At 62.6% G+C, this 56,667-nt stretch carries 53 protein-coding genes (2 of these 53 only partly in view); 26 read left to right on the top strand and 27 right to left on the bottom strand.

Features of this window, described 5'->3' with window-relative positions; genetic code table 11:
- The 6 genes in view from NWV16_RS25100 to NWV16_RS25125 are tightly spaced (at most 52 nt apart) and all read right to left on the bottom strand, a layout consistent with a single transcriptional unit that may run on beyond the window.
- Positions 1-358, bottom strand: the 5' portion of a protein-coding gene (locus NWV16_RS25100) for a YfaP family protein (protein WP_260521160.1). Its footprint begins 455 nt before the window's first position; the window shows 358 of its 813 coding nt (coding positions 1-358); it begins with the start codon at positions 356-358; the stop codon falls past the left edge of the window.
- A 3-nt stretch (positions 359-361) separates the two neighbouring features.
- Positions 362-1,978, bottom strand: coding sequence for a DUF2300 domain-containing protein (locus tag NWV16_RS25105; RefSeq protein ID WP_260521161.1), 1,617 nt, complete (start codon positions 1,976-1,978; stop codon positions 362-364).
- Position 1,979: 1 nt separating this feature from the next.
- On the bottom strand, positions 1,980-6,545 hold the full coding sequence (locus tag NWV16_RS25110) for an alpha-2-macroglobulin (protein ID WP_260521162.1): 4,566 nt from the start codon (positions 6,543-6,545) through the stop codon (positions 1,980-1,982).
- Entirely contained in the window at positions 6,542-7,207 is a 666-nt protein-coding gene (locus NWV16_RS25115) for a DUF1175 domain-containing protein (RefSeq protein ID WP_065259561.1), read from the bottom strand. The genes NWV16_RS25110 and NWV16_RS25115 overlap by 4 nt, the downstream gene beginning before the upstream one ends.
- On the bottom strand, positions 7,177-8,889 hold the full coding sequence (locus NWV16_RS25120; RefSeq protein ID WP_260521163.1) for a DUF2138 domain-containing protein: 1,713 nt from the start codon (positions 8,887-8,889) through the stop codon (positions 7,177-7,179). Before NWV16_RS25120 ends, NWV16_RS25115 begins: the two co-directional genes overlap by 31 nt.
- A gap of 52 nt (positions 8,890-8,941) precedes the next feature.
- Positions 8,942-9,733: a YfaP family protein gene (locus NWV16_RS25125; RefSeq protein WP_260521164.1), complete on the bottom strand. Its 792-nt coding sequence runs from the start codon at positions 9,731-9,733 to the stop codon at positions 8,942-8,944.
- A 364-nt stretch (positions 9,734-10,097) separates the two neighbouring features.
- Here NWV16_RS25125 and NWV16_RS25130 point away from each other — a divergent pair, with 364 nt between their 5' ends.
- The 4 genes from NWV16_RS25130 (at position 10,098) to NWV16_RS25145 (ending at position 15,263) form a co-directional block, all read left to right on the top strand.
- Positions 10,098-10,340 carry an exodeoxyribonuclease VII small subunit gene (locus tag NWV16_RS25130; RefSeq protein ID WP_260521165.1) on the top strand — a complete coding sequence of 81 codons (243 nt, stop codon included), beginning with the start codon at positions 10,098-10,100 and terminating at the stop codon, positions 10,338-10,340.
- A complete protein-coding gene (gene ispA / locus NWV16_RS25135; RefSeq protein WP_260521166.1) occupies positions 10,337-11,224 on the top strand; it encodes a (2E,6E)-farnesyl diphosphate synthase in 888 nt (295 codons plus the stop codon). Before NWV16_RS25130 ends, ispA begins: the two co-directional genes overlap by 4 nt.
- A gap of 91 nt (positions 11,225-11,315) precedes the next feature.
- Positions 11,316-13,214 carry a 1-deoxy-D-xylulose-5-phosphate synthase gene (gene dxs, locus NWV16_RS25140; RefSeq protein ID WP_260521167.1) on the top strand — a complete coding sequence of 633 codons (1,899 nt, stop codon included), beginning with the start codon at positions 11,316-11,318 and terminating at the stop codon, positions 13,212-13,214.
- Between the two features lie 165 nt (positions 13,215-13,379).
- The gene (locus tag NWV16_RS25145) at positions 13,380-15,263 is read left to right on the top strand and encodes a TonB-dependent receptor domain-containing protein (RefSeq protein ID WP_260523586.1); all 1,884 of its coding nucleotides are present in this window, start codon (positions 13,380-13,382) and stop codon (positions 15,261-15,263) included.
- 3 nt (positions 15,264-15,266) lie between these two features.
- On the opposite strand, the gene NWV16_RS25150 is transcribed toward NWV16_RS25145, so the two are convergent.
- The 12 genes from NWV16_RS25150 to nrdR form a co-directional block, all read right to left on the bottom strand.
- Positions 15,267-16,067 (bottom strand): cobalamin-binding protein, encoded by an 801-nt coding sequence (locus tag NWV16_RS25150; protein ID WP_260521168.1) that lies wholly within the window; start codon positions 16,065-16,067, stop codon positions 15,267-15,269.
- A complete protein-coding gene (locus NWV16_RS25155) occupies positions 16,067-16,486 on the bottom strand; it encodes an MFS transporter (RefSeq protein ID WP_260521169.1) in 420 nt (139 codons plus the stop codon). The genes NWV16_RS25150 and NWV16_RS25155 overlap by 1 nt, the downstream gene beginning before the upstream one ends.
- Positions 16,483-17,100 carry a GTP cyclohydrolase II gene (gene ribA, locus NWV16_RS25160; RefSeq protein WP_065259552.1) on the bottom strand — a complete coding sequence of 206 codons (618 nt, stop codon included), beginning with the start codon at positions 17,098-17,100 and terminating at the stop codon, positions 16,483-16,485. The genes NWV16_RS25155 and ribA overlap by 4 nt, the downstream gene beginning before the upstream one ends.
- A gap of 123 nt (positions 17,101-17,223) precedes the next feature.
- The gene (locus NWV16_RS25165) at positions 17,224-17,958 is read right to left on the bottom strand and encodes a substrate-binding periplasmic protein (protein WP_260521170.1); all 735 of its coding nucleotides are present in this window, start codon (positions 17,956-17,958) and stop codon (positions 17,224-17,226) included.
- Between the two features lie 27 nt (positions 17,959-17,985).
- Positions 17,986-18,489, bottom strand: coding sequence for a phosphatidylglycerophosphatase A (locus NWV16_RS25170; RefSeq protein ID WP_065259550.1), 504 nt, complete (start codon positions 18,487-18,489; stop codon positions 17,986-17,988).
- The gene (gene thiL / locus NWV16_RS25175) at positions 18,486-19,451 is read right to left on the bottom strand and encodes a thiamine-phosphate kinase (protein ID WP_260521171.1); all 966 of its coding nucleotides are present in this window, start codon (positions 19,449-19,451) and stop codon (positions 18,486-18,488) included. Before thiL ends, NWV16_RS25170 begins: the two co-directional genes overlap by 4 nt.
- Positions 19,452-19,478: 27 nt before the next feature.
- Positions 19,479-19,979, bottom strand: a complete 501-nt coding sequence (gene nusB / locus NWV16_RS25180) for a transcription antitermination factor NusB (RefSeq protein WP_065259548.1) — start codon at positions 19,977-19,979, stop codon at positions 19,479-19,481.
- Positions 19,976-20,452, bottom strand: coding sequence for a 6,7-dimethyl-8-ribityllumazine synthase (gene ribE / locus NWV16_RS25185; RefSeq protein WP_003228649.1), 477 nt, complete (start codon positions 20,450-20,452; stop codon positions 19,976-19,978). Before ribE ends, nusB begins: the two co-directional genes overlap by 4 nt.
- Before the next feature lie 91 nt (positions 20,453-20,543).
- On the bottom strand, positions 20,544-21,635 hold the full coding sequence (gene ribBA, locus NWV16_RS25190) for a bifunctional 3,4-dihydroxy-2-butanone-4-phosphate synthase/GTP cyclohydrolase II (RefSeq protein ID WP_065259547.1): 1,092 nt from the start codon (positions 21,633-21,635) through the stop codon (positions 20,544-20,546).
- 16 nt (positions 21,636-21,651) lie between these two features.
- Complete coding sequence (locus tag NWV16_RS25195) at positions 21,652-22,326, bottom strand: riboflavin synthase (RefSeq protein WP_260521172.1); 675 nt, start codon at positions 22,324-22,326, stop codon at positions 21,652-21,654.
- 47 nt (positions 22,327-22,373) lie between these two features.
- Positions 22,374-23,507: a bifunctional diaminohydroxyphosphoribosylaminopyrimidine deaminase/5-amino-6-(5-phosphoribosylamino)uracil reductase RibD gene (ribD, locus tag NWV16_RS25200; RefSeq protein ID WP_260521173.1), complete on the bottom strand. Its 1,134-nt coding sequence runs from the start codon at positions 23,505-23,507 to the stop codon at positions 22,374-22,376.
- Positions 23,504-23,968 (bottom strand): transcriptional regulator NrdR, encoded by a 465-nt coding sequence (gene nrdR, locus NWV16_RS25205; RefSeq protein ID WP_003228656.1) that lies wholly within the window; start codon positions 23,966-23,968, stop codon positions 23,504-23,506. The genes ribD and nrdR overlap by 4 nt, the downstream gene beginning before the upstream one ends.
- 128 nt (positions 23,969-24,096) lie before the next feature.
- Between nrdR and NWV16_RS25210 the strand changes: the two genes are divergently transcribed.
- The 3 genes from NWV16_RS25210 to trxA are packed head-to-tail and all read left to right on the top strand — an operon-like array spanning position 24,097 to position 26,126.
- Positions 24,097-24,561, top strand: coding sequence for a hypothetical protein (locus NWV16_RS25210; protein ID WP_260521174.1), 465 nt, complete (start codon positions 24,097-24,099; stop codon positions 24,559-24,561).
- Positions 24,558-25,214 (top strand): methyltransferase, encoded by a 657-nt coding sequence (locus NWV16_RS25215; protein ID WP_260521175.1) that lies wholly within the window; start codon positions 24,558-24,560, stop codon positions 25,212-25,214. The genes NWV16_RS25210 and NWV16_RS25215 overlap by 4 nt, the downstream gene beginning before the upstream one ends.
- 39 nt (positions 25,215-25,253) lie before the next feature.
- Positions 25,254-26,126 (top strand): thioredoxin, encoded by an 873-nt coding sequence (gene trxA / locus NWV16_RS25220; protein ID WP_065259542.1) that lies wholly within the window; start codon positions 25,254-25,256, stop codon positions 26,124-26,126.
- Between the two features lie 4 nt (positions 26,127-26,130).
- Here the strand turns inward: trxA and NWV16_RS25225 are convergent, their stop codons facing one another.
- A complete protein-coding gene (locus tag NWV16_RS25225; protein WP_260521176.1) occupies positions 26,131-26,487 on the bottom strand; it encodes a hypothetical protein in 357 nt (118 codons plus the stop codon).
- Between the two features lie 134 nt (positions 26,488-26,621).
- Here NWV16_RS25225 and NWV16_RS25230 point away from each other — a divergent pair, with 134 nt between their 5' ends.
- The 5 genes from NWV16_RS25230 to NWV16_RS25250 all read left to right on the top strand — a co-directional run bounded on the left by NWV16_RS25230 (position 26,622) and on the right by NWV16_RS25250 (position 30,600).
- Entirely contained in the window at positions 26,622-27,221 is a 600-nt protein-coding gene (locus NWV16_RS25230; RefSeq protein ID WP_260521177.1) for a DUF2796 domain-containing protein, read from the top strand.
- Between the two features lie 14 nt (positions 27,222-27,235).
- Positions 27,236-27,946: an ABC transporter ATP-binding protein gene (locus NWV16_RS25235; protein ID WP_260521178.1), complete on the top strand. Its 711-nt coding sequence runs from the start codon at positions 27,236-27,238 to the stop codon at positions 27,944-27,946.
- A gap of 1 nt (position 27,947) precedes the next feature.
- Complete coding sequence (locus NWV16_RS25240; protein ID WP_260521179.1) at positions 27,948-29,213, top strand: ABC transporter permease; 1,266 nt, start codon at positions 27,948-27,950, stop codon at positions 29,211-29,213.
- Positions 29,214-29,224: 11 nt separating this feature from the next.
- Positions 29,225-29,743, top strand: coding sequence for a DUF3299 domain-containing protein (locus NWV16_RS25245; RefSeq protein ID WP_260521180.1), 519 nt, complete (start codon positions 29,225-29,227; stop codon positions 29,741-29,743).
- A gap of 158 nt (positions 29,744-29,901) precedes the next feature.
- Positions 29,902-30,600: an OmpW/AlkL family protein gene (locus NWV16_RS25250; protein WP_065259536.1), complete on the top strand. Its 699-nt coding sequence runs from the start codon at positions 29,902-29,904 to the stop codon at positions 30,598-30,600.
- Between the two features lie 183 nt (positions 30,601-30,783).
- Here the strand turns inward: NWV16_RS25250 and NWV16_RS25255 are convergent, their stop codons facing one another.
- Together NWV16_RS25255 and NWV16_RS25260 are read right to left on the bottom strand one after the other, a co-directional pair.
- On the bottom strand, positions 30,784-31,713 hold the full coding sequence (locus tag NWV16_RS25255) for an NAD-dependent epimerase/dehydratase family protein (RefSeq protein WP_260521181.1): 930 nt from the start codon (positions 31,711-31,713) through the stop codon (positions 30,784-30,786).
- Positions 31,706-32,590, bottom strand: a complete 885-nt coding sequence (locus NWV16_RS25260) for an NAD(P)-dependent oxidoreductase (RefSeq protein ID WP_260521182.1) — start codon at positions 32,588-32,590, stop codon at positions 31,706-31,708. The genes NWV16_RS25255 and NWV16_RS25260 overlap by 8 nt, the downstream gene beginning before the upstream one ends.
- 178 nt (positions 32,591-32,768) lie before the next feature.
- Between NWV16_RS25260 and NWV16_RS25265 the strand changes: the two genes are divergently transcribed.
- Entirely contained in the window at positions 32,769-37,064 is a 4,296-nt protein-coding gene (locus tag NWV16_RS25265; RefSeq protein ID WP_260521183.1) for a DEAD/DEAH box helicase, read from the top strand.
- On the opposite strand, the gene NWV16_RS25270 is transcribed toward NWV16_RS25265, so the two are convergent.
- A complete protein-coding gene (locus NWV16_RS25270; protein WP_260521184.1) occupies positions 37,058-39,160 on the bottom strand; it encodes a mechanosensitive ion channel family protein in 2,103 nt (700 codons plus the stop codon). The genes NWV16_RS25265 and NWV16_RS25270 overlap by 7 nt on opposite strands.
- A gap of 298 nt (positions 39,161-39,458) precedes the next feature.
- Between NWV16_RS25270 and NWV16_RS25275 the strand changes: the two genes are divergently transcribed.
- The 5 genes from NWV16_RS25275 to NWV16_RS25295 all read left to right on the top strand — a co-directional run bounded on the left by NWV16_RS25275 (position 39,459) and on the right by NWV16_RS25295 (position 44,771).
- Positions 39,459-40,670: an MFS transporter gene (locus NWV16_RS25275; RefSeq protein WP_260521185.1), complete on the top strand. Its 1,212-nt coding sequence runs from the start codon at positions 39,459-39,461 to the stop codon at positions 40,668-40,670.
- Between the two features lie 111 nt (positions 40,671-40,781).
- Positions 40,782-41,708: a DUF72 domain-containing protein gene (locus NWV16_RS25280; RefSeq protein ID WP_260521186.1), complete on the top strand. Its 927-nt coding sequence runs from the start codon at positions 40,782-40,784 to the stop codon at positions 41,706-41,708.
- The gene (locus NWV16_RS25285) at positions 41,705-42,502 is read left to right on the top strand and encodes an endonuclease/exonuclease/phosphatase family protein (RefSeq protein ID WP_260521187.1); all 798 of its coding nucleotides are present in this window, start codon (positions 41,705-41,707) and stop codon (positions 42,500-42,502) included. Before NWV16_RS25280 ends, NWV16_RS25285 begins: the two co-directional genes overlap by 4 nt.
- The gene (gene clsB, locus NWV16_RS25290) at positions 42,499-43,785 is read left to right on the top strand and encodes a cardiolipin synthase ClsB (RefSeq protein WP_260521188.1); all 1,287 of its coding nucleotides are present in this window, start codon (positions 42,499-42,501) and stop codon (positions 43,783-43,785) included. Before NWV16_RS25285 ends, clsB begins: the two co-directional genes overlap by 4 nt.
- Positions 43,782-44,771, top strand: a complete 990-nt coding sequence (locus NWV16_RS25295; protein WP_260521189.1) for a lysylphosphatidylglycerol synthase domain-containing protein — start codon at positions 43,782-43,784, stop codon at positions 44,769-44,771. Before clsB ends, NWV16_RS25295 begins: the two co-directional genes overlap by 4 nt.
- On the opposite strand, the gene NWV16_RS25300 is transcribed toward NWV16_RS25295, so the two are convergent.
- From NWV16_RS25300 to NWV16_RS25310, 3 genes are all read right to left on the bottom strand, one after another.
- Positions 44,772-45,530 carry a S9 family peptidase gene (locus tag NWV16_RS25300; RefSeq protein WP_260521190.1) on the bottom strand — a complete coding sequence of 253 codons (759 nt, stop codon included), beginning with the start codon at positions 45,528-45,530 and terminating at the stop codon, positions 44,772-44,774.
- A complete protein-coding gene (locus tag NWV16_RS25305) occupies positions 45,520-46,629 on the bottom strand; it encodes a DUF3182 family protein (protein ID WP_260521191.1) in 1,110 nt (369 codons plus the stop codon). The genes NWV16_RS25300 and NWV16_RS25305 overlap by 11 nt, the downstream gene beginning before the upstream one ends.
- Before the next feature lie 178 nt (positions 46,630-46,807).
- Entirely contained in the window at positions 46,808-47,803 is a 996-nt protein-coding gene (locus NWV16_RS25310) for a GlxA family transcriptional regulator (protein ID WP_260521192.1), read from the bottom strand.
- 99 nt (positions 47,804-47,902) lie between these two features.
- Here NWV16_RS25310 and NWV16_RS25315 point away from each other — a divergent pair, with 99 nt between their 5' ends.
- From NWV16_RS25315 to NWV16_RS25345, 7 genes are all read left to right on the top strand, one after another.
- Entirely contained in the window at positions 47,903-48,466 is a 564-nt protein-coding gene (locus NWV16_RS25315; protein WP_260521193.1) for a cysteine hydrolase family protein, read from the top strand.
- A 144-nt stretch (positions 48,467-48,610) separates the two neighbouring features.
- Positions 48,611-49,279, top strand: a complete 669-nt coding sequence (locus NWV16_RS25320) for a YjfI family protein (RefSeq protein ID WP_065259522.1) — start codon at positions 48,611-48,613, stop codon at positions 49,277-49,279.
- Between the two features lie 17 nt (positions 49,280-49,296).
- Positions 49,297-49,995, top strand: coding sequence for a PspA/IM30 family protein (locus tag NWV16_RS25325; protein WP_260521194.1), 699 nt, complete (start codon positions 49,297-49,299; stop codon positions 49,993-49,995).
- Positions 49,996-50,117: 122 nt separating this feature from the next.
- On the top strand, positions 50,118-50,756 hold the full coding sequence (locus NWV16_RS25330; protein WP_260521195.1) for a YjfK family protein: 639 nt from the start codon (positions 50,118-50,120) through the stop codon (positions 50,754-50,756).
- A 13-nt stretch (positions 50,757-50,769) separates the two neighbouring features.
- Complete coding sequence (locus NWV16_RS25335; RefSeq protein ID WP_260521196.1) at positions 50,770-51,195, top strand: DUF350 domain-containing protein; 426 nt, start codon at positions 50,770-50,772, stop codon at positions 51,193-51,195.
- A 17-nt stretch (positions 51,196-51,212) separates the two neighbouring features.
- Positions 51,213-51,893 (top strand): DUF1190 domain-containing protein, encoded by a 681-nt coding sequence (locus tag NWV16_RS25340; protein ID WP_260521197.1) that lies wholly within the window; start codon positions 51,213-51,215, stop codon positions 51,891-51,893.
- Positions 51,893-53,050 (top strand): glutathionylspermidine synthase family protein, encoded by a 1,158-nt coding sequence (locus tag NWV16_RS25345; protein WP_260521198.1) that lies wholly within the window; start codon positions 51,893-51,895, stop codon positions 53,048-53,050. The genes NWV16_RS25340 and NWV16_RS25345 overlap by 1 nt, the downstream gene beginning before the upstream one ends.
- A gap of 75 nt (positions 53,051-53,125) precedes the next feature.
- On the opposite strand, the gene NWV16_RS25350 is transcribed toward NWV16_RS25345, so the two are convergent.
- Together NWV16_RS25350 and NWV16_RS25355 are read right to left on the bottom strand one after the other, a co-directional pair.
- Positions 53,126-53,638, bottom strand: coding sequence for a single-stranded DNA-binding protein (locus tag NWV16_RS25350; protein WP_065259516.1), 513 nt, complete (start codon positions 53,636-53,638; stop codon positions 53,126-53,128).
- Positions 53,639-53,647: 9 nt separating this feature from the next.
- Positions 53,648-55,045, bottom strand: coding sequence for an MFS transporter (locus NWV16_RS25355; RefSeq protein ID WP_065259515.1), 1,398 nt, complete (start codon positions 55,043-55,045; stop codon positions 53,648-53,650).
- Positions 55,046-55,236: 191 nt separating this feature from the next.
- On the opposite strand from NWV16_RS25355, the gene uvrA reads away from it, so the two are divergent.
- Positions 55,237-56,667, top strand: the 5' portion of a protein-coding gene (gene uvrA / locus NWV16_RS25360) for an excinuclease ABC subunit UvrA (protein ID WP_260521199.1). Its footprint extends 1,404 nt past the window's final position; only the first 1,431 of its 2,835 coding nucleotides appear in the window; it begins with the start codon at positions 55,237-55,239; the stop codon falls past the right edge of the window.

Here is a 56,667-nt window from a genome sequence, read left to right on the forward strand (position 1 = left end):
GGACTTCGACGCTGTTGCTGCCTTTGGGGAAGGAAAACGGGCGGTCGAAGCGGCCGCTGTCGTCGATTTTCAACGGCATGCTGACACCGTTGACGATCAGCCGACCGGGCTCTTTGTTTTTCGGTGTGGCTTTGATTTCGCCGCTGATGCGGGCGGTGTTGGCCTGGCCGACCGGGGTGTTCACCGAGGAGGCCGGGTAGTTGACGGTCTGGCGGAAGTCTTCCCCCTCGCCGTCTGGCGCGCCGGTGCGCCAGCCACCGACCGGGGTGTCGAGTTTGACGCTGTCGGCGGCCATCGCCATCGGCAATGCATTGAATGCGCAGAGCAACAGCAGGGCCTGTGGAAAACGGAGTGTCATGGTCTATTCCAGCAAAAGATGACGGGCGAGCCCTTCGATGTAGGTTTCATCCTGGCCGTTGGGGTGTGCTTCAAAGGCCAGGTGCAGGTATTCGTGAGTCAGGTCGAGGCGATCCTGCAACGACAGCACGCCGCGCACGTAGATGCGCTGGCGTTCGCGGTCGACGAAGGGGCGTCCGAAGGCGAGTTTGCAGACGGCGAAGGTGCTGACTTCGTTGTAGCCGGTTTCGCTTTCCAGCTTCGGACGCCAGCCACGCCGCTGCTTCTGCAGCCAGTCTTGCGCAGCGGGCAGCGCTTCGCAGGACGCCACCGGGTTGTCCCAGCGACTGAGGCTGGCGCGCGGATAGGCGTGGAGCAGGATCGCGTCGTAGCGCTGCCCGGCATTGGCTTGTTCGACGGCGTGTTGCCAGGCCAGTTTGTCGGGGCCGGGTTGATCGGAGTGATAGGTGACGTTGCTCCCGGCCAACACCAGATCCGCCGTCCACGCCGCGATGTTGCGCGACTCGACAGAGGCTGGACGTGGTGCGACCCGTTGGCGGGTGCTGCTGTCATCGATGCTCAGACATTCGCCGTTGCGCGTGGCGTTTTGCAGCAGATAGGTGCGGATCGCCACGGCGAGAGCTTTGGCGGCTTCGGCGGGTTCCGGTCTGGCTTCACGTTCGAGGACACGAGCGACGTATTCTTCGCGATCCAGCCGCGCCACAAGCTTGTCGTTGAGCAGAAACAGTTCGCCGTCGCTGTGGATACCCAGCGCATTGCCGTTGGCGAATTCGACGCGGTAATCGCCCTGCAACGGGCCTGAAGTCACCGCCCGATCACCGGCCAGGACTCGGGTAACGGGATAACGCGAAAACAGACCGACCTCGACACATCGCCCCGCGTCCGCCGGCCATGATGCGGGCAACACGGTTGCCAGGGCCGAACCGTAATGCCGCAACACCATCTGACTGGTCCCCCGGCCACCGGCCCAGATCGGCGAGCCATCTGCCGTCCAGCCGGCGAATCCGCCCTGACGTGATTGCGGGTCCTGATCGCCGAGCCAGCTCCAGGTCTTCACCCGCAAGCGGCCGCCGAGTTCACCGACGGCATTGCCATCCGCCGCGTTCAGCACCACATCGAGCAGCACACGACGCATCTGATCCTGAGCCGGCAACCAAGACAAAACCTTCAGCAAGTCAGCCACGGACACCCGAGTAGCCGGCTGCACCGACGGCAGGTCCAGCAACCACGACGGCGCCTGTCGCGCCTGCCAATAGGTTTTCCAATCGCCAGCGGTTATGCCCAGCCGCGCCGGCTCGAAATACAACCCGCAGGACTTCACGAGCGCCTGATCACGCTCGATCCTGCCGCCCGCACTGCAGCAATAGACTTCTTCCTTCGATTGCCCGCGACATTCATACGCCGGCTCTTGCGCGCCGGTATCCACCAGCCACGCGTAGACGAACACTTTCCACAGACTGCCCAGCGGCGTATCCAGCCTGGAAGGCAACGGCTCGCGAGCGATCAGTTGCGTGGTGTTGAGCGACAACAATTCGCCCTTGTAGGCCACGCGCAGGGGCTCATCCTGCGCCGTCGCCAGCGCAGGGATCAGACACAGCAGCCACAGCAGCGGCCGGGTCATGTCAGTTGACCGTAACCTGGCCGAGAGCGGCTTTTGCTTCCTGTGCCTGATGCTGCGGCGCGTAGACCTGCGTGAAACGCACCGGCGGCAGGTTGAACTGGCCCTTCTGCGAGAAGCGCACCAGATGGCGCAGACGCAATTCACCGCTCAGCGCATCCACCGGCACGGCGTAGGCCAGTTGGCCTGGTTCAAACCGCGCTTTCTCCAGCGCAGTCGGCTCGGTGCCGTCCTTGCCCTGCAACTTGATGCCCCAGGTGGTGCGCTCGACATCCGCACCCGGCGGCAACGGCACTTCGAGCATGCCGTAACGCAGTGGTTTCGGTGCCTTGCTGGTGAGGATCACCTCGTCCAGGTACAGGCTGTCGCTGGACAATGGTTTAGTACCGACCGGCTCCAGTTTGAAGGTGAAGGCTTCGTCACCCGGCACCAGACGCGACAGGCGACGGGTGATGGTCACGGCCATCGGATCGACCGCCGGTTGCCGGGTCTGGAAGCTCAGCGCGGCACGCAACGGACGCTCCTGAGTGCCCGACACTGTCAACACGCTCGGCACCGGCGTCGCACCTTGCCACGTCCAATACATCTCGCCGGTCGCGCCGTAGTTTTTCTTCCAGCCTTCGCCGGGGGCCAGCGCGATGGTCGGCGAGGCCTGAGCGATGCTGCGTTGCAGCCAGGTCAGCGCCAGCGCACGTTCGAGGGTCGATTGCTGCGGCAACAGGCGTTGCAGCAGCGCTGTCGCACGGGCCTGATCGAACGGTTGCAGCGACAGGTTCAGCGCTTCGACAAACGGTTGAGAGCTGACGGCCAGACGCTGTTGCGCAGCGCTCAGCTGACGATTGAACGCATCCGGCAACGCGACTTTGGACTGGGTGGCCAGCGATGCGGTCAAGACCCGCGCCGCCGCCAGACCGAGCGCCGATTCCGGATCGCTCATCACCAGACTGTCTTCACCGTCGTCCATCAAGGTTTCGGCATTGCCTTCACCGGCCCTGGACAGATCCTCCATCAAGCCACTGAGCAATGTGTTGACCGGCAGATGCATCTGTCTGGCGAACGACAGGATCAGCGCCCGTTGCAGCAAGGGTGTGTTCGGCGCCTGCTTGGCGTAGACCTCCAGCACCCGCTGCCAGTGCTCCGGCGGCAGGGTCAGCTCGAGCACCCGGCTGGCGTTCCAGTCGGCGAAATAGGCATAAGCGGTGAGGAACGCATCCGGCTCGCCGTCGAAGCCCCACCAAGTGAAGCTCGCCGACGGCCCGGCCATTTGCACCAGACGCAGACGGCTGTTCTGCATGATCAGGCGCAAGCGGTCGCGGATCTGCGGGTTGGACGCCAGCGACGGGTAAGCAATGCTCAGCGGCAGCAGGCGGCTGGCGGTCTGCTCGACACCGCCGTAGGGATAGCCGAGCAGATCGTCGAGGGCCGAACGGAACAGCGCTTGCGGGCTGTCATCCAGACGCAGGCGAATGTCGGTGGCGTCTGCCGGCAGGCTCAACGGTGTATCGCCGCTGGCCACGTCCAGACTCTGGGTCTGCGTCACTTGCCAGCCTTCACCGGTCGCGGTCAGGCGCACCGCGAGGGCGTCGGCGGTTTTGCCGTCCTGCACCAGCTCGGCGGTCCACTCGCCGGAAGCCAGGGCGAACGCCGGCAACGGCAGGTAGTTGATGCCGTTGTTGAGGGTCACCGGCAGGCGCTGTTCGGTGCCGGCGTAGTGAGTCACCAGTTCAGCCTTGACCGGTTTTTCGGCCTGGCTGAAGGCGAACACGCCGAGTTGCGGCTGATCGCCCTTGCGGAATTTGCTCGGCCCGCTCCACTTCAGGTACAGCGGTTTTTCCGAGCGCACGAACTGCTTCTTCTGCCCGACCTGACCATCATCGGCAATCGCCCGCGCGGTGATGCGCCAGCGGGTGAGCGAGTCCGGCATCTTGAAGGTGAAACGGGTCTTGCCGTCGGCGTCGGTCAGCAGCTCCGGTTGCCATGCGGCGGTGTCGACGTCTTCGCGGCGAGGCCGTTCCAGCACTTTCACTCCGCGCTCGCTGCGATTGGCCTTGCCCGGCGCCCCCGGGCTGCCCGGCAAGGCCACGTCGTAACTGATGAACGACAGGCTGGCGCTGGTGCGCACGTTGTTGCGGCGCGGGTGGTAGAAGAACTGGTCGATGGTCGGCGCGACTTCCGGTTGCAGCGCGTAGACCATTTCGTCGACCACGCTGACCGTCAGGTGCGCCGGCACAGCCTTGCCGGCGAACCGGGTGGTCAGGTCGACCGTCACGGTATCGCCTGGCTGATACGTCTCTTTGTCGGTCTTGATCGCCACGTCGATCTGCGGCGCGACGACCTTGATCCCGGCGTTCTGGAAGCTGTACTGACCGCCCTTGGTGTACAGCACGGAGAACGTCAGGTTCGGCGCGAAGTTGTCCTTCACCGGAATGCGGGCGCGGTATTGGGTGTCACTGAGTTTTTCCAGTTTCAGCCAGTCACCGCCCTTGGCCAGCAACGCGGTGGCTTCGACCTTGTCGCGCTCCAGCGACAACAGTGCATCGCTGACCGGCTCCGGGAAGGTGATCAGCGCCAGTGCTTCGTCACCGGCCTTGTACTCGGGTTTGTCGAGGACGATTTCCACGGTGCCCGGCACGGCCTTGACGCCATCGCCGGTGACCGAATGACCGGTGCCACCGAGCACCCGGCCAAACTGATCCTTCAGCGACAGGTTGTAGGTCCCCGGACGATCGAACGTCACACTGAAGCCTTTGTCTTTGGCCGCCAGTTTGCCTTCGCCGGTGCTCTGGTCTTCCAGACGCACCCAACTGTAGCTGCTCGGCACAACGGCCCGAGCCTGTTCGCTGCCACCCTCATTGGCGTAGCTGAATGCGACCTTGTCACCGACTGCGCTGAAGCGCTGAGGTGCAGTCAGGCGGAAGCTGGCGGCGCCGCGGTCGATGAGGATTTCCTTGGTGGTCTTGACCCGATACGCCGCGCCATCGCTGGCGAACACGGTGAGCATGTAGCGGCTCGGCTTGTCGGCGGCCGGCAGGTCGAGGGTCGCATTGCCCTTGCTGTCGGTGGTCAGTTCGGTGCTGGTCAGTTCCACCGGGAATTGCCCGAGGTATTGCAGCTCATTGTCGACCATCGACAGTTGCTGGGCGCGCAGGCTCAGGGTCAGTTTGGCGTTGGCCACCGGTTTGCCGTCCGGATACAGAAGCACCAGGCTGCCCTTCACCGCTTCGCCGGTGCGATAGTCCTGTTTGGCGAGGTTCAGCGAGATTTCGAAATGCGGCTTGATGTACTCCGCCACCCGGAACGCGCTGCTGTAGGCCTGATCCTTGTAGTTGAAGCGAATCTCGTAACCACCGGCCACCGCGTTGTCCGGCAACTGGAAACGGCCCTGGGTACCTGCCTTGGAATCAAGCTTCAGATCGAGACGCTGCAACTCGGTGCCGGTGGCATCGAGCACGCTGACATCGACGTCCGCCGCGCCCGGCAGTACCGAATCCCGCGCGTTCTTGAACTCGCGACCGACGATTTTCAGCGACACCCAGTCACCCGGGCGATACAGCGGCCGGTCGGTGAAGGCATAGAGTTTGGTGTCGTAGATTTCGCTGTCGTAATAGAAGTTTTCCGAGACAAATACGCCGCCCTCTTCGTCCTCGCCAATGACGAACGAACGCTCCGGGCTGACGTGTTTCAGGCGCAGCAGACCGTCGGTGTCGGTGGCGCCGCTGCTCATCACGCCGAGGCCGTCGGTCCACAACACATTGACCTTCGGCACCGAGCTGCCTTCGTGCTTGCGTGCAGCCCAGACCAGCAGTTCATCACCGGCAATCTTGCTCACGGCAACGGTGTTGGAAACGAAGACCATGGTGGTTGCGCGGTACTTGCCGATCAGCGCTTCGACCAGATACAGCCCCGGTTTCAGATTGCCCAGCGGGATGTAGACGTTACCCGGCGCGACGCTGACGAACTCGCTTGAGGATCCGGCCAGGTTGACCCCGGTCGGCGGCTGGATCGGTTTGGCCTGCCACAGCGGATAGCGGAACTGGCTGACCACCGGCAGGCCCGGAATCAGGGCGAATTGCGGTTGCGCGTCGTACGGCGTCGGCGCGGCGATGGCGTTGCCCATCTTCAGTTCCGGCACTTGCTCGGTGACTTGCTGACGCGACTCGTAAGAGAACGCACGCTGCATCACCCGGCGGGATTTGCGGTACCAGTTGTCCCACAGATACGCGAGGGTGTTGGACAGGCCTTCGCCCTTGAACTGGCCGTCGCTGACCACGCGGTGCAGGTTCTTCTGGCGCTTGAGGAAATCCAGCGGCTTATCGATCCTGTACACGCGGATGTCGGCGCCGCCATACGGTTCCATGCGGAAACGACGGTAGTCACGACCCGGCGCTTCGAGGCGCACCACCGCCTGCTCGTCGCTGGCAAAACTGCTGTCGGCCAGCAGGAAGAAGCTTTCACCGGAGACCGGTGCGTAGCCGCTTGGCTCGACAGAGTCATCGGCATTTACCGCCGAAAACGGCAGGGCTAACAACAACAGAAAAGGCAGTAAACGCAACATGCGGGCACCGGTCATTGGGAGAGAAAGTTCAGTCGATAGACGCCGATGAAGTTGGGGTTGGCTGCGTCGGGTATCCATCGGGTGTCCTTCCATGTCATGAGTTGCTGCAGGCTTGCCGAACGCATGCCGTTGTCGGTTGGGGTGGTCGTGCCGGTGTGATAGGCGATGTAGCGGCCCATCCAGATCATCAGGTGCTGGTCGTCGCCCTGATCGAAAAACATCAGATCGCCGGGCCGTGCCTGGGACACGTCGCGGCCGATCAGATGGCTGTTGAACTGAATCAGTTTGATCGCATTGACGTAGGGCCCGACCTTGCCGCCGCCCTGCTGCCATTGCTGGGCGAGCTTGCGCTGGTCGGCGCTCAGGTCCAGCTCCGGCGGCAAATAGCGATTGGACACGCCGTTGCTGCGCAGCCATTTGTCGTCATGGACTTTCAGCGCTTCGTTGGCGGCAAACCGCACCAGCCCGGCGCAGTCCTGCTGATACCAGCGCGGGCTCGGGCCTTTGCTCAACTGCTCCTGAGCGATGCGCACGAACCAGGCGCGAAAGACCTGAGATTGCGCGGGGTCGAGCGCCGGCGTTTCGACCGCTCGGGCGCCCGCGCTCAGTAGCAGTGCGAACAAGCCGAGGCTGCGGATAAGTGCTGTCACAGCGCTTTCCACTCCAGCGGCAGCCATTGCCAGTGACCGTCGGGTTCACTGCCTTCAGGCAGGGTCAGGGCATATTTGCCGTAGCCGCCGAGGGTGCGCAGTTTCGGGATCAGGTAGGTTTGCGCGGCGTTGTAAAACACCGGTTCCATGTCCTGGGGCAGGCTGTCGAGGGTTTCCTGTTGCATCAGTTGCGCCATGGAATCCGGGCCGAAGTAGATCGGCATCAGCACGTCTTTCGGCAGCACGTCGGCCATCGGCGGGAAGCGCTTGTCGAGGGTGCCGAGGGCCTTGTCGACCAGTTTGTCGTCGAGGGAAAACAACAGCGTCGAACCGTGACGCGCGAGGCTGACCTTCATGAAGGCACGCCCCGTGATCGCATCCGGGTTTTCGGCATCCTTCGCTGCATACGGGCCGAAATTGGAGCTGACCTGACGCTGCCAGAGATGGCTCTGGCCTTCCTGCTTCTCGACCACCGGGAAGGCGTGGTCGTCGACCTTGCTTTCGTAGGCGCCGACCATCGAATCGAACAACGTGCCGATATCAGCGTCGAGCTTGCCACTGTCTTCGTCCTTCAGACTGGCCACCAGCAACGGCGTGTACAGCCGCGAATCAGCGTACCAGCACAGGCCCGCCGCGCCGGCCACGTGTTCGGTGAGTTTCTGCGCCACCGCTTTTTCGGCACCGAGCTTCACCAGCAATGGTTTCTGCGGTTCGGCCGCCACCGGCAAGGTCACACAGGCACTGGCGCCCAGGGGCATGGCCTGCCACACCGGTTTGAAATCGAAGTCCGGCTGATTGTCCAATTCATCCATGGCCAGGAAGCTGTGCCAGCCCTTGTCGTCCATGTCGAAACGCAGGCCGGCGAAATTCGGGATGAAACGCTGGTAACCCATGGCGAGGACGCTGGAATTGACCGACAGACGTTGCTTGATTTCCGGTGCCTTGACCGGCAACCCGAACGCTTCGGGGAACAGCTTTTCGCCGTTGAGCAGCGCCGCCAGCGCTTGCGCAGAAACGTGACCGGATTCTTCGGAAGCGCCGTTTTCCGGATCGTAGAACTTGGCCGGGTTGGACACCACCACCAGTTTGTCGCCACGGGAAGCGAACAACAGGGATTTGCTGGCGTTGTAGGTCAGTTGATACAGCGGCACATCATCGCCGCCGACTTTCAGGGTGCTGAGCACGCTCAGTTGCGAGTCATCCAGCGCGACCTTCGCCAGCGGTTCCAGCAGCCTGGCCAGCCCGCCGCGGTCCATCACCAGCAGGAAATCCTTCAGGCGACCATCGGCGCCGCGCCACAGCGCGACGTCCGCCGGTTGATCGAAGAGTTGCTCGATGAGGCTGTCCTGCAGCTTCAGGTCATGCTCGTAGATGATCCGCCGCAGACTGCCGATCAGGCCGAGACGGTCGGCGTGGGTTTCGTAATAGAAGACGAAATCCTCGGTGAGCGTGGCCTTGAGGAACGGCACCGTCAGCAGGTCCTTGGGCAACTGGCTCAGGGAGCGGGTTTCGAGCAGCGCATCAGGGCGACTCAGGCCGAGCTTGTCGCTGGCCAGGGCCGCCGCCGGCAGCCTGGGTTTGTGCATCAGCCAGCCGAGCCCGCCCGCCACGCCGGCCACCAGGCACAGGCCGGCCACCAGCAACGGCCAGCGCCGGGAAGGTTTGGCGGTAGGTGCGGCGGTCGCCGGGGTCTCAGTGTTTTCGCTCATCTTCTCGCTCATGTTCCCAAAGCTCGGCTGTTCATCCGTGGTTGCGGGATGCTTAATAGTTGAAAGTCTTGACCAGCAGCAGATCACCGATGGCCCGCAGGGGCACGATGAACGTTTCGCGTTTTTCGTCGACGGTGTTTTCGTTGAGCACCAGCGTGATTTGCGAGGTGATGACCTCGTTCTGGTTGCTGGCCTCCTCGAAGTTATAGCCGCCGTCGCCGAAGTTGCCCCAATAGTTGACGTAAACCAGATAGGTGCCATGCAGCGGCGCGGTCATGGTGAACATTTCCGGGCCGGGGCCATCGACGCCGTCCGGGTCCAGACCGCCGCCGTTGGTCAACGCCGTGTGGGCGAAAAACGCATGCTGGCCGTCCGGCGTGATGATGTGCAGGTCGAGTTCGGCCTTCGGATCGTCCCAGCCCAGCACCACGCGAATCCGCGCCGGTGTGCGCAGATTGTTCGCTTCGTAGAACTGCACGCGTTTGAGCGACTGGCCCTCGGCGCTGCGCACTTCGACACTGTTGGAGCCCGCGCCGAACGCATAAGGCCGGGCGAAGCGCCCGTCATCATCGGTGTACAGATTCAGCGGATTGCCGTTGACCGCCAGGGTGTGCGGTCCGCGCTGGTTGCCGATGGCCTTGAGCTGGCCCTGGATCATCGTGCGATTGCGCTGGATGCCGCGGTCGATCGGCGGCGTGGGATAGGCGACTTGCGGGTTTTCACTGCGGTCGAGCAAGCCGTTGTAGCGCCAGCCGCCCACCGGTTCCGTCATCTCGGCAGTCGGCGCAGCCAACAAAGCCGGCGCAAGGGCCAGCCCGATCAGCAGCAAAAAAAATGAACGCATGTAATGCCTCCTGCCATGCCTGAACGAAACCTTGCACCCGATCCTCGGTACTTCACAGCGGTGAAAACTGCGTTTCGTCTGAAAGACCCGTGACTGTCGGGTCGTAGAAGGCGCGAAGGTTAGCGATTCGGCAGTTTTTTAACAATCGGATACATCTTGAAATGCGGTGGGAATCACGCACATTTACGAGGCGTGAGCCGAATAGCGGACTTATTCGGCTCACAAAATGAGCCGAATAACTTTCGTCACGTTCAAAACCCGTTTTCCATCCGCCCGCGATGACCGTGAAACCGCCGCTCATTTGCCCATAAACCCCCTATCTGCTAGTGTCGCGCCGGTTTAACGTCAACCGGAATTAGCCGCCATGGCCCGCAAAAAAGCTGCACTGGATTTCGAACAGTCCCTCGCCGACCTGCAAGTGCTGGTCGAGCGTCTGGAGAACGGTGAATTGTCTCTGGAAGAGTCGCTGACCGCTTTCGAGCAGGGCATCGGTCTGACCCGTGACTGCCAGGCAGCGCTGGCCCAGGCCGAGCAGAAGGTCCAGGTGTTGCTGGAGCGCGATGGCGAACTCGCCGAGGAACCCTTCGACGCGGACCAGCCGGAATGATCGCGGCGTATTCGGCGACCAGCCAGGCGCGGGTCAATGCGGCACTGGAAACCCTGTTCAACGCGCCGCTGCCAGAGCTGGCGCGGCTGTATGAAGCCATGCGTTACAGCGTGATGAACGGCGGCAAGCGCGTGCGTCCGTTGCTGGCCTACGCGGCATGCGAAGCCCTCGGCGGCAAGGCCGAACAGGCCAACGGCGCGGCGTGCGCGGTGGAGCTGATCCACGCTTACTCGCTGGTACACGACGATTTGCCGGCGATGGACGACGACGATCTGCGTCGCGGCCAGCCGACCACCCACAAAAAATTCGACGAAGCCTGCGCGATTCTTGCTGGCGATGGTTTGCAGAGCCTGGCGTTCAGCGCTTTGCTCGATCCACGCCTGAGCGATCTGAGCGCGGATATCCGCCTGCAACAGGTCACGGCACTGGCCCACGCAGCGGGCCCGGCGGGCATGGTCGGCGGCCAGGCCATCGACCTCGGCTCGGTCGGCCTCAAGCTCGATCAGAAAGCTCTGGAACAGATGCACCGGCACAAAACCGGCGCGCTGATCGAAGTCAGCGTGAAACTCGGTGCCCTTTCCAGTGGCCGTGCCGAAAAGGATGAACTCAAGGCCCTGCAAAGTTATGCACAGGCCATCGGCCTGGCCTTCCAGGTGCAGGACGACATCCTCGACGTCGAAAGCGATACCGAAACCCTCGGCAAACGCCAGGGCGCGGACATCGCCCGCGACAAGCCGACCTACCCGGCCCTGCTTGGCCTGGATGCCGCCAAGGCATACGCCCTGGAACTGCGCGATCAGGCCCTGCACGCACTGCGACCGTTTGACGCGGCCGCCGAGCCATTGCGCGATCTGGCCCGGTATATCGTCGACCGGCGCAACTGAAGGCTGATCAGCCAAAAAAGACCAACGCGTGGGCAGGGGACGATGCATCAGGTAAACTGCCGCATCTTTTATACCTATAACGATTCGCCTGATGCCCACGACGTTCCATGAGATTCCCCGCAAGCGCCCGACCACGCCCCTGCTCGACCGCGCGAACACGCCGGACGGCCTGCGCCGGTTAGGCGAAGCCGAGCTGGAAACCCTGGCTGATGAGTTGCGCCTGGAATTGCTCTACACGGTCGGCCAGACCGGTGGGCATTTCGGTGCCGGCCTGGGCGTCATCGAGCTGACCATCGCGTTGCATTACGTCTTCGACACCCCGGACGACCGGCTGGTGTGGGACGTCGGTCACCAGGCCTATCCGCACAAGATCCTCACCGGTCGTCGCGAGCGCATGAAAACCCTGCGCCAGAAGGACGGCATCGCCGCCTTCCCGCGTCGCTCCGAGAGCGAGTACGACACCTTTGGCGTCGGCCACTCCAGCACCTCGATCAGTGCCGCGCTGGGCATGGCCATTGCCGCCCGCCTGCAGAACAGTGATCGCAAGGCGATTGCGGTGATCGGCGACGGCGCACTGACCGCCGGCATGGCCTTCGAAGCGCTGAACCACGCGCCGGAAGTCGACGCCAACATGCTGGTGATCCTCAACGACAACGACATGTCGATCTCGCGCAACGTCGGTGGTCTGTCGAACTATCTGGCGAAGATCCTTTCCAGCCGCACCTACGCCAGCATGCGCGAAGGCAGCAAGAAAGTGCTGTCGCGCCTGCCCGGCGCCTGGGAAATCGCTCGCCGCACCGAAGAATATGCCAAAGGCATGCTGGTGCCCGGCACCCTGTTCGAAGAGCTGGGCTGGAACTACATCGGCCCGATCGACGGCCACGACCTGCCGACCCTGATCGCCACCCTGCGCAACATGCGCGATCTCAAGGGGCCGCAGTTCCTGCACGTCGTGACCAAGAAAGGCAAGGGCTTCGCCCCGGCGGAAGTCGACCCGATCGGTTACCACGCCATCACCAAACTCGAACCGCTGGACGCCCCGGCCGCCGTGCCGAAAAAGGCCGGCGGACCGAAGTACTCCGGTGTGTTCGGTGAATGGCTGTGCGACATGGCCGCTGCCGACCCGCGCCTGGTGGGCATCACCCCGGCGATGAAAGAAGGCTCGGATCTGGTGGCGTTCAGCGAACGCTTCCCGCTGCGCTATTTCGATGTGGCGATTGCCGAACAGCACGCCGTGACCCTCGCGGCCGGCATGGCCTGTGAAGGCGCCAAACCGGTGGTGGCGATCTACTCGACGTTCCTGCAGCGCGGTTACGACCAGCTGGTGCATGACGTCGCGGTACAGAACCTCGACGTGCTGTTCGCCATCGACCGCGCCGGTCTGGTGGGCGAGGACGGTCCGACCCACGCCGGCAGTTTCGATCTGTCCTACCTGCGTTGCATCCCGGGCATGGTGATCATGACCCCGAGCGATGAAAACGAATTGCGCAAGATGCTCACCACCGGCCACCTGTACAACGGTCCGGCGGCGGTGCGTTACCCACGCGGCACCGGCCCGAACGCGACCATCGAAAAGAACCTCGAGCCGATCGAGATCGGCAAGGGCGTGATTCGTCGTCAGGGCAGCAAAGTCGCCCTGCTGGTGTTCGGCGTGCAGCTGGCCGAAGCGCTGAACGTCGCCGAAACCCTGGACGCCACCGTGGTCGACATGCGTTTCGTCAAACCGATGGACGAAGCACTCGTACGCGAAATCGCCAACAGCCACGAGCTGCTGGTAACCGTCGAAGAGAACGCGATCATGGGCGGCGCCGGCGGTGCGGTCAGCGAATTCCTCGCCCGCGAAAATATCCTCAAGTCGGTGCTGCATCTGGGCTTGCCGGACATCTACGTCGAGCATGCCAAACCGGCGCAGATGCTGGCCGAATGCGGCCTGGACGAGGCCGGGATCGAGGCGGCAGTACGTGAGCGCCTGGAGCTGCTTGACCGCTGACTCGCTAAAACACACTACCCCTGTGGGAGCGGGCTTGCCCGCGAAGAGGCCGGCACATCCAACTTTAATGTTGATTGTGCCGCCGCCTTCGCGGGCAAGCCCGCTCCCACAGTGCTTTGTGTTGCTGGAAAATTTATGTGCACCTGAATGATCGATGGACTGCCGATGAACCTCTCGCGCCTCGCCCTGCCCTTCCTCCTGCTGCCCACCGCCAACGCCCTCGCAGACACCTTCGAACGCGATCAGGCCCTGAAACTGCCGGACCTGCTGATCAGCGCCAATCGCCAGGTGGAAGCCCGCAACGACAGCAGCGCCGCCAACACCATATTCACCCGCGAAGACATCGAGCGCCTGCAACCGCGCAGCGTCACTGACCTACTGCAACGGGTGCCCGGCGTACAAGTGGCGCAAACCGGCGGGCGCGGCAGTCTGCCGGGAATCTACATTCGCGGCACGCAGTCGGCGCAGAGCCTGGTGCTGGTCGACGGCCAGCGCATCGGCAACTCGACGTCCGGCGACAGCAACCTGCAGCACCTCAACATCGAACAGATCGAACGTGTCGAAGTGCTGCGCGGTTCGCGTTCCGTAATCTATGGCAGCGATGCGATTGGCGGGGTGATTCAGATCTTCACCCGGCGCGGCGACGAACAAGGACTGCAGCCGCGGATGCATGTCGGTTTCGGCAGCAACCAAACCTGGGAACGCAGCATCGGTCTGTCCGGCGGCGACGACAAAACCCGCTTCAACCTCGGCGCCAGCCTCGACGAAACGGCCGGCATCGACCGCACCCACCAGTCCTATCCCAGCGACAGCGATCACGATGCCTACCGCAACAAATCCATCAGCCTGAGCCTCAGTCATGCGCTGACAGATGACATCGAAGTCGGCGCCAACCTGCTGGATAACCGTGGCAAAAGCGAATTCGACAATTCGTTCGGACGCTTCGACCCGGTCACCTTCGACTCCGTCCAGCAACAGCCTTACAGCGATTTCGCCGTCAGCAGTTTCAGCAGCTATATCGACGCGCGGATCAACGAACGCTGGAAAACCCGTCTGGAACTCGGCCACAGCGAAAACCGCGACAAATCCCTCGATAAGCTCAGCGACGAACGTACGGTGTTCAACACCTATCGCGATTCGGTGAGCTGGCAGAACGACCTGACCCTGGATGCGCGCAACAGCCTGATCCTTGGCGGTGACTGGTACGAGGATCGGGTCAACAGCAGCACTGCGTTCGACGAGGACAGCCGCTGGAACCGCGCCGCATTCATCCAGCATCGCTTCCAGGCCGACAGTTTTTCCACCGAACTGGGCCTGCGCCGTGACGACAACCAGCAGTTCGGCGGCCAGAACAGCTGGAGCGGCACGCTGACATTGCCGGTCAACCCGGACAACGATCTGTTGCTCAGCTACAGCGAAGGCTTCCGCGCACCGACCTTCAACGACCTGTACTACCCGGACTTCAGCAACCCGAACCTGAAACCGGAAACCTCGAAAAGCTACGAGCTGCAATGGCGCAGCCAGCTGAGCGACAGCAGCCGCCTGGAGGCGTCGCTGTATCGTACCGATCTGCAAGACGCGATCATCTTCGGCAGCAACTCACGCCCGCAGAATGTCGCCTCGGCGCGAATCAACGGCTTTGAAGCGGCGCTGAAACAGGAACTGCTCGGGTGGCAAAGCAACCTCGGCGTGGCAATCATCGATCCCCGAGACCGCGACACCGGTCACACCCTGGCGCGGCGCGCCCGTCGCACCTTGAGTTGGGATCTGGATCGACAATTCGACCGCCTCGGCCTCGGCGCCAGTTGGCAGGCCGTCAGCAGCAGTTATGACGACCTGAGCAACCAGCAGCCATTGGGAGGGTATGCGTTGCTCGGGCTGCGCAGCAGTTGGGCGCTGAACCGCGAGATCAAGCTGGACTTCAAGGTGGATAACCTGCTGGACAAGGGTTACAGCCGGACGCTGTACAGCCATGATGGCGGTCAGTTTGGCTATCGCGAGGAAGGCCGGGCGTTCATGTTCGGGGTGACCTGGACACCGCAGCTCTAGCGGTCAGCGGTCTGGCGCAATCTGTTGGCAGAGCCTGGCAGTTGCTTCGATCATCTGCCCGCTCGGACGCTCCAGCCCCTTGTCGGTGACCAGCAGCAACTGCCGGTGCCTGACCGCTGCCAGCTGCGGCCAGGCATTCCACGCCTCCAGTTGCGGCTGATCGCCGGCCAGAATCACTTCGGGATCACGCTGTAAAACGGCCTCGATGCTCACCTGCGGTGCCGGCAGCGTCATGTCGGCGAACACGTTGCGCGCGCCGCACACTTCAAGCGCATCGCTGATGATCTGCCCGCCGCCGATGGTGTAGAGCGGCTTGTCCCAGACTTGATAGAACACCCGCAGCGGTGTTTCCCGTCGGTAGCGCTGGCGCAGCGCTACGAGCTTGTGCCGCAATCCGGTCGCCAGCTCGACGCCACGCTCAGGACGACCGAGCTGCGCAGCGATGGCTTCGATCTGCAGGGTCAACTGCTCGAAATCGTGGGGTTCGGCAACAAAGGTCGGGATATTCAGATGCTTGAGCTGATCGCGCTGAGCCGGGCCGACACTGCCGGGCCACAACAGCAACAAGTCAGGTTTGAGGCTGAGCAGCCGCTCCAGGTCGAGCTGACCATAACGGCCCACCGAAGGCACGTCCCTGATTGCGGATGGCCGGTCACCGGCATCCAGAGCGCCCACCAGCAGATCGGCCGAATCCAGTTCAACGACGATTTCAGACAACGATGGCGCGAGACTGACCACCCGCAGAGCGGCCAGGGTTTCGCTGCTGACGGCCAGCAGCAGAAGCGCCAGCCACAGACGATGCATCAACCGAGCTGACGCGGGATACGGTAGAGGTAGAACAGCACCGCCGTGGACAACGCCAACAGCATCAGCGGCACCGCTTCCAGACCGACGAACACCGCCAGCGCGCCGATCCACGCCGGCAATCCCGCCGCCAGGAACGCCGTGCGTCGCCGCGCCGCCAGGGCGATCCAGGCGGCAGGCTCTTCAGGGGTATCGAGGGCGTTTTGCGTGGCGATCAGCGCGTGCTTGTAACGACCGAAAAACTTCAGGCTGACAAACATCGAGGCCACGCCGGCGATGAACAACGGCATCGCCAGCACCGGCATGATCGCTTCGCTCTCGCCGAACAAGGCGTTGAGCACGAACAGCGGCACCAGTGCCAGCGCCAGGTACTTCCACCAGGCGACCGACAGGCGGCGGCGCACCTGACCGCGGGTCACGCCCGGTCTACCTCGCCCTGATGTTCGTTGCCCATCATGTGGTCGAGCTTGCTGGCCTTGGTCGCCAGATAGAGTTTGTTGTGCGGGTTGTGGCCGGTGTGCAGCGGCACGCGCTCGGCGACGACGATGTTCATGTCGGTCAGGGCTTTGACCTTGCGCGGGTTGTTGGTCATCAGACGCAGGGATTTGACGCCCAGATGCTCCAGCATCGGCAGGCACATGGCATAGTCACGCTGGTCGGCGGCAAAGCCCAGACGCTCGTTGGCTTCAACGGTGTCGGCGCCGCCATCCTGCAATTCGTAGGCACGGATCTTGTTCAGCAGACCGATGCCACGACCTTCCTGGCGCAGGTACAGCAACACGCCACGACCTTCACGGGCAATCGCCTTGAGCGCGGCCTCCAGTTGCGAGCCGCAGTCGCAACGCTGGCTGAACAAGGCGTCGCCGGTCAGGCATTCGGAGTGCAACCGGCCGAGTACCGGGGCACCGTCGGCAATCTCACCCAGGCTCAGCACGACGTGTTCGCGGCCGGTGGCTTCATCGAGAAAACCGTGCATGGTGAATTGCGCAAAAGGCGTTGGCAGCTTGGAAGCGGCGACAAAAACGACAGGCACCGGTGTGCTCCTGATCTAAAAAGTCCGAGATTCGCTGGGCGGCATTGTAACAGCAGGTTCCTACAGACGCTTAGGCTGAATTATCGGCCATAACGATCAAAAAGTTTGATGACAGGTCTGCCGTCATTGCCCTCGGTCGAACGGATACGGTTGCTTCCAGTGTTCGAAGATCGGCTTCAACTCGCCGCTTTTCACCAGATGCTCCATGCGCTGGTCGTAGATCGACATCAGTGCGCGAGCCTGCGGGGTATCGGCAAACCCGAGGTACAGGGGCAACTCCGCGAGGTGCGTATAGCGAAATTGCGAAGCATCGGCGGTATTTCTCAGCACCGCCTCGATTTCCGTCAATGCGTCGATGTAGTAATCCGCCCGACCCTGCCTGAGCATCGACAGGATTCCGGTGCGGCGTTCGATCTGGTTGTAACGTTTGATGTTCGGCAGGTAGGTTTCATACCGATAACCACGCACCCAGGCCAACCGGTATTTGCCGAGAGTGGCTTCGGTCGGGGCCGGATTGCTGGCCAGCCCCAGCGCGTAGATGTGATCGGAATCGAAATTCCATTTCGGGTACAGCACCTGATCCGCTTCGCCCCGATAGGAACCGACCAGAGCATCGACTTCCTTCAACTGCACCAGCCCCACCGAACGGGTGTACGGCACGGTGCGGATATCCAGGGACACGCCAGCGGGTTCGAACACCTTGCGCAATATGTCCCAGCCCAGACCATGACCGTCGGCGGCGGTGTAGTCTTCCCACTCTTCGCTGGCCAGGTGAATGACCGACGGCGGTGCATCCTGTGCCTGGGCAACAGCACCCAACAGGATAAAAAACAGTATCGCCAACCCGCGTCGAGCCATCCCTGTGTCCTCATCCACGCCTTGAAATCAGGCGAAAATCCACACCAGACCCTGCATGGCCAGCCAGGCGAACACCCCCGCCAGCACGTCATCGAGCATGATGCCGACGCCGCCATGCACATGCCGGTCGATCCAGCGGATCGGCCACGGCTTGAGAATGTCGAAAAAGCGGAACATCAGGAACCCGGCGAGCAGCCAGTACCAGCCTTCCGGCACCAGCCACAGGGTGATCCACATCCCGACCATCTCGTCCCAGACGATGCCTTCGTGATCGTGTACCCGCAAATCGTCGGCGACCTTGCCGCACAGCCAGAAGCCGAACAGCATGGTGATACCGAGCATCAGCCAGTAGCCCCAGTCGGGCAACATCTGCCACAACGGAATAAAGGGTAGCGCAACCAGCGAACCCCAGGTGCCCGGTGCCTTGGGCAAGGTGCCCGAACCGAAGCCGAACGCAATGAAATGCCAGGGATTGCGCCAGACCGACGGCGGAACGAACTCGCCGGGAACCTGTTTCGGGTGATCTGTCACGGTGACTCCTGAAAATGTTGATAACCCCGGACTTGCGGGGTGATGTCGTGTCCTTCGCGGTCCAGCAACACGACGCCCTGCCCTTCGGCCACACGCCCGATCACATGGATCGGCCAGCCATCGGCAATCAGCGCCGGCCACTCGATGGACGGCAGTGTGAAGGCCAGCACGTAATCGTCGCCACCGCTCAAGGCCGCCCGTTCGGCGCCACGCTGGCCGAGAAACGCCACCAGTGCGTCCGACAGCGGCACACGCTCACGCTCGATTTCGAGGCGAACTTTCGAGGCCAGGGCGATATGGCCGCAATCGGCGAGCAGGCCGTCGGAGATATCCAGCGCCGAAGTGGCCTTGCCACGCAGAGCCTGACCGAGGGCGAGTTGCGGTTGCGGCGACCAGTAATGATCGAGCAGCGGCCGGGCAATGTGCGGGTCGGCTTCACGCTGCCCCAACACCAGCGGCAAGGCGCCGGCGGCATTGCCCAGCTCACCGCCGACGCACAGCAGATCGCCCGGCTGCGCGCCACTGCGGGTCAGGGCCTGGCCGGTCGGGACGCGACCGAACACAGTGACAGTGAGGCTCAACGGCCCCCGAGTGGTATCGCCACCGACCAACGCCACGCCACAGCTTTGCGCCATGCGGTTCAAACCATGGGCGTAGGCTTGCAGCCAATCGGCAGTCACCGTCGGCAAGGTCAGGGCAAGGGTAAAGGCAACGGGCATGGCGCCCATGGCAGCGAGGTCGCTGACCGCCACGGCCAGCGAACGCTGACCGAGCAGAAACGGATCGCAGGGGTCGGCGAAATGCACGCCGGCCACCAGCGTATCGGTGGAAATCGCCAGTTGTTCCCCGCAAGGAACCGCCAGCAAGGCGCAGTCGTCACCGATCCCCAGTGCAACGCCCTCGCCGCCCTGCGCACAGGGCGCGGCGGCGAAGAAATTGCGGATCAGCTCAAACTCGCCCATGGCCGAGAAAAAGTGTTCAAGCGCGGATCAGCGCTTGAACGCCTTCACTTCAGCTTCACGCAGGCGCGGAGCCAGCTTGTCGAGCACGCCGTTGACGAACTTGTGGCCGTCGGTGGAACCGAACACTTTGGCCAGCTCGATACCTTCGTTGATCACAACGCGGTACGGCACGTCGACGCGCTTGAGCAGTTCCCAGGTGGACAGGCGCAGAACCGCCAGTTCGACCGGATCCAGCTCTTCGATCGCCAGATCCAGGCAAGGCGTGAGCGCGTTGTCGATTTCGGTACGATTGGCCGGAACCCCGTGCAGGATTTCGCGGAAATACGCGCCGTCGACATCGGTGAAATCGTTGTCGACCCGGAACTGCGCTTCGATCTCGTTCAACGACTGCCGAGCCATGTGCCACTGATACAGGGCCTGAGTCGCGAGCTGACGGGCTTCGCGGCGCTTGGCGCTTTTCGATGGCTTGCCGGCATCCGCAGGTTTCGGATCGCGCGGGTTGAAACGATCGCTTTCGTCGCTAATCACTTGGCCTCCAACTGCGCCAGCAGGCTGACCATTTCCAGAGCGGACAGGGCAGCTTCAGCACCTTTGTTGCCGGCCTTGGTGCCGGAACGTTCGATGGCTTGCTCGATGGAATCGACGGTCAGGACGCCGAAAGCGACCGGTACGCCGAACTCCATGGACACCTGGGCCAGGCCCTTGGTGCATTCGCCAGCCACGTATTCGAAGTGCGGAGTGCCGCCACGAATGACCGCGCCCAGGGCGATGATTGCTGCGAACTCGCCTTTCTGGGCGACTTTTTGCGCAACCAGCGGGATTTCGAAGGCGCCAGGTGCGCGGATGATGGTGATATCGCTTTCGCTCACGCCGTGGCGAACCAGGGCATCAACTGCACCGCTGACCAGGCTTTCAACCACGAAGCTGTTGAAACGGCCCACTACCAGAGCGTAGCGGCCTTTAGGGGCGATGAAGGTACCTTCGATGGTCTTCAGGGTCATTCGTCAGATCTCTTAAAGAGCCGGGACGCGTCTGTTTGGCGTCCCTCAGTGATTTATTTGCCGCGAATTCGGGTCCGGAAACAACCGGTCATTATTCGGAGGGCACGTATTCTACAACTTCCAGATCGAAACCGGATATCGCATTAAATTTCATTGGCGCAGACATCAGGCGCATTTTGCGCACGCCGAGGTCACGCAGGATCTGCGAACCGGCACCGACGATGCTGTAGGTGGTCGGCTTTTTCACCGCCGCCTGATCGCCGGTTTCGCGGATGTGCGCCAGCAGCACGTCGCCATCGAGGGGGTGACCGAGCAGCAGCACCACACCGCTGCCGGCCTCGGCGACCGCGGCCATGGCGGCGCGCAGGCTCCAGCGGCCAGGCTGCTTGACCATCAGCAGGTCGCGCAGCGGATCCATGTTGTGCACGCGAACCAGGGTCGGCTCTTCGGCGCAAACGGTGCCCAGGGTCAGTGCCATGTGCACGTCGCCTTCCACGGAATCACGATAGGTCACCAGGTTGAATTGGCCCAGTTCGCTGTCCAGCGGCTGCTCGGCAATCCGCTGAACGGTACGTTCGTGGATCATCCGGTAGTGGATCAGGTCGGCGATGGTGCCGATCTTGATGTTGTGCTCGGCGGCAAAAGCTTCCAGTTCGGCGCGACGGGACATGGTGCCGTCGTCGTTCATCACTTCGCAGATCACGCCGCTCGGCTCGAAGCCGGCCATGCGCGCCAGGTCGCAGGCGGCTTCGGTGTGACCGGCACGGGCCAGGGTGCCGCCGGCCTGGGCCATCAGCGGGAAGATGTGGCCGGGGCTGACGATGTCTTCGGCTTTCGCGTCTTTCGCCGCAGCCGCCTGCACGGTGCGCGCACGGTCAGCGGCAGAAATGCCGGTGGTCACGCCTTCGGCCGCTTCGATCGAAACGGTGAACTTGGTACCGAAACCGGAACCGTTGCGCGGCGCCATCAGCGGCAGCTTCAGGGTTTCGCAGCGCTCACGGCTCATCGGCATGCAGATCAGGCCACGGGCGTGCTTGGCCATGAAGTTGATGTGCTCGGCCTTGCAGCATTCGGCGGCCATGATCAGGTCGCCTTCGTTCTCGCGGTCTTCGTCATCCATGAGGATGACCATCTTGCCTTGGCGGATGTCTTCAACCAGTTCTTCGATGCTATTGAGCGCCACAAGGCACCCCCTTCAGTCAGGATTTGAGGTAGCCGTTGGCGGCCAGAAAGCTTTCGGTGATGCCACCGGGCTTTTGTGAAGAGTCAGGCTCAGCGGCCCTGTCGCCCAAAAGCAGACGCTCGAGATAACGCGCCAGCAGGTCGACTTCCAGGTTCACCCGGCGACCCGGCTTGTAGGACGCCATGATGGTTTCGCTCAGGGTGTGCGGAATGATCGTCAGCAGGAATTCGGCGCCATCGACGGCGTTCACGGTCAGGCTGGTGCCGTCGACGGTGATCGAGCCTTTGTGGGCGATGTATTTGGCCAGCTCTTTCGGCGCGCGGATGCGAAATTCCACGGCGCGGGCATTGTCGCTGCGCGAAACCACTTCGCCGACCCCGTCGACGTGACCGCTGACCAGATGCCCGCCGAGACGGGTGGTCGGGGTCAGGGCTTTTTCCAGGTTGACCGGGCTGCCGCTTTTCAGATCGTTCATGGCCGTGCAGTCGAGGGTTTCGCGACTGACGTCGGCGACAAAGCCGTTGCGCGGCAATTCCACAGCGGTCAGGCACACGCCGTTGACCGCGATGCTGTCGCCGAGTTTGACGTCGCTCAGGTCGAGCTTGCCGGTTTCGACGTGCACCCGCACATCACCGCCCTTTGGGGTCAGTGCGCGGATACTGCCGATGGATTCGATGATGCCGGTAAACATGGGGTTCTCCTCGAGAACGAAGCCAGCGCTAAAACGATGGCCGGGAATTATACGCTCGCCGGCGGGACAGGGATTGCAGTGACTCGCCAGTCATCGCCAACCGCGCGAATTTCAGTGATTTTCAGCTCCGGCGCATCCTTCATGAAAGCCAGCGGCCAGTCCAGCAACGGACGCGCCGTGGAGCCGAGGAACTTGCCGGCGATAAAGATCACGAACTCATCGACCAGACCGAGCCGGGCAAACGCGCCGGCCAGTCGCGGGCCGGCCTCGACCAGCACTTCGTTGACGCCGCGATTGGCCAGTTCGATCAGCAGTTGATGTAGATCGACCTGACCGTCGTCACCCGGCACGATCAGGCACTCCGGGCCGTGGGCATACTGTTCTTCGATGGCCACACAGGTGGCGACCAGCGCCGGGCCGGCCTTGAAGAACGGCGCCTCCAGCGGCACCCGCAGACGTCCGTCGATCAGCACCCGCAATGGCGGACGGCTCAGGGCCAGCGCGGTCTGCCCGGCATCCAGCCCCAGTTCATCCCCACGCACGGTCAGGCGTGCGCCATCGGCCAGCACCGTGTCGGCGCCGGTCAGCACCACGCTGGCCTGGGCGCGCAAGCGCTGCACCGCAGAACGTGCCGCCGGGCCGGTGATCCACTGACTTTCGCCGCTTTCCATCGCCGTGCGCCCGTCGAGGCTCATGGCCAACTTGACCCGCACGAACGGCAAGCCGTGTTCCATGCGTTTCAGAAAACCTTGGTTGAGCCGGCGGGCTTCGCTTTCCAATACACCGCTTTCGGTGGCGATGCCGGCATCGGCCAGACGCTGCAGACCGCGCCCGGCGACTTGCGGATTCGGATCGCGCATCGCCGCTACCACTCGATTTAAACCGGCATTCACCAGCGCATCGGCACAGGGCGGCGTGCGGCCGTGATGGCTGCACGGTTCGAGGGTCACGTAAGCGGTGGCGCCCCGCGCCAGTTCGCCCGCTGCGCGCAGGGCGTGAACTTCGGCGTGGGGCTCGCCGGCGCGTTCATGCCAGCCTTCACCGACAATCTGCCCGTCGCGCACGATCACGCAGCCCACCCGTGGATTGGGATGAGTCGTGTAATGCCCTTTGCGCGCCAACTCCAGGGCCCGAGCCATGAAGTGGGCATCGAGGATGGCCTGCTCGGCGGCGGTGGTCATTCTTTCACCGGTTCACGGGCGAGACGGTCGATCTCTTCGCGGAACTCGTTGAGGTCCTGGAAGCGGCGGTACACGGACGCGAAACGGATGTAGGCGACTTCATCGAGCTTCTGCAGTTCGGCCATCACCAGTTCGCCGACCACGAGGGACTTGACCTCGCGCTCGCCCGTGGCGCGCAGCTTGTGTTTGATATGGACCAGCGAGGACTCGAGACGCTCGACGCTCACCGGACGTTTCTCCAAGGCGCGCTGCATACCGGCGCGGAGTTTTTCTTCATCGAACGGCTGGCGGCTGCCGTCGGTTTTGATCAGGCGCGGCAACACCAGTTCGGCCGTCTCGAACGTCGTGAAACGTTCGCCGCAGGCCAGGCATTCACGCCGGCGGCGCACCTGTTCGCCCTCGGCGACCAGACGCGAGTCGATGACCTTGGTGTCGTTGGCACCGCAGAAGGGACAGTGCATGGTGGCTGGCAACAAAAAAAGGGAGGGCCATGGTAGCGCATCCCGGTGGCAAGACAAGCCATAGGCTTTGCGGTATACAGACTGCCATGATCGTTTGATCCATGGATTTCATTTTGACGGAGCCACCCATGTCGCTACGACCGCTCGTTTTGCTCAGTGTTTTCAGCCTGCTGGTGGCCTGTGGCAGCGACGCGCCCAAGCCGCAACCGCCAACGCCGGGCCCGGCACCGCAACAGGCGCAGAAAAAGGCTAAAGAAGCCGCCGACCTCGGTCCTCTGCCCGCGTATCAACGGGAATTGAGCGGTACTTTGCAGGGCGTACCGGCAGGCGCCGAAGTCGAACTGGCGCTGCTGGTGATCGACGAGAAAAGTCGCCCGCAACAATTGCTCGCCAGCTCCAGCCTGATCGGCAACAACCAGGTTCTGCCGTTCCGCCTGCGCTTCAATCCTGATGCCTTCCCCGTCGGCGCGCGGGTTGAACTGCGTGGCCGCGCCACACAGTCCGGCCAGTTGATCCTGCATCTGCCGTCGCAGACCATCAGCCAGCCGACCACCCAGGCCCTGGGCCAACTGCAATTTGTCAAAGCCCCATGAATGCACCGCCGGACCTGCAACGGGCGCTGGGCGAGTTGCTCGGCGACGCCCGACTGGTGGCCTGCCCGCTGCCGGACACTGACCTGAAACTGTGGCTGATCGACGGCGACAACATGGCCCGGGAATTCAGCCCGGAGGAAACCCGGCGGATCCTGCACGAACCGCCGTACTGGAGTTTCTGCTGGGCCAGCGGTCTGGCGGTGGCGCGTTATCTGGCGGAGTTTCCCGAGTGGGTGCGCGGCAAACGCGTGCTGGATTTCGGTGCCGGTTCCGGGATCGCCGGCATTGCCGCCGTGAAGGCCGGCGCGCTGGAAGTGATGGCCTGCGACCTCGACCCGCTGGCGATTGCCGCGTGCCGGGCCAACGCTGAACTCAATGACGTGCGGATGAGCTACTCCACGGATTTTTTCGCCGAGGCGGATCGCTTCGATCTGATCCTGGTGGCCGACGTTCTCTATGACCGGGAAAACCTGCCGCTGCTCGACGCCTTCCTGAGCCGTGGCCGCGAAGCGCTGGTCGCGGATTCGCGGGTCAGGGATTTCCGCCATCCGCTGTACCGGCGGATCGAAATGCTCGAAGCCATGACCCTGCCGGATCTGGCCGAACCCGAAGAGTTTCGCCATGTCAGCCTCTACCATGCGGCCCGCGCCTGACCGTATAGTTGCCCCATTCACGCTTTCACGAGAGACCCCATGAGTCAGCAAACGCCGTACATCTTCGACGCCACGACGGCCGACTTCGACCAGTCGGTGATCGAGGCTTCCTTCCAAAAACCGGTGCTGGTGGATTTCTGGGCCGAATGGTGTGCGCCGTGCAAGGCGCTGATGCCGATGCTGCAAGGCATCGCCGAGAGTTATCAGGGCGAGTTGCTGCTGGCCAAGGTCAACTGCGACATCGAGCAGGACATCGTCGCCCGCTTCGGCATTCGCAGCCTGCCGACCGTGGTGCTGTTCAAGGATGGCCAACCGGTCGACGGCTTTGCCGGCGCACAACCGGAATCCGCCGTGCGCGCCTTGCTCGAGCCTCACGTAAAAATGCCACCGCCGGCCGCCGCCGATCCGTTCGAACAGGCCCAGGCGCTGTTCGATGACGGTCGTTACGCCGATGCCGAGGCGGCGCTGGTGGTGATGCTCAACGAAGACAACACCAACGCCAAAGCGCTGATCCTGTATGCCCGCTGCCTGACCGAGCGCGGAGAACTGGGCGAAGCGCAAACCGTGCTCGATGCGGTCAAGAGCGATGAACACAAGGCTGCGCTGGCCGGTGCCAAGGCGCAGATCAAGTTTCTCGGCCTGGCCCGCGACCTGCCGGATGCCGCCGACCTGAAAAGCCGTCTGGCGCAGAACCCGCAGGACGATGAAGCAGTGTATCAACTGGCGATCCAGCAACTGGCCCGTCAGCAATACGAAGCGGCGCTGGATGCCTTGCTCAAGCTGTTCATCCGCAATCGCAGCTACGGCGAAGGCCTGCCGCACAAGACCTTGCTGCAAGTGTTCGAACTGCTGGGCAACGATCACCCGCTGGTGACCGCCTACCGTCGCAAGGTGTTTGCCGCGCTGTACTAAGCGCTTACTCGATCCAGCTGTAGAGCGGCGTATCCCCGCCGCTCGCCACTTTCACATCCGACGAATGCCGCAGGCGCACCAGCAGGCGCTTGCCCGCCGCCGCGCTGCCGGTCAGGCCTTCGAGCTGGTCCAGCAACTCCGGCCCGCTGAGTTGCCCGGCCTTGCGCAACAGATCCCTGGCGACCTGCCACAACGCATCATCCTGATTGACCGGTCGCGCTACAGGCGTCGTTGCAGTTTGCGGCTGGGTCGTTTGCACCTGCACGCCAAACTGCGAACCGAGCCGGGCCCAGTCGCTTTCATCCAGTTCCAGGGTCAAATCCACCGGCAACTCGCCGACGGTTCCGCGTATTCGCAACATAACTTCGCTCCCGCACATTTCTGACCTGCATGCTCCCATGGGACTTGTATAACGCCAAGCGGGCGGGCAAACTCTGCGGACTTTTGTTACAAGATTACATAACAAACTCTTCACTTTACTTCCCGGAGTCCGCCATGCGTCGTCTGCTGCTCGCTTTGCCGTTTGCCCTGTTGCCGCTGGCCATCGCCCAGGCTGCCGACGAACATGATCATGATCACGATCACGAGCACGGCAGCCTCGGCACCCACGAACATGGCGTCGGTCGCCTGAACGCCGCGCTCGATGGCCAGACCCTGGAGCTGGAGCTGGAAAGCCCGGCGATGAACCTCGTGGGTTTTGAACACGTCGCCAGCAGCGATGCGGACAAAGCCAAGGTCGCCGCCGTTCGTGCGCAACTGGAGAAACCGGTCGTGCTGTTCAGTCTTCCTGCCGCTGCCGGCTGCAAAATTTCAAACATGGAGCTGGAAAGCCCGCTGTTCGGCGACGAGCCGCAAGCCGATGAGCCCGATCACGAAGAACCTGCCAAAAAGGGTCACGAACACCATCACGACCACAGCGAGATCCACGCTCACTACCAGCTCAGTTGCGCCGCGCCTGGCGCCTTGAACACCCTGGATCTGGCAAACATTTTCAATACCTTCCCGGCCACCCAGAAAATCCAGGTACAACTGATCGGCCCAAGCGGCCAGCAAGGCACGGAAGTGACGGCCAAAGCCGCCGCCCTGAAATTCTGATCACGAACGGCGCCATGACCCAAGCACTCATCGAACTGTCCGACCTAGGCTTCAACTGGCCCGGTCATCCGCCGCTGCTGGACATCCCGGCGTTTCGTCTGGAGCGGGGTGAAACCCTGTTCCTCAAAGGGCCCAGCGGCAGTGGCAAGACCACCCTGCTCGGCCTGCTCGGCGGGGTACAGAAGCCTGGCCGCGGCAGCATTCGCCTGCTCGGCCAGGAACTGACCGGACTGGGTGCCGGCGCCCGCGACCGCTTTCGCGTCGATCACACCGGCTACATTTTCCAGCAGTTCAACCTCCTGCCGTTTCTCTCGGTGCGCGAGAACGTGGAACTGCCATGCCACTTTTCGAAGCTGCGTGCAGAACGCGCGAAACAGCGTCACGGCAGTGTCGATCAGGCGGCCGCTACCCTGCTCGCCCACCTGGGTCTGAAGGATGAAAGCATCCTTGGCCGACGCGCCGACTCGCTGTCGATCGGTCAGCAGCAACGGGTCGCCGCTGCACGTGCACTGATCGGTCAACCGGAACTGGTGATCGCCGACGAGCCGACCTCGGCGCTGGATTATGACGCCCGGGAAAACTTCATTCGCCTGTTGTTCGCCGAGTGCCGTGAGGCGGGTTCGAGCCTGTTGTTCGTCAGCCACGACCAGAGCCTGGCACCGCTGTTCGACCGTCACCTGTCCCTGGCCGAACTCAATCGCGCCGCCACGTCTGCCGAGGTCTGAGATGTATCTGTTCCGTCTGGCCATGGCCAGCCTCGCCAACCGCCGCTTCACCGCCCTGCTTACCGCGTTCGCCATTGCCCTCTCCGTGTGCCTGCTGCTGGCCGTGGAACGGGTGCGCACCGAAGCCAAGGCCAGTTTCGCCAGCACCATCAGCGGCACCGACCTGATCGTCGGCGCCCGTTCCGGCTCGGTGAACCTGCTGCTGTATTCGGTGTTTCGCATCGGCAACGCCACCAACAACATTCGCTGGGACAGCTTCGAACACTTCGCCAATGACCCGAAGGTGAAGTGGGCGATCCCGATGTCCCTCGGCGATTCCCATCGCGGCTACCGGGTGATGGGCACCACCGAAGCCTATTTCGAGCATTACCAGTACGGTCGCCAGCAACATCTGGAACTGGCTGACGGCCGCGCCTTCGCGACCGATCCGTTCGAAGTGGTGCTCGGGGCCGAAGTGGCCGAGGCGCTGCATTACAAACTCGGCGACAAACTGGTGCTGGCCCACGGCGTGGCGGCGATCAGCCTGGTCAAGCACGACGACAAACCGTTCACCGTGGTCGGCATTCTCAAGCGCACCGGCACGCCGGTGGATCGCACGTTGCACATCAGCCTCGGCGGCATGGAGGCGATCCACATCGACTGGCACAACGGTGTGCCGGCCCGTGGCAACGGGCGCATCAGCGCCGAGCAGGCGCGCAACATGGACCTGACGCCCCAAGCGATCACCGCATTCATGCTCGGTCTCAACAGCAAGATTTCCACCTTCGCCCTGCAACGGGAAATCAACGAATTCCGTGGCGAGCCGATGCTGGCGATCCTGCCGGGCGTGGCCTTGCAAGAGTTGTGGAGCCTGATGAGCACCGCCGAAAAAGCGCTGTTCGTGGTCTCGCTGTTCGTGGTGCTGACCGGCTTGATCGGCATGCTCACGGCGATCCTCACCAGCCTCAACGAACGTCGCCGCGAAATGGCGATCCTGCGGTCGGTGGGTGCGCGACCATGGCACATCGCGAGCCTGCTGGTGCTGGAAGCCTTTACCCTGGCACTGACCGGGGTGATCGCCGGGCTGGCGCTGCTGTACATCGGCATCGCTGCGGCACAGGGTTATGTGCAGGCCAATTACGGGTTGTATCTGCCGCTGGCCTGGCCGAGCGAGTATGAATGGACGCTGCTCGGTGGCATTCTGGCTGCCGCGCTGCTGATGGGCAGCGTGCCGGCCTGGCGCGCGTATCGCCAATCCCTGGCCGATGGCCTGTCGATCCGTTTATGAGGATGTTCACCATGCCCCGCGCCGTGCTTGCGCTGCTGTTGCTGGTCGCCCTGCCCGTGTGGGCGGTGGCACCGAAAGACCTGACCTGGTCGGAGATGATCCCCCCGGACGCTGCGCCCGAGGTGCCGAACATGACACCGCTGCACGACCTGTCGAAGATGGGCGACGCGTTGTCCGCCGAATCGGCGCCCGCCGCCAAACAGGACATGCCCAATGCCCCGGTGGTGCAAAGCCTCGACGGCCAGAACATCCGCCTGCCGGGCTATATCGTGCCGCTGGAAGTCAGCGAGGAAGGCCGCACCACAGATTTTCTGCTGGTGCCGTATTTCGGCGCGTGCATCCATGTGCCGCCGCCACCGTCGAACCAGATCGTGCATGTGAAAAGCGCCGTCGGCGTGAAGCTCGACGAGCTGTATCAGCCGTACTGGGTCGAAGGACCGTTGCAGGTCAAACCGTCCACCAGCGAACTGGCCGATGCCGGGTATCAGATGGAGGCGGACAAGATCTACGTCTATGAACTGCCGGAGTAATTCCGGCAATCAGTTATAGCCCGCCAAATCGGCTTCGCGAGCAAAGGTTCCACAAAAAAACCGTCCATCACTGTTTCATTGAGCTGAGTCAAAAGACCGTATCAGACGGATTCGTACCATAGGACATCAAACATTTTTAACGTCCTTTGGGAGCTTCCATGAACAAGTCCTTGCTCAGCGCTTCGCTGTTTGCCCTCGCGCTCGCAGCCCCGCTCGCCCACGCCCACGAAGCCGGCGACATCATCGTTCGTGCCGGTGCGATCACCGTCAACCCGAAGGCCGACAGTTCCAGCGTCAAGGTCGATCAGGGTCCGCTGAGCGGCACCAACCTGGGCGGCAAGGCGACCATGAGCAGCGACACCCAACTGGGCCTGAACTTCGCTTACATGCTGACCAACAACATCGGTATCGAGCTGTTGGCCGCCACGCCGTTCGAACATGACGTGAAGCTCAAGGGCACTGCCCTGCCGGCGGCCAACGGCAAACTCGGCACCCTGAAACACCTGCCGCCGACCCTGAGCGTCGTCTACTACCCGCTGGATTCGAAGTCGGCGTTCCAGCCGTACATCGGCGGCGGCATCAACTACACCTGGATCTACGACGAACACGTGGGCAGCGAAGCCCAGTCCAACGGCTTCAGCAACTTCAAGGCGAAAAACTCCTGGGGCCTGGCCTGGCAGGTCGGTGCCGACTACATGCTGACCGACAACATCATGCTCAACGCCCAGGTGCGCTATATCGACATCGACACCCGCGCCACTGTGGAGAACAACGCCGTGGCTCCGGGCACTCGCGCCAAAGTGAATGTCGACGTCGATCCATTTGTGTACATGGTCGGTCTGGGCTACAAGTTCTAAGCGAGCAATCAAAGAACGTTCACGTGGTGGTGAATGAGGCTTGGTGGCGGGCAGGCTCAGAACTGACGGCGATGTTACGCCATCGACCGGGGAGCAAAGCTCCCTCGCTACAGGAAATCTGTTGAATTCCGGCCGTGAAAAAGGCGCCTGTCAAAAGGCGCCTTTTTCACGTCTGCGAGAAGCTCAGCGGCCGAGCAGACGCGCCAGGCCGACGCTCATCGGCGTTTGTGCCGGGCACTTGAAGCGCTCGAGCAAGCGACCGTTGTTCGCTCGCGAATGACGGATATCGCCGGAGCGCGCCGGGCCGAAGCTGACCGGCGGCAGCTCACCGACCACCGCTTCCAGCGCGGCCAGCATCTGCTTGAGGTTGGTCGCCTGGTTCCAGCCGACGTTCACCGCACCGACTTGCACTTCAGGTTGTTCCAGGGCCTGCACCAGCACATCGACCAAATCTTCGACGTACATGAAATCCCGGGTCTGCTCGCCATCGCCGAACACGGTGATCGGCAGGCCTTTCTGCGCGCGCTCGCTGAAGATGCTGATCACGCCGGAGTACGGCGAGGACGGATCCTGGCGCGGGCCGAAAATGTTGAAGAAACGGAAGATCGCCGGTTCCAGACCGTGCTGGCGACGATAGAAATCGAAGTAGTGTTCGCCCGCCAGTTTGTCCGAGGCATACGGTGTCAACGGTGCCTTCGGCGTGTCTTCGTCGATCGACTGGCCTTCGCCATTGTTGCCGTAGACCGCCGCGCTGGAGGCAAACAGGACACGCTTGACGCCCGCCTGACGCATGGCTTCGCAGACATTGAGCGTGCCGATGAAATTGCTCTGGTGCGTCTTCACCGGATCGTCCACCGAAGCCTGCACCGAGGCCACGGCGGCCAGGTGCGCGACGGCGCTGCAACCTTGCATCACTCGGGCGACCAGTGCGGCATCGGCGACATCGCCGACGATCAGTTCGACCCTGGGATTGTCCAGCGGCAGGTTGCTGCGTTTGCCGGTCGACAGGTCATCGAGGATCCGTACCGAATGGCCGTTGGCGAGCAACGCGTCCGTCAGGTGCGAACCGATGAAACCGGCGCCGCCAGTGATTAGAACAGGGCCTTCAGCCATGACGATAAAACCTATCCAGTAAGCCCGGGAGCGCGGCACGCCAGGCGCGCGGCTTGATCCCGAAAGTGTGCAGAATTTTCTTGCAGGCGAGCACCGCGTGTTGAGGCTCTTCGGCGGCATCCTCGCGTGCGGCGTGAGCCTGGGCGGTCGGCTCTTCGATCGCCAGCGGGTGCAGGCTGCGGGCCTCGGTGAGAATCGCCTGCCCCAGCGCCAGCGGTGTGGTCGCTTCATGGCCGGCGTAGTGGTAAGTGCCCCACAGCGGCGCGGCGCAGTCGAGTTGCTTGAGTACCGAAATGATCACCCGTGCTGCATCGTCGACCGGGGTCGGATTGCCCCGACGGTCGTCGGCCAGCAGCAACTCGTCCGGTTGCTCGGCACGGGCGAGGAAGCGCCCGAGGATCCCGTCCGGGCTGTCGTCGAGCAGCCAGCCGAAGCGCAACAACACATGTTGCGGGCAGGTGGCTCGCACGCTTTGTTCGATCCGCCACAGGGCCTGACCTCGCAGGCCGAGCGGCACCGGCTCGTCCTTTTCGCTGTAGGCGGTGGCACGGGAGCCATCGAACACCCGGTAGCTGGACGGCTGCACCAGCACGATGTTGTGATGCTGGCACAGCTCGGCCAGCCGTTCGATGGCGCGTTCCTGGCCCGACAGACGGCTTTCGCTGACGGCTTCCGCCTGGAACCAGTCGAAATAGTAGGCAAGGTTGATCAGTGCATCGGGACGGGTGTCGTCGAGCAGTTGTGTCAGGCTCGCGGCATCCCAGCCGTCTTCGGGCGGGCGGGGAGCGAGGAAACCGATGTCTTCCTCTGCACCGAGGCGAATCAGCGCCTGCCCAAGGGCATTTCCGCCGCCCAGTAACATAAGGCGCATTCGCATAGAGTCAGCAGGCCCAGTCTGATTGAAACGATGGCTTTGGCGACAATGCGGGGTGCACCGTCGTCGATAATTGCCGGAATCGTTGCATTTTGCGGGTTTAGTGCGCAACCGTCACCCGTAAAGTGTAGATCCCCGGCGGTACTTGCAACTTCGCCCGTCCACCCGCATAACTGCAGACATGAATCTGCCCCTCCCCAAGGACGCGGCCCTGGCAGGCTTTCACCCTGCCGTCAGCGCCTGGCTCAACCGCACTTTCGCGACGGTCACCGCCGCCCAGGCCCGCGCATGGCCGCTGATCCGTCAGCGTCGCTCGACCCTGATCGCCGCGCCCACCGGTTCCGGCAAGACCCTCACCGCGTTCCTGGCCGTGCTTGACGAACTGGTCCATCGTGGCCTGGAAAACCCGGGCGGTCTGCCCGACGAAACCCTGGTGGTCTACGTCTCGCCGCTCAAGGCGCTGTCCAACGACATCCGTATCAACCTGCAAAATCCGCTTGAGGGGATTACCGAACAGTTACGTCAGATGGATCTGCCGCCACTGGAAATCACCACCGCCGTACGCACCGGCGACACCCCGCAGAAAGACCGCGCCGCCATGCGCAAGAGCGCGCCGCATATTCTGGTCACCACCCCGGAATCGCTCTACGTACTGCTGGGCTCGGAATCCGGGCGAAAAATGCTCGGCACCACGCGCACGGTGATTGTCGACGAGATCCACGCCATCGCTGCCGGCAAACGCGGCAGCCACCTGGCCCTGAGCCTCGAACGCTTGCAGGCGTTGTGTAGCGAACCGCTGACCCGCATCGGCCTGTCGGCCACGCAAAAACCGATCGATGCGGTTGCGCGGTTTCTGGTGGGCCATGAGCGTCCCTGTGAAATCATCGACATCGGCCACGCCCGCCCACGGGACCTGGGCATCGAAGTACCGCCGGTGCCGTTGTCGGCGGTCATGGCCAATGACGTCTGGGAACTGGTCTACGACCGCCTCGCCACACTGGCCCGGGAACACCGCACCACGCTGATTTTCGTCAACACTCGACGCCTGGCCGAACGCTTGAGCCGACACCTGAGCGAACGCCTCGGCAAACACGCCGTAGCGGCGCACCACGGCAGCCTGGCCAAGGAGTTTCGCCTCGATGCCGAGCAGCGACTCAAGCGAGGCGAACTGCAAGTGCTGATTGCCACCGCATCGCTGGAACTGGGGATCGACATCGGCGAAGTCGACCTCGTGTGCCAGATCGCCTCGCCGCGTTCGATTGCCGGTTTTCTGCAACGGGTCGGCCGTTCCGGACACCAGGTCGGTGGCACGCCCAAGGGGCGACTGTTCGCCACGACCCGCGATGACCTGATCGAATGCGCCGCGCTGCTCGACTGCGTGCGCCGGGGTGAGCTCGATACCCTGCACATCCCCGAAGCACCGCTGGACGTGCTGGCGCAACAGATCATCGCCGAAGTCAGTTGTCAGGAATGGGCCGAAGACGACTTGCTCGCACTGTTCCGTCACGCCGAACCCTACGCCCGTCTCGATGAAAAACACTATCAGGCGCTGCTGAGCATGCTCGCCGAGGGTTACAACGGTCGCCAGGGCATCCGCAGTGCCTATCTGCATCGCGACGCGGTGAGCCGGACCCTGCGCGGGCGGCGCGGCGCACGGCTGACCGCCGTCACCAGCGGCGGCACCATCCCGGACAACGCCGACTACAGCGTGCTGCTGGAACCCCAAAGCCTGAACATCGGCAGCGTCAACGAAGACTTCGCCGTGGAGAGCATTGCCGGCGATGTGTTCCAGCTCGGCAATACCTCTTACCGGATCCTGCGGGTGGAAACCGGCAAGGTGCGGGTCGAGGATGCCCAGGGCCAGCCGCCGACGATTCCGTTCTGGCTCGGCGAGGCTCCCGGTCGCAGCGCCGAATTGTCGATGGCCGTGGCGCGCCTGCAGGCACAGCTCGACGAATTGCTGAGTGCCAGCCCCGGCAACCTGCAACCGGCCCTCGACTGGCTGACTGCAACCCTGGGACTGGATCCGGCCAGCGCCGAACAGCTTGTGGATTACCTGGCCCGCGCCCGCCTCGCCCTCGGCGCCCTGCCGTCCCGCGACACATTGCTGATGGAACGGTTTTTCGACGAATCCGGCGGCACCCAACTGATCATTCATTCGCCGTTCGGCAGCCGAATCAATCGGGCCTGGGGTCTGGCGCTGCGCAAACGTTTCTGTCGCACCTTCAACTTCGAATTGCAGGCTGCCGCGAGCGAAGACGCCATCGTGCTGTCGCTGTCCACCAGCCACAGTTTCGAACTCGACGACGTCTGGCGCTATCTGCACAGCAACAGTGCCGAGCACATCCTGATTCAGGCGGTGCTGGATGCGCCGCTGTTCGGTGTGCGCTGGCGCTGGAATGCCGGGGTGGCGCTGGCCCTGCCGCGCTACACGGGCGGGCGAAAAGTCGCGCCGCAATTGCAGCGGATGAAAAGCGAAGACCTGATCGCCAGCGTGTTTCCCGATCAGATCGCCTGCCTGGAAAACCTCGCCGGCGAACGGGAAATCCCCGAGCATCCGCTGGTGGAACAGACCCTCGACGATTGCCTGCACGAAGCGATGGACAGCGAGGGCTGGCTCGAACTCCTGCGGCGCATGGAGCGTGGCGAAGTGCGGCTGATCGCCCGCGACCTTCCGGCGCCCTCGCCGCTGGCCGCGGAAATCCTCAGTGCCCGGCCCTACACCTTTCTCGACGACGCGCCATTGGAAGAGCGTCGTACCCAGGCGGTGCTGAACCGCCGCTGGAGCGATCCGCAATCCACCGATGATCTGGGCGCGCTGGATGCCGACGCGATCAATGCCGTGCGCGAAGAAGCATGGCCGACACCGGGCAGCGCCGATGAAATACACGAAGCGTTGATGAGCCTGGCGTGCATCACTGACCGCGAAGTCGAGGCCAACCCGCCATGGCGCGACTGGCTGAATGTCCTGGCCGACACCGGTCGAGCCTGTCGATTGCAGATCGATCACGACCACTCGCTGTGGCTGGCACGGGAGCGCCTGACCTGTCTGCAAGCGCTTTATCCACAGGCGCACTCGGCACTGCCGGCGTTGCCCGGTTTCGATGAGGCCTGGACTGCCGACGATGCCCTGGTGGAAGTCATCCGTGCACGGCTCGGCGCCTTCGGCCCGCTGATTCTGGAGGCCATCGCCGAGCCGTTGTCATTGCCACCGGCAGACGTCCATCAGGCCCTGGCCCGACTGGAGCGCGAAGGTTATGTGCTGCGCGGACGCTTCACGCCGGGGCTGACGATTGAGGAATGGTGCGAGCGGCATCTGCTGGCGCGAATCCACCGCTACACCGTCAAGCGTCTGCGCCGGGAAATCGAACCGGTGGCGTTGCAGGACTTCATGCGATTCCTGTTCGACTGGCAGCATCTGTCTCCATCCACCCGGGGTCAGGGCAGCGCCATGTTGCCGGCGATTGTCGGTCAGTTCGAAGGCTATCCGGCAGCCGCCTCGGCCTGGGACAGCGACCTCCTTGCGGCGCGGCTCAAGGACTATTCGCCGAGCTGGCTGGATGATCTGTGCCGCAGCGGCAAACTGGTGTGGACGCGGCTCAGCGCCCGACAGAAAACCGGCGCAGCGGCACTGCGCAACACGCCGGTGGTGTTACTGCCGCGCAGCCAGGTCGGCTTGTGGAGTTCGCTGGCCGAACAGACGCCGGTCACCGAACTGTCACCCAGGACGCAGAAAGTCTTCGAGGCCCTCAGTCAGCACGGGGCGCTGTTTTTCGATGAGCTGACTCACGAAGCGCACCTGCTGCGCAGCGAACTGGAGATCGCCTTGCAGGAACTGGTGGGTGCCGGTCTGGTGAATGCCGACAGCTTTGCCGGATTGCGCGCGCTGATCACGCCGGCGAGCAAGCGTCAGCAACGCAGCAGTCGACGCGGGCGCGGGCCGTTCGTGGGTGGCATGGACGATGCCGGGCGCTGGGCGCTGTTGCGTCGCGGGCCGGTGGTGGAAAGCCGTCAGACCGCGTCGCCCGAATCCCTCGAACATATCGCCATGACCCTGTTGCGTCGTTACGGCGTGGTGTTCTGGCGCCTGCTGGAGCGCGAGGCCGACTGGCTGCCGAGCTGGCGCGAACTCTTGCGCACGTTCCATCGACTGGAGGCTCGTGGTGAGATTCGCGGCGGACGATTTGTCAGTGGCCTGGCCGGCGAGCAATTCGCCCTGCCCGAAGCGATTCCGCTGCTGCGCGAAGTGCGCCGCCGGCCCCATGACGGCAGCCTGATAGCCGTGTGCGGGGTCGATCCGCTGAACCTCGCCGGCACCTTGCTGCCCGGCGCGAAAGTCCCGGCGCTGGCGAGCAATCGGCTGGTGTATCGCGACGGCTTGCCGGTGGCAGCCGAAGTCGCCGGCAAGCCGCAGTTCTGGGTGGAGCTGGATCAATCCCTCATGAGCGAAATCCGCGACAGGCTGACCCGTCACTGAGTACGCGCCTGCTCCGGCAGCATCACCGACGAATGCGCCACCCCCTCGTCTTCCTGTCGCTTGGGCAACAGAACCTGTTGTGGATAAGTCTGCGCGAAATGCACCCACGGGCTGTTATCCACAAGCTTTTTCAAACGCTGGTTGAAGGCCCGGCTCACCGCGTATTGCCCGCCGGACACGGTACGGAACTGCGCCGTCAGCACCACGCCGTTCAAGTCCATTTTGTCCACGCCGAATACGTCCAGCGGACCTTGCAGGTTGTACTTGAGGAACGGGTCTTCGCGGATCGAATCCCCGGCCTCGCGTATCAGCTCGATGGCCTTGTCGACATCCGTGTCATAGGTGAACTGCACCGAGAAAAACGCGAACGCAAACTGCCGTGATTGATTGGTCACCGCCTTGATCTGACCGAACGGCACCGAATGCACGAAACCCTTGCCGTCGCGCAGACGCAGGGTGCGGATGGTCAGGCCTTCGACGGTCCCGGCATGTCCGGAGTCGAGCACCACCCAGTCGCCGATCGACAGGGTGTCTTCGATGATGATGAACAGCCCGGTGATCACGTCCTGCACCAGTTGCTGCGAACCGAAACCGATGGCCAGGCCGACCACCCCGGCACCGGCCAGCAGCGGCGCAACGTTGATGCCCAGATTGGCCATGGTGGTGATCGCGCAGATCACCACCAGGATGATTTTGATCGCATTGCGCAACAGCGGCAGGATGGTTTTCACCCGGGTGCTGGGCTGGCGCGCCGAGCGTTTGTTGACCGGCGGTTTCAGCGCTTCCTGAATCGCCGTATCGAGCACCACCCACAACAGCCACGTCACGAGGAAAATCAGGCCGATGCTGCTCAAGGCATTGCTGATCGCCCGACCGACGGTGCTGCTTTGCGCGAAGTCGATCAGCGAAACACCCCAGATCCGCCCGAGAATATCGATGAATGCAATCGCAATGACGATCCGCAGCAGCGCATGCAACAGACTGAGGAACCGCTCCTTGTAGGCACTGCTGCGCTGGATCGCCTCGGCCCGACGCGACTTGAACAGATGCTGCAGGACTGTACTGAGAAACACCGTGCCGATCAGCAGCACGGTGGTGAACAACGCACAGCGCAAGGCTTTCTGGTTGTCTTCGCCAATGCCGATCAGATTGACCGCCGAAACCAGCACCATCAACACGATCGGCCAGTACCAGAGCCCGGAAAAGATCCGCAGCGATTCCTGCAACGACGGTTGCTTCAGACGCTGCGCCAGCGAACGGTTGCGGATCAGGTGCGCCACCGGCCGACGCAGGCGAATCACCAGCAAGCCAAAGATGATGGAGGCCAGCAGCCCGGTGAACACCGCGACACTGCTGGTGATGTTACCGCCCAGTTGCCGGGCGATCTGCGGGCTGGTCAGCGCATCGCTGAGCGCTGCAAGGAAGCCGATCAGGAACAGCGGTTTCGGGCAGTAGTCGCGAATGATCTGCACCGCCCGTCGCTTGTGGCCGATGTTGAACATGACCACCACGCACAACAGCATCGAGGTGGAAAAAATGCCGCTGCTGGTGGCATAGGCAAAACACAGTGCCAGCGCCCGGCCGACCGAGGCCGGCAGAAAATGGCTGACGTACAGGGTCAACGGCAGACAGATCAGTGCCGGCAGCGTGTAGGGCAACCAATAACCGATCAGGTCCTGACTGCGCTGGCGGGTGCGCAACCAGCGCCCCTCGCGCATCCGCCTGACCAGGACACTGCCCAGCACCGTCAGCACGGCGAAGGTGCCGAGCCACACGCCGGACAGCATCATGAAATCCCCGGCCACGCTCCACCCCGAGCGATCCGACGGCTGATTGACCAGTCTGTCGACTTCATCCGCCGCCCGGTCGGCACGCAGGCGCCAGGCATCGACCAGATGCTCGTTGAGGTCGAGTTTGTCCTGCACGTCATCGATGCTGGAACTGATGGCGCCGAGCAGTCCGCCCTGCACCAGCGGCTCGGGTTCGGCGGTTTTTGCAGTGGCTGCCGGGACGCCCGGCAGACTGGCGGCTTGCACTGCGTGGCCGCCGGACAACAGCAATGCCCCCAATAGAATCGCGATCCTGAACCTGGTCAAAACGCAAAGCTCCCTTGGTTGAACCTGTAAGGAACTGATCGACAGTTGACCGGCAAAGTTCAAGAGCACCTTTGATCGTTCCCATGCTCCGCGTGGGAATGCAGCCAGAGACGCTCCGCGTGTCAAAGAGCGAACGCAGAGCGTCCACGGAGGCATGCCCAGGCAGAGCGTGGGAACGATCAGCTTACGGGCTGATATTTGCGTGCCACGCAAATATCAAATGCCCATCCCTGTATTTTTCGCCCCCTGCCAATCCCCGACACTGCGCTCCATTCAATCCCCTTACCGGAGTGCCGTCATGCCCATTGCCTTGCTCGCGCTGACCCTCAGCGCATTCGCCATCGGAACGACCGAGTTCGTCATCGTTGGCCTGCTTCCCACCATCGGCGCCGATCTCGGCGTCAGTCTGCCGTCCGCCGGCCTGCTGGTCAGCCTCTACGCCCTCGGCGTGGCCATCGGTGCACCGGTACTGACCGCGCTCACCGGCAAAGTGCCGCGTAAACTGTTGCTGTTGTCGCTGATGGTGCTGTTCACCCTCGGCAACCTGCTGGCCTGGCTCGCGCCGAGTTACGAATCGCTGGTGCTGGCACGGATCGTCACCGGTCTGGCCCACGGCGTGTTCTTCTCCATCGGCTCGACCATCGCCACCAGCCTGGTGCCCAAGGAAAAAGCTGCCAGTGCAATTGCGATCATGTTCACCGGGCTGACCGTGGCGCTGGTCACCGGGGTTCCGCTGGGCACCTTCATCGGCCAGCATTTTGGCTGGCGTGAAACCTTCCTTGCCGTGTCGGCGCTGGGTGTCATCGCGTTTATCGGCAGCTTGCTGTACGTGCCGAAAAACATCGCCCACAGCAAACCGGCTTCGTTGCTGCAACAGTTGCAGGTGCTCAAGCAGCCACGCCTGCTGCTGGTGTACGCCATGACCGCTATCGGTTACGGCGGCTCGTTCATTGCGTTCACCTTCCTGGCACCGATTCTTCAGGACCTCTCAGGCTTCAGTGCCGGCGCGGTCAGCCTGGTGCTGCTGGTGTATGGCGTATCGGTGGCCGTCGGCAATATCTGGGGCGGCAAACTGGCGGACAAACGCGGGCCGATCAGCGCTCTGAAAATCATCTTCGCCCTGCTCGCCGCCGTGCTGTTCATCCTCACCTTCACCGCCGCCAATCCGTGGCTGGCGCTGGCGACGGTGCTGGTCTGGGGCGCCGTCGCTTTCGGCAATGTGCCGGGCTTGCAGGTTTACGTGGTGCGTCAGGCTGAACATCACACGCCGCAGGCGGTGGATGTGGCTTCGGGGCTGAACATTGCCGCGTTCAATCTCGGTATTGCCGGTGGTGCCTGGGGCGGCGGGCTGATTGTCGCGCACATCGGACTGATCCATACCGCGTGGATCGGCGGGCTGGTCGTGCTGGTGGCATGGGCGCTGACAGCGTTGAGCGGTCGCCTCGACCGCCTGGGCCCGGTCCATGCCGAGTCCGCCGCAGGCTCCACACGCATCGTTGCCGGCCACTGATCCGACGCTTGCACCAGAAGATACCGTCCGTAGTCCCGTCGAAACTTTCCCGAACCGCCCACAGTCATCACCAGACAGAGGCTGCACGAGGACTTTCGACGGGAGGACGGCATGACGGCGATTCATATCGGGATTTCGGGCTGGCGCTATGCCCCGTGGCGTGGCGACTTCTATCCACGGGGGCTGGCACAGAAGCGCGAACTGCAGTTCGCCTCCCGGGCGGTCAACAGCATCGAAATCAACGGATCGTTCTACGCCCTGCAACGGCCGGAACGCTACGCCCAGTGGTACGCCGAGACGCCTGACGATTTCGTGTTCAGCGTCAAGGCACCGCGCTTCATCACCCACATCCGCCGCTTGCGCGATATCGAAAAGCCCCTGGCGAATTTCTTTGCTTCCGGGGTGCTCGAACTGAAGGAAAAGCTCGGCCCGATACTCTGGCAGTTTCCGCCCAGCTTCAAGTTCGACCCGACGCTTTTCGAACACTTCCTCACCCAGCTTCCTCACGACACCCAGGCGGCCGCTGCACTCGCCCGCCAGCACGACGCTCATCTGCACGGCCACGCCAGCCTGAAGGCCTACGGCAAGAAACCTCTGCGGCACGCCGTGGAAATCCGTAACGACAGCTTCATCGATCCGGACTTCGTCCGCTTGCTCAAACGCTACAACACAGCGCTGGTGATCGCTGACACCGCCGGCAAGTGGCCGTATCGCGAGGATCTCACCAGCGATTTTGTCTACCTGCGCCTGCACGGTGCCGAAGAACTCTACGCCAGCGGCTACACCGAGACGGCCATCAAACGCTGGGCCGAACGCATCGACACCTGGCAGCACGGTCGGCAACCCCGTGACGCCCACTTGATCGCCCCACGCCTGAAGCCCCGGGCGCGCAAATCCCGGGAAGTCTTCTGCTACTTCGACAACGACGTCAAAGTCCGCGCACCTTTCGATGCGCGCAGCCTGCTGCATCGATTCGACCTCGACAAAGACCTTGTCACGGCTCCCGGCGAACCGGTTGCCGAAGGAGTGCTGGCATGAGCATTCCCGAGCCGGTCGGCGTCACCGATGAACAGGCCGCCGTCATCACCACGGTACGTCGCTTCACGGTGCTGACGGTCAACACCCACAAAGGCTTCACCGCACTGAACCGGCGTTTCATTCTTCCGGAATTGCGCGAGGCGGTGCGCAGCGTGTCCGCCGACGTGGTGTTTTTGCAGGAAGTGCACGGCACCCACGAACACCATCCCAAGCGCTATGACAACTGGCCGGCCATGCCGCAGTACGAGTTCCTCGCCGACAGCCTGTGGCCACAGTTCGCGTACGGGCGCAACGCGGTGTACCCCGATGGCGATCACGGCAATGCGCTGTTGTCGAAATTCCAGATCGTGCGCCACGACAACCTCGACGTCTCGATCAGCGGCCACGAAAACCGGGGCCTGTTGCACTGCGTCCTGCGCCTGCCGGGAGACGATCGTGAACTGCATGCGATCTGCGTGCACCTGGGCCTGCGGGAAAGCCATCGCAACGCCCAGCTGAGACTGCTGGGCAAACGCCTGGCCGAGCTGCCCGACGACGTGCCGGTCATTGTCGCCGGCGACTTCAACGACTGGCGCCAGCGCGCCGATGCGCTGCTTGCGCCTTGCGGACTGCGTGAAGTGTTTGCCGAACATCAGGGCAGGCCGGCACGCAGTTTTCCGGCGCGCTGGCCGGCGCTGCGGCTGGACCGCATCTACGTGCGCAACCTTAAGGCCCGCCAGCCCAGGGTCCTTGCCAACCGGCCCTGGTCACACCTGTCCGATCATGTACCGCTGTCCGTGGAGATCGAACTATGAGCAGCGCGCCGCTGGAAAAAAACGCCGCCGACACAATCACCATCAACCCGCCGATCCGCGAACCCGGTCACGTCGAGGTCGACTATGGCTGGCAGGGCAGCAACCGTGTCGAACTGCTGGAGAACGGTGAGCAATACTTCCCGCGAGTCTTCGACGCGATGCGTGCGGCCAAGAGCGAAATCCTGCTGGAAACCTTCATCGTTTTCGAAGACAAGGTCGGCAAGGAACTGCAGCAGATCCTGATCGATGCCGCCCGACGTGGCGTGCGCACTACGGTCAGTCTCGACGGCTTCGGCTGCGGTGAACTGAGCACCGGTTATCTGGCGGCGCTGAGCAATGCCGGCGTGCATTTGCAGATCTTCGACCCTGCACCGAAACACCTTGGTTTTCGCACCAACTGGTTCCGTCGCCTGCATCGCAAGATCGTGGTAGTCGACGGGCTGATCGCTTTCATCGGCGGGATCAATTTTTCCGGTGATCACCTGGCCGATTTCGGCCCCGAGGCAAAGCAGGATTACGCGGTGGAAATCCAGGGCCCGGCGGTGACCGATATTCACCATTTCGCCCTGCTGCAAAGCGGTCGCCCCGGCCGGGCGCGCTTCTGGTGGCAGCGCCGGCGCCAGCGACGGGCAGAAATGGCGTTCACCGAACATGACGGTCAGGTGCGCCTGGTGTTTCGCGACAACGACCAACATCACACCGATATCGAAGACGTTTACTTGCAGGTGCTGCGTCGGGCGAAACGCCGGGTGGTGATCGCCAATGCCTATTTCTTTCCCGGTTATCGCTTGCTGCGCGAGATGCGTAACGCGGCCCGGCGCGGTGTCGATGTGCGACTGATCCTGCAGGGCCAGCCGGACATGCTGGTGGCCAAACTCGCGGCGCGCATGACCTACGACTACCTGCTGAAGGCCGGGGTGCAGATTCACGAATATTGCCAGCGACCGCTGCACGGCAAAGTCGCTTTGGTGGATGAAGATTGGAGCACCGTCGGCTCGAGCAATCTCGATCCGCTGAGCCTGTCGCTGAACCTCGAGGCCAACGTGCTGATCCGCGACCGGGCCTTCAATCAGGCGCTGTTCGAGCGTCTCGAAGACCTCAGCCAGAACCACTGCAAGACCATGGACCCGGACAAGGCCCCGCGTGGGCGCATCTGGCACATGACCGTGGGGTTTCTGGTGTTTCACTTTTTGCGCCATTTCCCGGCCATGGCCGGTTGGCTGCCCGCGCATAAACCCCGTTTGAAACCCTTCATTGGCAAGCGCGGGAGCGATCCATCATGAGCCGTTCCGATGCGCACGCCGCAACGCACTCGCCGACCTCGGCCAGCTCTCGCTGGAGCCGCTGGAAGCGTCCACTGACGTTGCTGTTCTTTCTTGCACTGATCGTCTTGTTGACGCTGTTCGCCACCCGCATCGAATGGGCTGAAGTGCTGCAAACCCTCGCCGACTTCAAGGTGCGCACGCTGCTCGTCGCCGCCAGCCTGACGCTGCTGAGTTTTCTGGTGTACGCCAGTTTCGACCTGATCGGCCGCACTTACATCCGCCAGGACCTGACCTGGAAACAGATCCTGCCGGTGGGCATCATCAGTTATGCGTTCAACCTCAATCTGAGCGCGTGGGTCGGCGGAATCGCCATGCGCTATCGCCTGTATTCGCGGCTCGGGGTGAGCAAAAGCAATATCGCCAAGATCCTCGGACTGAGCCTGGCCACCAACTGGTTCGGCTACATGACCATTGCCGGCGCGGTATTCAGCAGCGGGCTGGTCAGCATGCCGCCGGGCTGGAAAGTCAGCAGCGGAGCGTTGCAGGGCATCGGCGTGCTGTTGCTGTTGCTCAGTGCCGGTTATCTGCTTGCGTGCCGCTTTTCCCGACGACGCGAATGGTCGATCCGCGGGGTGGAAATCAACCTGCCGTCGCTGCGCATGGCCGTTCTGCAACTGCTGCTCGGTGCGCTGAACTGGTCGCTGATGGCCGCGGTGATTTTCACTTTGCTGCCGGGCAAACTCGACTACCCGCTGGTGCTCGGTGTGCTGCTGATCAGCGCGATTGCCGGGGTCCTCACCCATATTCCGGCGGGGCTCGGGGTGCTCGAAGCCGTGTTCGTCGCCCTGCTGCAACACGAGGCTTCACGCGGCAGCCTGGTGGCCGGTTTGCTGGCCTATCGGGCGATCTATTTTCTGCTGCCGCTGTTGATCACCGTGGTGATGTACCTGGTGGTGGAGGCCAAGGCCAAGGCGCTGCGGATCGAGAAGAAACCCAAGCCGTGATCAGCGCGACTGAATGATGCTCAACCGCTCGCCCACCACCATCTCGGTGATCCAGTCGACGAGGATCGAGGTGTACGCCTGCTGCGACGTCGGATCGCTCAGGGCATGGTCGGCGCCGTCGATGATGCGGTGTGTCAGCGAGTGGGTCTGCTGGCACGCGGCGCGATAGCTCATGATCGTCGCGTGAGGCACATAGTCGTCGGTTTCCGATTGCACCAGCAGCACGTCGCCGGTGAATTGCGAGCAGGCATGCAATGCCCGGTTGCTGTCGGCCCGCACCAGGGTGCCGCGATAATCGCGCAGGTCGGCCTTGTCCAGATCGCGCTTGGGCGTGTGCCATTGTTCGTCGCGATACAGCGCCGGCACCCGCAGCGCCAGCCAGCGCACCGGGCGCAACGAGGTGAGGATCGAGGCGAGATAACCGCCGTAGCTGGTGCCGACCACCGCGATGGCCGAGGTGTCCAGCGCCGGATGGGCGAGCAGCCGGTCGTAGGCCGCCATCAAGTCACGCAGGTTGTCTTCGCGGGTGACCCGGCTCAACGGGATGCCGGTGCCGCCGGTGTGCCCGCGCAGGTCGAACGTCAGGCACACGCACCCCAGACCGGCGATGCCTCTGGCCCGCTCCAGATCCCGCTCCTGGCTGCCGCCCCAGCCGTGCACGAACAACACGCCGGGGACTTTCGATCTGGGACTGAGAAAGGTCCCGCTCATCTGCTCGTCATCAATGTCGATCTGAATGCTTTCGCTTCTAGCCGTCATAGGATTGGACCGTTACGTATTTGAGGAGAAAGTCGCTGGTCTCGGCCGGGCCGCGATAGACCTCGATGGCATCCGCCGGCAGTGCCCGGTCGCTATAGGTTTCCACCGACGAGACGCGGATCCCGCGCATCGCAGGGTCGTTGACGAAACTCTGCAACGCCGCCACTTCGGCACTGCTGGCGCCACCCATGCGCCAGGATTGTTCGAGCACGCCGCTGCGCGATCGGCCATTGCTGTCCAGGCCCTGAGCGATGTCGTAGTTGCGACGCGAAGCGTAGAAACGTGGATAGGCCTCATCCGCCGCGCTGTCGAACACCTGCGCCTGTTCAATCGCCAACCGCACATCGTCCGGCAGCTCCAGTTTCAGCAAATCGTCATAGCCGCCCTGCACCACCAGCAGGTTCGAGCCGCCATAGACCTCTTCGCCGTGGGCGTCTTCGGTCAAGTATTGATCACCGCAGTAAGTGAGCACGCGGTCGCCGATGAACGACTGGCCGACGCTGTGGGTGACCACCCGGCTCAGGTCCTGTTCGAGCACCACACCTTCAGCGAAGAGCTTCGCGGCATCAGGGCGGACGAGGATTTCGTCGAACGCATCCAGGCTTTCGATCACTTCCTGGCCGCGCCCGGCACAGGCGTGAACCGGCTTGAGACGGATCGGCCCGCTGTAGAGAAGATGTTCAGCGGCGGGCCGCGCATCTTCCAGCGCAAACACACTGAGCCCGTCGAGCACGACATTGCGCGTGCGTTCGGAAAACAGCGGTGACCAGCCTTGCGGCGCATGGGCCAGATGGCTGCGCAAACCATGACTGATGGCTTTGGTGCAGATGAAATCGTGCTCGACGAAGCCACCCCAGAGATCGCCGGGGCCCTTGATGCCCAGTGCATGGGCGCTGGCGGTGCCGACAATGGTCTGGGTCGGCAGCAGATACAAATCGCGACCACGGTGTTGTTGCGCGTCGTAGCTGCCGCCGAATTTCAGTCCGAGAATCTGCGCCATCCAACGGGCCAGTGCCCTGTTGGTCTGCACTTCGTGCTGCGGCGCGTCGGGGCGTACGGAGTGGGCGACGACTAATTTTTTGCGAGGTGTCGGGGTCATGCGTCCCCCTTCCAGCGGCTCGGTGAATGTAGGTCTGAGGGTGCAGAGATCAGGCCAAATCAGCGTCGCGGGAAAATTCACGGGAATCAGTGCATTAGCCATTTCGTACTGGCACCCCGCCCGTTTCAATCTGCACGACCGGGGCCATGGCCCCGGCATTTTGCACGACCGACCGGTGTTATTTTGCCAGCGCTGTCGGCGGGGACACGCCGAACCGGTTGCGATAATCACTCGGTGTCAGCCCGGTGATTTTCTTGAAGATGGCGCGAAAGGCCCCCGGATCCTGATAACCCACCGTCCACGCAATGTGATCGATGGTGCCGTTGGTGAACTCGAGCATTTCCCGGGCCTTGCCGACCCGCAGGTGCTGACAGTACTCGGTGGGTTTCAGCCCGGTCGCGGCACGGAACCGGCGCAGGAATGTGCGCTCTTCCAGGCCCGAGCGTTCGGCCATCGCCCCAAGCGATACATCGGTCGCACCGGTGCTCTGCAGCCAGTGCTGGACCTTGAGAATCGACGCATCGCCATGGCCGAGGATCGGCGCGAAGTTGCTGCCGCAGGCACTGGCGCTGTCGCTGTGATCCATCACCAGAAACCGCGCGGTAGCGCTGGCGATGCTCGGCCCCAACAATCGATCGACCAGTCGCAGTCCCAGCTCCGACCAGGCCATCAGCCCGGCAGTGGTGATCAGGTCGCCGTCATCGACAACCGGTGTGTCAGCCTTGAGCTTGATGTGCGGATAACGCTCGGCAAAGGCCTTGGCCGAGGTCCAGTGAGTGGTGGCGCTGCGCCCGTCGAGCAGGCCGCTTTCGGCCAGCAGCCACGAACCCACGCAGACCCCGCCCAACGTCGCGCCCCGGGCGTGTTGCTCGCGCAGCCATTGCAGCAGTTGCGGTGTTGCCTGCTCTGCGCTGAACCCGGCGATCGAAGGCGGGATCAACACCGCCAGCAATCCCGTATCGGTTGCCGGATGGCTGTCGTGGATCCGTACCGGCGCGTGATCGGAGCCGACCTGCCAGTGACTGACCCGCAGGCGCGGCAATTGCTCGGCCCGATGCTCGGCAGCGATCCGCTCGGCCACGCCGAACAGGTCGGTCAAACCATGCACCGCCGCCATCTGCGCACCGGGATAAATCAGCACGCCCAGCTCGGCAACGGCCCTTTCAACACCCATTGTCAGTTTTCCCCTGCTTATTGTCGGTGCGGCCAATCCTCGAAACCGCGCTTCGCGCCAATACTGAATCCACTCTCAACAACACTTCGAGGACACCCCATGGCCAGGCAAGCACTCATCGTAGTCGATATCCAGAACGACTACTTCCCCCAGGGCAAGTGGCCGCTGTCAGGCGTCGATGCCGCCGCCGACAACGCCGCCCGACTGATCGCCGCGTTCCGTGAAGCGGGTAAACCGGTGATCCATATCCGCCACGAGTTCGCCTCTGCAGACGCAGCGTTTTTTGCTCCGGGTTCCGAGGGCGCAAAGCTGCACCCCAAGGTGCTCAACCGCGCCGACGAACCGGTGGTGCTCAAACACTTCGTCAACGCCTTCCGCGAAACCGAACTGCAATCGATCCTCGATGAGAAAGACATCAAGGAACTGGTGGTGGTCGGCAGCATGAGTCATATGTGCATCGATGGTGTCGCCCGTGCGGCGGCGGATCTGGGCTACACCGTCACGGTGATCCACGATGCCTGCGCCACCCGCGATCTGGAATTCAATGGCGTGACCGTGCCGGCGGCCCAGGTGCATGCGGCGTTTATGTCTTCGCTGGCATTTGCCTACGCCAGCGTGGTCTCGGCAGACGAATTCATCGCGGCCAGCCGCCAATCCTTGTAACGAAGCTTCGTCAACATATAGGCCCGCCATGTTGCGGGCCTTTTTTTCGTGCACTAAAAAAAACTCACGCGTGAGCCATTGATGGCACTTTGGATTGGCTGTAGTGTGGCTCACGCGTGAGATGTTCATAACGGAGTCATCGCCATGAAAAGCAACTCCCCCGCAACAAAATCGGAGAGCCCGAAGGGAGTGCGCTCGACACCGTCCGCGAAAAAGCCGTCGAGCTTCTACATGAAGCAGATGCGCGCGGGCCTGGCTGCCGCCGGTTATGTGAAACACGAAACTTGGGTGCTTCCCGAAAACCGAAGCTTGCTCAAGCAAATGGAGCAACAGCTACGCCAACCGATTCTGGCTGGCTCATTCATGTCGGAGAATTACATGAGCGCAGGCAACAACTGGAACATCGATAGCCTCTACAACGCTTTCAAGGCGCTGGACGAGGTGGCATCGCACGAGATCACGCTGTCCCTGATCCAGAGCGCCGAACCCAGCCTCAAACTGGAAATGAACGAGTTCGGCGGCCTGCCGATTCACATCGCCATCGCCGGTCAGCAAATCATCGTCGATACCGTGCTGGTGGACATCGATTCGATCACCGACGTGCGCGCCTTCAACGACGCCGTGTTGCGCAGCCGGGAAATGTTCCCGCTGTCGTCGATCGGCATCGAGACCATGCCCAACGGGCAGACCGTCTACAACATGTTCGGCGCACTGAGCGCGGATTCGAGCCTGACCAACGTGGTTACCGAGGTGAAAACCCTGGTCGATAACGTGCAGCGCGCCAGCGAAGCCTTCGAACACTTCTTCAAGTAATCAACAGGGAATATCCAATGACTCAGTCCATCTGGAGCAAGTTGTTCACCGCACTGCGCGGCGGCGCCAGTGAAGTCGGCGAAGCGATCGTCGATCAACAGGCCCTGCGCATCCTCGACCAGGAAATCCGTGACGCCGACAGCGCCTTGTCCAATGCCCGTCGCGAACTGGTCACCATCATGGCCAAGCACAAACTCTCCGCCGACCGCGTGAGCGAGTACGACGCCAAGATCAAGGATCTGGAAGCCAAGGCCGTTTCCGCGCTGAACGCCGGTCGTGAAGACCTGGCCATGGAAGTCGCCGAAGCGATTTCGACCCTGACCAACGACCTGAACACCGAGAAAGCCCAGAGCGACGAGTTCGGCACTTACGCCGACAACATGCGCAAGGACATCAACAAGGCCGAAGCGCGGATCAAGAGCCTGCGCCAGCAAGTGGACATGGCCAAGGCCCGTGAAAGCGTGCAGAAGGCCCAGGTCAGTGCGTCCATCGCCAGCGGCGGCGCCAATGGCAAACTGGAAACCGCGGTCGGCACCCTGAACCGTTTGCAGGAAAAGCAAAAACAACGCGCCGCCGAGCTGAACGCTCAGGACGAACTGGCCGATGCCACGACCGGCAACGACCTGGACCGCAAGCTGCGCGAAGCCGGCATCACGCCGAACGAAGGCAGCGCCAACGCGATTCTCGAGCGCCTGAAGCAGAAGTCGGCCCAGTAAGGGCGACAGGGAAAAGAAGGGCACCCGGTGCCCTTCTTTTTTGCCTGCTCGTTCGTCACGAGGCCGGTACACTAGCGGCGTTTTGCCAAAGAACACCTCCACCCGCTTCAAGGAATGTACCCATGGGATGGTTAAAGAACTTGCTCGGCACCGGCCCGGCCCCCGTACGCGAGGCGGCCGGCGGTCCGCTGGGGCTGGCGCAGGGCAAGGCGATCCGCTTCGATTCGACGCTCGGCCTGCTGCTCGACGGCAGCACCTCGGTAAGGGTTCCCGATGCCCAGGCCATCTGGAGCGCCGGCTGGATCGACCTCGGTCAGTCGAACAAGCTGCATCGTTACTACCTGGACAACGAAGATTTCTGGCTGCAGGTTCACGTCACCGGCGACGATCAGATCGAATCGGTGACGCTGTTCAATTACCTCAGCTACGTCACGGTCAACAGTGATGCCGAGCTGCAGCGCCTGGCGGGCCCGAACAGCCTGATCGGTCTGCCGGCCTATACCCATGAGGGTGTCACCTTTACCCGCGAATGGGGCACCGAACGCGGTCAGACCGAACTGGTCCCGCTCACCGAGCAGGTGATCAATCCCGACGAGTCCTACACCATCGAGCACCATTCGATGCTGTACGCCCGGGAAACCGGCCTGACCGACCGCCGCGAACTGCTGCTGTTCTCCGTCGAACAGGACGAAGAAGGCACCGTCAGCCTGAGCACATCGCTGGGCATCTCGCTGTACACCACCGATCTGAGCACCATTTAAAAGGAAGTTCCTCATGCTGGAAGTGCTGTCCGTCTCCCTGAACAAGGCCGCGCTGGTGGGCTTCGTCGCCTATCTGATCGGCGCCGTACTGCTGTTCATGCTGTTTCAGTTCGTCTACACACGCATCACGCCGCACAAGGAGTTCGAACTGATTCGCGCCGGCAACAACGCGGCGGCCATCGCCCTGTCGGGTGCGATCATCGGTTTCGCGATTCCGGCGAGCAACATCATCGCTCACTCGATCAACGTCCTCGATTTCGTCCTCTGGGCCGTGATCGCTGCCGTGGTGCAACTGCTGGCTTTTCTGGCCACCGGGCTGGTGCTCAAGGGCACATCGCAACGCATCGCCAACGGTGAAGTCGCCGCCGGCATCTACGTGGCGGCGGTGGCAATCAGCGTCGGCATGCTCAACGCTGCGTGCATGACCCCGTCCTACTGATCGGCAGGAAGCCTGAGATGAAACGAAGCAAGTACGTCCAACTGTCGCTGGCCGCTTCGGTGGCCCTGGCGATTTCCGGTGAAGCAACCGCCGAGGCACAACAGCGCACCTTCCAGAGCGTGGAACAGTGCGTCGACGCCGAAGTGGCAGCCGATGCCTGCTCGAACGCCTACGTCGCAGCGCTGGCCGAACACCGGCGCATTGCCCCGGCGTATGACGACAAAAGCAAGTGTGACGCAGACTTTGCCGCCGGTTGGTGTCAGAAAAATTCCGACGGGCGTTTTGTACCGAAGCTCGGTGGTTTCAAGGTGCCGCCAAATCCCGAACCGGCGCAGAACCTCGATGCGATTGCCAATGCGCAGATGCCGGCGGGCGATGCCGAACCTGTCCAGACCCAGAGCACGACTCACGTCTCCAGCGGTGGCGGGTCGAGTAACGGCTGGCTCACCGGATGGTTGATCGGCAATGCCATGAGCAACAACACGCGGACGGTGTATCGTGACCGCCCTGCCCGTCAGACGTACGGCACTTCGACGCTGAACCGGCGTATCGAATCGACGCGCACCAGCAGCAGTTCGGACTACACCGGTTCCCGGAGCAAACCGGTCAACGTGGCGTCTTCGACGTCCCGTGGCGGTTTCGGCAGCCAGTCCAGCGCCCGCAGCGGTTGGGGCGGCTGGGGCAGTTCGAGCAGCTGATGAAGAAGATCCATTGCGCCGAGCGCCACGACTGGAAACAGACGGCCGAAAGCCTCGGCTTTCTGTTCCACACCATCGACGACGAGCCCTACTGGGACGAGCGCGCGTACTACCAGTTCACGCTCGCACAGATCGAAAACGATCTCGAGGATCCGACTGCCGAACTGCATGAGATGTGCATGGATCTGGTGGATCGGGTCGTGCACAGCGAAGAACTGCTCGATCGCCTGAGCATCCCCGCGCCGTACTACGACATGATCCGAACGTCCTGGCTGGAAGGTCATCCGCATCTGTACGGGCGCATGGACTTCTCCTACAGCGGCAACGGTCCGGCGAAACTGCTGGAACTCAACTACGACACGCCCACCAGCCTTTACGAGGCCTCGGCCTTCCAGTGGGGCTGGCTGGAGCAATGCATCGAGCGCGGGATGCTGCCGCGCCATGCCGACCAGTTCAACAGCATCGACACACGATTGCATGAAGCCTTTGCCGCGTTGAAGCTCAAGCGTCCTTTCTACTTTGCCTCGATGAAAGGCTCCGTCGAAGACAAGGGCACCACAGACTACCTGCGACTGATCGCGGAAAAGGTCGGCATCGAATCCCGGCACATCGATATCGAAGACATCGGCCTGACGAGTGACGGGCGTTTCGTCGACCTCGAGGATCGCTGGATCCCGCACCTGTTCAAGCTGCATGCCTGGGAGTTCATCTTCCACGAGCCGTTCGGCGCCGCCATTGCCGACTGCGATACGCAGTTTTTCGAACCGGCGTGGAAAGCCATTCTCTCGAACAAGGGCGCCCTGCCCCTGCTCTGGGAGTTGCACAAGGGTCATCCGAATCTGCTGGCGGCGCATCTTGATCCGAATCCGGGAAGCGCTGTGCCGAAAGGCTGGGTACGCAAACCCTACTTCTCCCGGGAAGGTGCCAACATCGAGCTGCAAACTGCCGACGGTCTGATCGTCAAAGAGGATGGTCCCTACACGGATGCGCCCTTCATCCTGCAGGAATTTGCGCCGCTGCCGAAGTTCGATGACAGCTACACGCTGATCGGGTCATGGGTCATCGGCGATCAGGCGGCGGGAATTGGCGTGCGCGAGGACAACAGCCTGATCACCAAGGATTCGAGCCGGTTCCTGCCGCATCTGATTCTCGACTGAAAAACCTGCGCCCATGAAAAAGGCCCGTCGTGTTCAGCGACGGGCCTTTTTGTTCAAAGCGGATGCAGCAGCGAATCAGAACGGAATGTCGTCATCGAAGCTGTCGAAATCCGGAGCCGGTTGCGGTGCGGCCTGCTGAGGAGCCGGACGCTGTTGCGGTGCCGACTGCTGCGGACGCGGGGCCTGCTGGCGTGGCGCCTGCTGCTGATAGTTATTGCCACCGCCTTGTTGGTCGCCCTGTTGTGGACGGCCGCCCAGCAGCTGCATGGTGCCTTGCATGTCGACCACGATTTCAGTGGTGTAACGCTTGATGCCGTCCTTTTCCCACTCGCGGGTCTGCAGTTTGCCTTCGATGTAAACCTGCGAACCCTTGCGCAGGTATTCGCCGGCGATTTCGGCAACCTTGCCGAACATCGATACGCGGTGCCATTCGGTCTTCTCGACCTTCTGACCGGTCTGCTTGTCGGTCCACTGTTCGCTGGTTGCCAGACTCAGGTTGGTCACGGCGTTACCGTTAGGCAAGTAGCGAACTTCGGGATCCTGGCCGCAAGTGCCGACCAATATGACTTTGTTAACCCCACGGGCCATAACGTTCTCCTAGGCTTCGCAAGCAGCCTCGGCCGGGTTGTTCACCAGGCGTTCGAGGGTGTCGCGATCCACTAATTCTTTATCCAGTTTGATGTAAACAGCCGCTTCATCGGCGACTATCACTGCATCCGTTACCCCCACGAGGGCCCTGAGGCGCTCGACCAGACCCGCTTCGCGGATCGCCTCGGGCGACAACGGCAAGCGCAGGCTCGTCACGTAGGGTGGTTCGCGCATGGTAACAGCAAAGGCCAGCCAGATGGCAGCCAGCCCGGCACATCCGAGGAACACAACCGACAGACCGCCATGCTGGAACATCCAGCCACCGAGAATCCCGCCGAGTGCCGAACCGAGGAACTGGCTGGTGGAATACACGCCCATGGCCGTACCCTTCCCGCCTGCCGGTGAAACCTTGCTGATCAGCGACGGCAGCGAAGCCTCCAGCAGATTGAACGCGGTGAAGAACACCACCGTGCCGATCACCAGAGCCCGCAGGCTGTCACCGAACTGCCAGAAGAATAGCTCAGTGAGCATCAGCGTCATGACGGCGCCGAGCAAAACTCGTTTCATTTTGCGTTTCTTCTCGCCGTAGATGATGAACGGGATCATGGCGAAGAAAGAGATCAGCAAGGCTGTGAGGTAGACCCACCAGTGCTGTTCCTTGGGCAGCCCGGCCTTTTCCACCAGCGCCAGAGGCAGCGCGACGAAGCTCGACATCAACATCGCATGTAACACAAAAATGCCCAGATCCAGACGCAGCAGGTCCGGGTGCCTGAGCGTGGGCATCAATGCCTGACGCGCAACACCGGACTCGCGATGACTCAGCGGCCCGGTGGATTTCGGCACCATGAACTGCACGATCACGATACCCACCAGCGCCATGCCGCCAGTGGCCAGGAACAGGCCGGAAAGACCGAATGCGCGAGTCAGCAGCGGGCCGACCACCATGGCCACGGCGAACGAAAGGCCGATGGTCATACCGATCATCGCCATCGCTTTGGTGCGATGCTGTTCGCGGGTCAGGTCGGAAAGCAGAGCCATGACCGCCGCGGAAATCGCCCCGGCGCCCTGCAGGATGCGACCGGCGATAACGCCCCAGATCGAATCCGCCTGGGCCGCCAGCACGCTGCCGAGGGCGAAGACGATCAGCCCCAGGAAAATCACCGGACGGCGGCCGATACGGTCGGAAATGATTCCGAACGGGATCTGGAAAATCGCCTGGGTCAGGCCGTAGGCGCCAATCGCCAGCCCGATGAGAGCCGGGGTCGCTCCCGCCAGATCCATGCCATAGGTCGCCAGTACCGGCAGCACCATGAACATGCCAAGCATACGGAAGGCGAACACCAGTGCCAGACCGCTCGCCGCGCGGGTCTCGCTGCCACTCATGCGTTCGCTGTGGGGATCGTGCATGGAAAAACCTCGTGTGAACCGGCGGCGATTCTACCAGTCCCATCGAAAGACGGGGTATATCGCGACGCTTTGCCACGTACAGATGAAATTCTCTTCATGCAAGGCGAAAAACCCTTCATTCGATAGTGTGCATCCATCCAGTATTTGGCCGTATACTCCTGTGTTTTCGAAGCCCGCCGAGCGAGGCCACTTTGGACAAGATCCTGATACGTGGGGCCCGTACCCACAACCTGAAGAACATCGACCTGACCCTGCCACGGGACAAACTGATCGTCATCACCGGCCTGTCCGGATCCGGCAAGTCGTCCCTGGCTTTCGACACGCTGTACGCCGAAGGTCAGCGCCGCTATGTCGAATCCCTGTCGGCCTATGCCCGGCAGTTCCTGTCGATGATGGAAAAACCCGACGTCGACACCATCGAAGGTCTGTCACCCGCCATTTCCATCGAACAGAAGTCGACCTCGCACAACCCGCGCTCCACGGTCGGCACCATCACCGAAATCTACGACTACCTGCGCCTGCTGTATGCACGCGTCGGTACACCGCGCTGCCCCGATCACGACATCCCGCTGGAGGCCCAGACCGTCAGCCAGATGGTCGACCTGGTGCTGGCCCAGCCGGAAGGCAGCAAGCTGATGCTGCTCGCACCGGTGATCCGCGAACGCAAGGGCGAACATCTGTCGGTGTTCGAAGAGCTGCGTGCCCAGGGTTTCGTCCGGGCACGGGTCAACGGTCGGCTCTGCGAGCTGGACGAACTGCCGAAGCTCGACAAACAGAAGAAGCACACGATCGAGGTGGTAGTCGACCGCTTCAAGGTTCGCGCCGATCTGCAGCAACGTCTGGCCGAGTCCTTCGAGACTGCCCTGAAGCTGGCGGACGGCATCGCCCTGGTGGCGCCGATGGACGACGAGCCGGGCGAAGAAATGATCTTTTCCGCGCGCTTCGCCTGCCCGATCTGCGGCCACGCGATCAGCGAGCTGGAACCCAAACTGTTTTCCTTCAACAACCCGGCCGGCGCCTGCCCGACCTGCGATGGCCTGGGGGTAAAACAGTTCTTCGACATCAAGCGCCTGGTCAATGGCGAACTGACCCTGGCCGAAGGTGCGATACGCGGCTGGGACCGGCGCAATGTCTATTACTTCCAGATGCTTGGCTCGCTGGCCGCACACTACGGGTTCAGCCTGGAAAAACCTTTCAACGAGCTGAAGGCCGACCAGCAGAAGTACATCCTGCACGGCAGCGGTTCGCAGAACGTCGATTTCAAGTACCTCAATGATCGCGGCGACATCGTCAAGCGCTCGCACCCGTTCGAAGGCATCGTGCCCAACCTTGAGCGCCGCTACCGTGAAACCGAATCGGCGAGCGTGCGCGAAGAGCTGGCGAAGTTCCTCAGCACCCAGTCCTGCCCGGACTGCCGCGGTACCCGCCTGCGACGCGAAGCGCGACACGTGTGGGTTGGCGAGAAAACGCTGCCGGCGGTGACCAACCTGCCGATTGGCGATGCCTGCGACTACTTCGGCGAGCTGAAAATGACCGGCCGCCGGGGCGAAATCGCCGACAAGATTCTCAAGGAAATCCGCGAGCGCCTGCAGTTCCTGGTCAATGTGGGGCTGGACTACCTG

This window comes from Pseudomonas sp. BW7P1 (genome assembly GCF_024981055.1).
Classification (GTDB): Bacteria; Pseudomonadota; Gammaproteobacteria; order Pseudomonadales; family Pseudomonadaceae; genus Aquipseudomonas; species Aquipseudomonas bananamidigenes.

What these genes read in the sequence shown, in the direction of transcription:
- NWV16_RS25115 (WP_065259561.1), bottom strand. Translation starts at nt 7,207, where the DNA reads ATGGCTGCCGCTGGAGTGGAAAGCGCTGTGACAGCACTTATCCGCAGC.
- NWV16_RS25335 (WP_260521196.1), top strand. Translation starts at nt 50,770, where the DNA reads ATGCTGGAAGTGCTGTCCGTCTCCCTGAACAAGGCCGCGCTGGTGGGC.
- NWV16_RS25280 (WP_260521186.1), top strand. Translation starts at nt 40,782, where the DNA reads ATGACGGCGATTCATATCGGGATTTCGGGCTGGCGCTATGCCCCGTGG.
- ribD (WP_260521173.1), bottom strand. Translation starts at nt 23,507, where the DNA reads ATGACCACCGCCGCCGAGCAGGCCATCCTCGATGCCCACTTCATGGCT.
- ispA (WP_260521166.1), top strand. Translation starts at nt 10,337, where the DNA reads ATGATCGCGGCGTATTCGGCGACCAGCCAGGCGCGGGTCAATGCGGCA.
- NWV16_RS25320 (WP_065259522.1), top strand. Translation starts at nt 48,611, where the DNA reads ATGAAAAGCAACTCCCCCGCAACAAAATCGGAGAGCCCGAAGGGAGTG.
- dxs (WP_260521167.1), top strand. Translation starts at nt 11,316, where the DNA reads ATGCCCACGACGTTCCATGAGATTCCCCGCAAGCGCCCGACCACGCCC.
- NWV16_RS25230 (WP_260521177.1), top strand. Translation starts at nt 26,622, where the DNA reads ATGCGTCGTCTGCTGCTCGCTTTGCCGTTTGCCCTGTTGCCGCTGGCC.
- NWV16_RS25260 (WP_260521182.1), bottom strand. Translation starts at nt 32,590, where the DNA reads ATGCGAATGCGCCTTATGTTACTGGGCGGCGGAAATGCCCTTGGGCAG.
- NWV16_RS25250 (WP_065259536.1), top strand. Translation starts at nt 29,902, where the DNA reads ATGAACAAGTCCTTGCTCAGCGCTTCGCTGTTTGCCCTCGCGCTCGCA.
- NWV16_RS25285 (WP_260521187.1), top strand. Translation starts at nt 41,705, where the DNA reads ATGAGCATTCCCGAGCCGGTCGGCGTCACCGATGAACAGGCCGCCGTC.
- NWV16_RS25225 (WP_260521176.1), bottom strand. Translation starts at nt 26,487, where the DNA reads ATGTTGCGAATACGCGGAACCGTCGGCGAGTTGCCGGTGGATTTGACC.
- NWV16_RS25255 (WP_260521181.1), bottom strand. Translation starts at nt 31,713, where the DNA reads ATGGCTGAAGGCCCTGTTCTAATCACTGGCGGCGCCGGTTTCATCGGT.
- NWV16_RS25120 (WP_260521163.1), bottom strand. Translation starts at nt 8,889, where the DNA reads ATGAGCGAAAACACTGAGACCCCGGCGACCGCCGCACCTACCGCCAAA.
- NWV16_RS25110 (WP_260521162.1), bottom strand. Translation starts at nt 6,545, where the DNA reads ATGACCGGTGCCCGCATGTTGCGTTTACTGCCTTTTCTGTTGTTGTTA.
- NWV16_RS25215 (WP_260521175.1), top strand. Translation starts at nt 24,558, where the DNA reads ATGAATGCACCGCCGGACCTGCAACGGGCGCTGGGCGAGTTGCTCGGC.
- NWV16_RS25130 (WP_260521165.1), top strand. Translation starts at nt 10,098, where the DNA reads ATGGCCCGCAAAAAAGCTGCACTGGATTTCGAACAGTCCCTCGCCGAC.
- NWV16_RS25150 (WP_260521168.1), bottom strand. Translation starts at nt 16,067, where the DNA reads ATGCATCGTCTGTGGCTGGCGCTTCTGCTGCTGGCCGTCAGCAGCGAA.
- NWV16_RS25300 (WP_260521190.1), bottom strand. Translation starts at nt 45,530, where the DNA reads ATGACGGCTAGAAGCGAAAGCATTCAGATCGACATTGATGACGAGCAG.
- NWV16_RS25310 (WP_260521192.1), bottom strand. Translation starts at nt 47,803, where the DNA reads ATGGGTGTTGAAAGGGCCGTTGCCGAGCTGGGCGTGCTGATTTATCCC.
- NWV16_RS25210 (WP_260521174.1), top strand. Translation starts at nt 24,097, where the DNA reads ATGTCGCTACGACCGCTCGTTTTGCTCAGTGTTTTCAGCCTGCTGGTG.
- NWV16_RS25125 (WP_260521164.1), bottom strand. Translation starts at nt 9,733, where the DNA reads ATGCGTTCATTTTTTTTGCTGCTGATCGGGCTGGCCCTTGCGCCGGCT.
- NWV16_RS25355 (WP_065259515.1), bottom strand. Translation starts at nt 55,045, where the DNA reads ATGCACGATCCCCACAGCGAACGCATGAGTGGCAGCGAGACCCGCGCG.
- trxA (WP_065259542.1), top strand. Translation starts at nt 25,254, where the DNA reads ATGAGTCAGCAAACGCCGTACATCTTCGACGCCACGACGGCCGACTTC.
- NWV16_RS25265 (WP_260521183.1), top strand. Translation starts at nt 32,769, where the DNA reads ATGAATCTGCCCCTCCCCAAGGACGCGGCCCTGGCAGGCTTTCACCCT.
- NWV16_RS25340 (WP_260521197.1), top strand. Translation starts at nt 51,213, where the DNA reads ATGAAACGAAGCAAGTACGTCCAACTGTCGCTGGCCGCTTCGGTGGCC.
- NWV16_RS25105 (WP_260521161.1), bottom strand. Translation starts at nt 1,978, where the DNA reads ATGACCCGGCCGCTGCTGTGGCTGCTGTGTCTGATCCCTGCGCTGGCG.
- clsB (WP_260521188.1), top strand. Translation starts at nt 42,499, where the DNA reads ATGAGCAGCGCGCCGCTGGAAAAAAACGCCGCCGACACAATCACCATC.
- NWV16_RS25145 (WP_260523586.1), top strand. Translation starts at nt 13,380, where the DNA reads ATGAACCTCTCGCGCCTCGCCCTGCCCTTCCTCCTGCTGCCCACCGCC.
- NWV16_RS25345 (WP_260521198.1), top strand. Translation starts at nt 51,893, where the DNA reads ATGAAGAAGATCCATTGCGCCGAGCGCCACGACTGGAAACAGACGGCC.
- nrdR (WP_003228656.1), bottom strand. Translation starts at nt 23,968, where the DNA reads ATGCACTGTCCCTTCTGCGGTGCCAACGACACCAAGGTCATCGACTCG.
- NWV16_RS25350 (WP_065259516.1), bottom strand. Translation starts at nt 53,638, where the DNA reads ATGGCCCGTGGGGTTAACAAAGTCATATTGGTCGGCACTTGCGGCCAG.
- thiL (WP_260521171.1), bottom strand. Translation starts at nt 19,451, where the DNA reads ATGGGCGAGTTTGAGCTGATCCGCAATTTCTTCGCCGCCGCGCCCTGT.
- NWV16_RS25305 (WP_260521191.1), bottom strand. Translation starts at nt 46,629, where the DNA reads ATGACCCCGACACCTCGCAAAAAATTAGTCGTCGCCCACTCCGTACGC.
- NWV16_RS25165 (WP_260521170.1), bottom strand. Translation starts at nt 17,958, where the DNA reads ATGGCTCGACGCGGGTTGGCGATACTGTTTTTTATCCTGTTGGGTGCT.
- NWV16_RS25195 (WP_260521172.1), bottom strand. Translation starts at nt 22,326, where the DNA reads ATGTTTACCGGCATCATCGAATCCATCGGCAGTATCCGCGCACTGACC.
- NWV16_RS25330 (WP_260521195.1), top strand. Translation starts at nt 50,118, where the DNA reads ATGGGATGGTTAAAGAACTTGCTCGGCACCGGCCCGGCCCCCGTACGC.
- NWV16_RS25235 (WP_260521178.1), top strand. Translation starts at nt 27,236, where the DNA reads ATGACCCAAGCACTCATCGAACTGTCCGACCTAGGCTTCAACTGGCCC.
- NWV16_RS25315 (WP_260521193.1), top strand. Translation starts at nt 47,903, where the DNA reads ATGGCCAGGCAAGCACTCATCGTAGTCGATATCCAGAACGACTACTTC.
- NWV16_RS25275 (WP_260521185.1), top strand. Translation starts at nt 39,459, where the DNA reads ATGCCCATTGCCTTGCTCGCGCTGACCCTCAGCGCATTCGCCATCGGA.
- NWV16_RS25240 (WP_260521179.1), top strand. Translation starts at nt 27,948, where the DNA reads ATGTATCTGTTCCGTCTGGCCATGGCCAGCCTCGCCAACCGCCGCTTC.
- NWV16_RS25245 (WP_260521180.1), top strand. Translation starts at nt 29,225, where the DNA reads ATGCCCCGCGCCGTGCTTGCGCTGCTGTTGCTGGTCGCCCTGCCCGTG.
- ribE (WP_003228649.1), bottom strand. Translation starts at nt 20,452, where the DNA reads ATGACCCTGAAGACCATCGAAGGTACCTTCATCGCCCCTAAAGGCCGC.
- NWV16_RS25295 (WP_260521189.1), top strand. Translation starts at nt 43,782, where the DNA reads ATGAGCCGTTCCGATGCGCACGCCGCAACGCACTCGCCGACCTCGGCC.
- NWV16_RS25325 (WP_260521194.1), top strand. Translation starts at nt 49,297, where the DNA reads ATGACTCAGTCCATCTGGAGCAAGTTGTTCACCGCACTGCGCGGCGGC.